Annotated in this window: 54 protein-coding genes, 1 tRNA gene and 1 pseudogene (1 of these 56 only partly in view); 28 read left to right on the top strand and 28 right to left on the bottom strand. The window is 71.9% G+C overall.

Annotation, left to right across the window (positions count from 1 at the left end; translation table 11 throughout):
* Positions 1-1819, top strand: partial view of an FtsX-like permease family protein gene (locus H537_RS0126560; RefSeq protein ID WP_029000284.1) — the 3' portion only. Its footprint begins 680 nt before the window's first position; only the last 1819 of its 2499 coding nucleotides appear in the window; its start codon lies off the left edge, out of view; it ends in the stop codon at positions 1817-1819.
* A gap of 8 nt (positions 1820-1827) precedes the next feature.
* Positions 1828-3024 (top strand): lipocalin-like domain-containing protein, encoded by a 1197-nt coding sequence (locus H537_RS0126555; protein WP_238446807.1) that lies wholly within the window; start codon positions 1828-1830, stop codon positions 3022-3024.
* On the opposite strand, the gene H537_RS0126550 is transcribed toward H537_RS0126555, so the two are convergent.
* The 5 genes from H537_RS0126550 to H537_RS0126530 all read right to left on the bottom strand — a co-directional run bounded on the left by H537_RS0126550 (position 2979) and on the right by H537_RS0126530 (position 9094).
* Positions 2979-3794 (bottom strand): GGDEF domain-containing protein, encoded by an 816-nt coding sequence (locus H537_RS0126550; protein ID WP_156901952.1) that lies wholly within the window; start codon positions 3792-3794, stop codon positions 2979-2981. The genes H537_RS0126555 and H537_RS0126550 overlap by 46 nt on opposite strands.
* A gap of 186 nt (positions 3795-3980) precedes the next feature.
* Positions 3981-5585, bottom strand: coding sequence for a DHA2 family efflux MFS transporter permease subunit (locus H537_RS0126545; protein WP_043460238.1), 1605 nt, complete (start codon positions 5583-5585; stop codon positions 3981-3983).
* 158 nt (positions 5586-5743) lie between these two features.
* Positions 5744-7099 carry an HlyD family secretion protein gene (locus H537_RS45655; RefSeq protein ID WP_043460158.1) on the bottom strand — a complete coding sequence of 452 codons (1356 nt, stop codon included), beginning with the start codon at positions 7097-7099 and terminating at the stop codon, positions 5744-5746.
* Positions 7100-7136: 37 nt separating this feature from the next.
* Positions 7137-8570, bottom strand: coding sequence for an efflux transporter outer membrane subunit (locus H537_RS45650; protein ID WP_043460156.1), 1434 nt, complete (start codon positions 8568-8570; stop codon positions 7137-7139).
* Positions 8567-9094: a MarR family winged helix-turn-helix transcriptional regulator gene (locus H537_RS0126530; RefSeq protein WP_029000280.1), complete on the bottom strand. Its 528-nt coding sequence runs from the start codon at positions 9092-9094 to the stop codon at positions 8567-8569. The genes H537_RS45650 and H537_RS0126530 overlap by 4 nt, the downstream gene beginning before the upstream one ends.
* Positions 9095-9187: 93 nt before the next feature.
* On the opposite strand from H537_RS0126530, the gene H537_RS0126525 reads away from it, so the two are divergent.
* The 5 genes from H537_RS0126525 to H537_RS0126505 all read left to right on the top strand — a co-directional run bounded on the left by H537_RS0126525 (position 9188) and on the right by H537_RS0126505 (position 14291).
* A complete protein-coding gene (locus H537_RS0126525; RefSeq protein ID WP_029000279.1) occupies positions 9188-10999 on the top strand; it encodes an ABC transporter transmembrane domain-containing protein in 1812 nt (603 codons plus the stop codon).
* Between the two features lie 142 nt (positions 11000-11141).
* Positions 11142-11798 (top strand): YiaD family glycine zipper/OmpA-like lipoprotein, encoded by a 657-nt coding sequence (locus H537_RS0126520; RefSeq protein WP_029000278.1) that lies wholly within the window; start codon positions 11142-11144, stop codon positions 11796-11798.
* A gap of 121 nt (positions 11799-11919) precedes the next feature.
* Positions 11920-12897: a thymidylate synthase gene (locus H537_RS0126515; RefSeq protein WP_029000277.1), complete on the top strand. Its 978-nt coding sequence runs from the start codon at positions 11920-11922 to the stop codon at positions 12895-12897.
* Between the two features lie 269 nt (positions 12898-13166).
* Positions 13167-13667 (top strand): dihydrofolate reductase, encoded by a 501-nt coding sequence (locus tag H537_RS0126510; protein WP_029000276.1) that lies wholly within the window; start codon positions 13167-13169, stop codon positions 13665-13667.
* A 45-nt stretch (positions 13668-13712) separates the two neighbouring features.
* Positions 13713-14291: a DUF4337 domain-containing protein gene (locus H537_RS0126505; protein WP_029000275.1), complete on the top strand. Its 579-nt coding sequence runs from the start codon at positions 13713-13715 to the stop codon at positions 14289-14291.
* Between the two features lie 61 nt (positions 14292-14352).
* Here the strand turns inward: H537_RS0126505 and H537_RS0126500 are convergent, their stop codons facing one another.
* Both H537_RS0126500 and H537_RS0126495 read right to left on the bottom strand, forming a co-directional pair.
* Entirely contained in the window at positions 14353-14973 is a 621-nt protein-coding gene (locus H537_RS0126500) for a hypothetical protein (RefSeq protein ID WP_238446806.1), read from the bottom strand.
* A gap of 37 nt (positions 14974-15010) precedes the next feature.
* The gene (locus H537_RS0126495; protein ID WP_029000273.1) at positions 15011-16180 is read right to left on the bottom strand and encodes a zinc-dependent alcohol dehydrogenase; all 1170 of its coding nucleotides are present in this window, start codon (positions 16178-16180) and stop codon (positions 15011-15013) included.
* A 100-nt stretch (positions 16181-16280) separates the two neighbouring features.
* Between H537_RS0126495 and xth the strand changes: the two genes are divergently transcribed.
* Entirely contained in the window at positions 16281-17063 is a 783-nt protein-coding gene (gene xth, locus H537_RS0126490) for an exodeoxyribonuclease III (protein ID WP_029000272.1), read from the top strand.
* A gap of 48 nt (positions 17064-17111) precedes the next feature.
* On the opposite strand, the gene H537_RS0126485 is transcribed toward xth, so the two are convergent.
* Positions 17112-17468: a putative quinol monooxygenase gene (locus tag H537_RS0126485; RefSeq protein ID WP_029000271.1), complete on the bottom strand. Its 357-nt coding sequence runs from the start codon at positions 17466-17468 to the stop codon at positions 17112-17114.
* Positions 17469-17673: 205 nt separating this feature from the next.
* Here H537_RS0126485 and H537_RS0126480 point away from each other — a divergent pair, with 205 nt between their 5' ends.
* The gene (locus tag H537_RS0126480; RefSeq protein ID WP_051243287.1) at positions 17674-19071 is read left to right on the top strand and encodes a sensor histidine kinase; all 1398 of its coding nucleotides are present in this window, start codon (positions 17674-17676) and stop codon (positions 19069-19071) included.
* A 27-nt stretch (positions 19072-19098) separates the two neighbouring features.
* The gene (locus tag H537_RS55930; protein WP_029000269.1) at positions 19099-20550 is read left to right on the top strand and encodes a sigma-54-dependent transcriptional regulator; all 1452 of its coding nucleotides are present in this window, start codon (positions 19099-19101) and stop codon (positions 20548-20550) included.
* Between the two features lie 12 nt (positions 20551-20562).
* On the opposite strand, the gene H537_RS0126470 is transcribed toward H537_RS55930, so the two are convergent.
* Positions 20563-20946, bottom strand: coding sequence for a hypothetical protein (locus H537_RS0126470; RefSeq protein WP_029000268.1), 384 nt, complete (start codon positions 20944-20946; stop codon positions 20563-20565).
* A gap of 283 nt (positions 20947-21229) precedes the next feature.
* On the opposite strand from H537_RS0126470, the gene H537_RS45645 reads away from it, so the two are divergent.
* On the top strand, positions 21230-22300 hold the full coding sequence (locus H537_RS45645; RefSeq protein WP_051243286.1) for an AsmA family protein: 1071 nt from the start codon (positions 21230-21232) through the stop codon (positions 22298-22300).
* A gap of 37 nt (positions 22301-22337) precedes the next feature.
* Here the strand turns inward: H537_RS45645 and rng are convergent, their stop codons facing one another.
* The 8 genes from rng to H537_RS0126425 form a co-directional block, all read right to left on the bottom strand.
* Positions 22338-23822 carry a ribonuclease G gene (gene rng / locus H537_RS0126460; protein WP_029000267.1) on the bottom strand — a complete coding sequence of 495 codons (1485 nt, stop codon included), beginning with the start codon at positions 23820-23822 and terminating at the stop codon, positions 22338-22340.
* A 34-nt stretch (positions 23823-23856) separates the two neighbouring features.
* On the bottom strand, positions 23857-24465 hold the full coding sequence (locus H537_RS0126455; protein WP_043460153.1) for a Maf family protein: 609 nt from the start codon (positions 24463-24465) through the stop codon (positions 23857-23859).
* A gap of 94 nt (positions 24466-24559) precedes the next feature.
* The gene (rlmH, locus tag H537_RS0126450; RefSeq protein ID WP_029000265.1) at positions 24560-25030 is read right to left on the bottom strand and encodes a 23S rRNA (pseudouridine(1915)-N(3))-methyltransferase RlmH; all 471 of its coding nucleotides are present in this window, start codon (positions 25028-25030) and stop codon (positions 24560-24562) included.
* Positions 25031-25041: 11 nt separating this feature from the next.
* A complete protein-coding gene (rsfS, locus tag H537_RS0126445) occupies positions 25042-25878 on the bottom strand; it encodes a ribosome silencing factor (RefSeq protein WP_029000264.1) in 837 nt (278 codons plus the stop codon).
* On the bottom strand, positions 25879-26487 hold the full coding sequence (gene nadD / locus H537_RS0126440) for a nicotinate-nucleotide adenylyltransferase (protein ID WP_043460152.1): 609 nt from the start codon (positions 26485-26487) through the stop codon (positions 25879-25881). It abuts the gene before it with no gap.
* Positions 26484-27422, bottom strand: a complete 939-nt coding sequence (gene hemF / locus H537_RS0126435; protein WP_029000262.1) for an oxygen-dependent coproporphyrinogen oxidase — start codon at positions 27420-27422, stop codon at positions 26484-26486. The genes nadD and hemF overlap by 4 nt, the downstream gene beginning before the upstream one ends.
* A gap of 4 nt (positions 27423-27426) precedes the next feature.
* A complete protein-coding gene (purD, locus tag H537_RS0126430) occupies positions 27427-28707 on the bottom strand; it encodes a phosphoribosylamine--glycine ligase (RefSeq protein WP_029000261.1) in 1281 nt (426 codons plus the stop codon).
* Positions 28704-29435, bottom strand: coding sequence for a YebC/PmpR family DNA-binding transcriptional regulator (locus tag H537_RS0126425; RefSeq protein WP_029000260.1), 732 nt, complete (start codon positions 29433-29435; stop codon positions 28704-28706). Before H537_RS0126425 ends, purD begins: the two co-directional genes overlap by 4 nt.
* Before the next feature lie 112 nt (positions 29436-29547).
* On the opposite strand from H537_RS0126425, the gene H537_RS0126420 reads away from it, so the two are divergent.
* A complete protein-coding gene (locus H537_RS0126420; protein ID WP_029000259.1) occupies positions 29548-31062 on the top strand; it encodes a helicase HerA-like domain-containing protein in 1515 nt (504 codons plus the stop codon).
* Positions 31063-31137: 75 nt separating this feature from the next.
* Here H537_RS0126420 and H537_RS45640 read toward each other — a convergent pair whose 3' ends face one another.
* Positions 31138-31566, bottom strand: coding sequence for a hypothetical protein (locus H537_RS45640; RefSeq protein ID WP_051243285.1), 429 nt, complete (start codon positions 31564-31566; stop codon positions 31138-31140).
* 157 nt (positions 31567-31723) lie between these two features.
* On the opposite strand from H537_RS45640, the gene H537_RS0126410 reads away from it, so the two are divergent.
* The 5 genes from H537_RS0126410 (at position 31724) to H537_RS0126390 (ending at position 35480) form a co-directional block, all read left to right on the top strand.
* Positions 31724-33529, top strand: a complete 1806-nt coding sequence (locus H537_RS0126410) for a glutamine--tRNA ligase/YqeY domain fusion protein (RefSeq protein WP_029000258.1) — start codon at positions 31724-31726, stop codon at positions 33527-33529.
* A 232-nt stretch (positions 33530-33761) separates the two neighbouring features.
* Positions 33762-34016 (top strand): hypothetical protein, encoded by a 255-nt coding sequence (locus H537_RS0126405; RefSeq protein ID WP_029000257.1) that lies wholly within the window; start codon positions 33762-33764, stop codon positions 34014-34016.
* A 99-nt stretch (positions 34017-34115) separates the two neighbouring features.
* Complete coding sequence (locus H537_RS0126400; RefSeq protein ID WP_029000256.1) at positions 34116-34511, top strand: YchJ family protein; 396 nt, start codon at positions 34116-34118, stop codon at positions 34509-34511.
* On the top strand, positions 34508-35293 hold the full coding sequence (locus tag H537_RS45635) for a pseudouridine synthase (protein WP_238446805.1): 786 nt from the start codon (positions 34508-34510) through the stop codon (positions 35291-35293). Before H537_RS0126400 ends, H537_RS45635 begins: the two co-directional genes overlap by 4 nt.
* Before the next feature lie 111 nt (positions 35294-35404).
* A tRNA-Ala gene (locus H537_RS0126390) sits at positions 35405-35480 on the top strand.
* A gap of 683 nt (positions 35481-36163) precedes the next feature.
* Here H537_RS0126390 and H537_RS0126385 read toward each other — a convergent pair.
* Positions 36164-37087 carry a DUF808 domain-containing protein gene (locus H537_RS0126385; RefSeq protein ID WP_029000255.1) on the bottom strand — a complete coding sequence of 308 codons (924 nt, stop codon included), beginning with the start codon at positions 37085-37087 and terminating at the stop codon, positions 36164-36166.
* 127 nt (positions 37088-37214) lie between these two features.
* Between H537_RS0126385 and H537_RS45630 the strand changes: the two genes are divergently transcribed.
* The 11 genes from H537_RS45630 (at position 37215) to H537_RS0126330 (ending at position 46938) form a co-directional block, all read left to right on the top strand.
* Positions 37215-37493 (top strand): hypothetical protein, encoded by a 279-nt coding sequence (locus H537_RS45630; protein ID WP_029000254.1) that lies wholly within the window; start codon positions 37215-37217, stop codon positions 37491-37493.
* A 154-nt stretch (positions 37494-37647) separates the two neighbouring features.
* On the top strand, positions 37648-38811 hold the full coding sequence (locus H537_RS0126375) for an acyl-CoA dehydrogenase family protein (protein WP_029000253.1): 1164 nt from the start codon (positions 37648-37650) through the stop codon (positions 38809-38811).
* Positions 38812-38884: 73 nt separating this feature from the next.
* Positions 38885-39661 carry an SDR family NAD(P)-dependent oxidoreductase gene (locus H537_RS0126370; RefSeq protein ID WP_029000252.1) on the top strand — a complete coding sequence of 259 codons (777 nt, stop codon included), beginning with the start codon at positions 38885-38887 and terminating at the stop codon, positions 39659-39661.
* Positions 39658-40689 carry a phosphotransferase family protein gene (locus H537_RS0126365; RefSeq protein WP_238446804.1) on the top strand — a complete coding sequence of 344 codons (1032 nt, stop codon included), beginning with the start codon at positions 39658-39660 and terminating at the stop codon, positions 40687-40689. The genes H537_RS0126370 and H537_RS0126365 overlap by 4 nt, the downstream gene beginning before the upstream one ends.
* Positions 40689-41102: a DUF6285 domain-containing protein gene (locus H537_RS0126360; RefSeq protein ID WP_029000250.1), complete on the top strand. Its 414-nt coding sequence runs from the start codon at positions 40689-40691 to the stop codon at positions 41100-41102. The genes H537_RS0126365 and H537_RS0126360 overlap by 1 nt, the downstream gene beginning before the upstream one ends.
* A 61-nt stretch (positions 41103-41163) precedes the next feature.
* Positions 41164-42207, top strand: coding sequence for a LacI family DNA-binding transcriptional regulator (locus H537_RS0126355; protein ID WP_029000249.1), 1044 nt, complete (start codon positions 41164-41166; stop codon positions 42205-42207).
* A 94-nt stretch (positions 42208-42301) separates the two neighbouring features.
* On the top strand, positions 42302-43066 hold the full coding sequence (locus H537_RS0126350) for a sugar phosphate isomerase/epimerase family protein (protein ID WP_043460148.1): 765 nt from the start codon (positions 42302-42304) through the stop codon (positions 43064-43066).
* Positions 43063-44025 carry a sugar kinase gene (locus H537_RS0126345; RefSeq protein ID WP_029000247.1) on the top strand — a complete coding sequence of 321 codons (963 nt, stop codon included), beginning with the start codon at positions 43063-43065 and terminating at the stop codon, positions 44023-44025. Before H537_RS0126350 ends, H537_RS0126345 begins: the two co-directional genes overlap by 4 nt.
* A complete protein-coding gene (locus tag H537_RS0126340; protein WP_029000246.1) occupies positions 44022-44993 on the top strand; it encodes a 2-hydroxyacid dehydrogenase in 972 nt (323 codons plus the stop codon). Before H537_RS0126345 ends, H537_RS0126340 begins: the two co-directional genes overlap by 4 nt.
* Before the next feature lie 15 nt (positions 44994-45008).
* Positions 45009-45824, top strand: coding sequence for a shikimate dehydrogenase family protein (locus tag H537_RS0126335; protein WP_029000245.1), 816 nt, complete (start codon positions 45009-45011; stop codon positions 45822-45824).
* Between the two features lie 79 nt (positions 45825-45903).
* Positions 45904-46938, top strand: a complete 1035-nt coding sequence (locus tag H537_RS0126330) for a TRAP transporter substrate-binding protein (protein WP_043460146.1) — start codon at positions 45904-45906, stop codon at positions 46936-46938.
* 376 nt (positions 46939-47314) lie between these two features.
* Here the strand turns inward: H537_RS0126330 and H537_RS45625 are convergent, their stop codons facing one another.
* The 9 genes and pseudogenes from H537_RS45625 to H537_RS53420 form a co-directional block, all read right to left on the bottom strand.
* Positions 47315-47566 carry a hypothetical protein gene (locus tag H537_RS45625; RefSeq protein WP_043460144.1) on the bottom strand — a complete coding sequence of 84 codons (252 nt, stop codon included), beginning with the start codon at positions 47564-47566 and terminating at the stop codon, positions 47315-47317.
* A gap of 1 nt (position 47567) precedes the next feature.
* Positions 47568-49451, bottom strand: coding sequence for a ferrous iron transport protein B (feoB, locus tag H537_RS0126320; RefSeq protein WP_029000243.1), 1884 nt, complete (start codon positions 49449-49451; stop codon positions 47568-47570).
* A 16-nt stretch (positions 49452-49467) separates the two neighbouring features.
* On the bottom strand, positions 49468-49710 hold the full coding sequence (locus H537_RS0126315) for a FeoA family protein (RefSeq protein ID WP_029000242.1): 243 nt from the start codon (positions 49708-49710) through the stop codon (positions 49468-49470).
* A 53-nt stretch (positions 49711-49763) separates the two neighbouring features.
* Positions 49764-50381 (bottom strand): hypothetical protein, encoded by a 618-nt coding sequence (locus H537_RS49725; RefSeq protein WP_156901951.1) that lies wholly within the window; start codon positions 50379-50381, stop codon positions 49764-49766.
* Positions 50360-51172 (bottom strand): FAD:protein FMN transferase, encoded by an 813-nt coding sequence (locus H537_RS0126305; protein ID WP_029000241.1) that lies wholly within the window; start codon positions 51170-51172, stop codon positions 50360-50362. The genes H537_RS49725 and H537_RS0126305 overlap by 22 nt, the downstream gene beginning before the upstream one ends.
* A 7-nt stretch (positions 51173-51179) precedes the next feature.
* Positions 51180-51719 carry an FMN-binding protein gene (locus tag H537_RS0126300; protein WP_051243283.1) on the bottom strand — a complete coding sequence of 180 codons (540 nt, stop codon included), beginning with the start codon at positions 51717-51719 and terminating at the stop codon, positions 51180-51182.
* Positions 51720-53099 (bottom strand): putative porin, encoded by a 1380-nt coding sequence (locus H537_RS0126295; protein ID WP_029000239.1) that lies wholly within the window; start codon positions 53097-53099, stop codon positions 51720-51722.
* Positions 53100-53143: 44 nt separating this feature from the next.
* Complete coding sequence (locus H537_RS0126290; protein ID WP_238446803.1) at positions 53144-54334, bottom strand: cytochrome-c peroxidase; 1191 nt, start codon at positions 54332-54334, stop codon at positions 53144-53146.
* Between the two features lie 231 nt (positions 54335-54565).
* Positions 54566-54688, bottom strand: a pseudogene (locus tag H537_RS53420) (nicotinate-nucleotide diphosphorylase (carboxylating)); the annotation flags it as partial.

Raw genomic sequence — 54688 nt, 5'->3', positions numbered from 1 at the left:
GGCCCTGCTGCTGGCCGAGCCGCGCACGGCGGCCCAGCGCGTGTCGGACCTCTCGCGCGCCTACCGCGTCAACCTCACGGTGCTGGCGCTGGTGGCGCTGTTCGTGGGCGGCTTCCTGGTGTTCTCGGTGCTGGCGCTGTCCGTCGCCCAGCGCACGCCGCAGCTCGCGCTGCTGGGGGTGCTGGGCCTGTCGGCAATGCAACGGCGGCGGCTGGTGCTGGCCGAGTCCGCCGCCATCGGGCTGCTGGGCAGCGCGCTCGGCCTGGTGCTGGGCACGGGGCTGGCCGCGCTGGCGCTGCGCTGGCTCGCCGGCGACCTGGGCGGCGGCTACTTCCCGGGCATCGCGCCGCGGCTGCAGTTCTCGCCCGGCGCGGCGCTGGTCTTCGGCGCGCTGGGCGTGGTCGCGGCCCTGGCCGGCGGCTGGTGGCCGGCGAAGCTGGCGCAGCAGCTGGCGCCCGCGCAGGCGCTCAAGGGCTTGGGGGGCGCCACGCCCCCCGCCCCGGCCTGGCGCGCGCCGGCGCTGCTGGCGCTGGGCGGGCTGGCGGCGCTGGGACCGCCGGTGATGGGCCTGCCGCTGCCGGCCTACGTGTCGGTGGCGCTGCTGCTGCTGGGCGGCATCGCCTGCGTGCCGGCGGCGGTGGCGCTGCTGCTGGCGCGGCTGCAACCCCGCTCGGCCCTGCCGCTGCTGGCCGTGCAGCGCGCCCGCCACGAGCAGCACGCGGCCAGCGTCGCCATGGCCGGCGTGGTGTCCAGCTTGAGCCTGGCCGTGGCGCTGACGGTGATGGTCGCGAGCTTCCGCAACGGCGTGGCCGAGTGGCTGGACGCGGTGCTGCCCGCCGACCTCTATGTGCGCAGCGGCACCCAGGGCCAGGGCGACACCGCCTACCTGCCGCCCGCCTTCGTGCGCGAGGCCGCGCGCGTGGAAGGCGTGGCGCGCGCCGAGGGGCTGCGCGTGCGCCCGCTGCAGCTCGATCCGGCCAAGCCGGCGGTGAGCCTGGTGGCGCGCCCGCTGCGCGACCCGGCGCGCGACTTACCCTTGCTTGGCCGCACCCTGCCCCGGGATGGCGACCTGCCCGGCGTCTACGTCAGCGAGGCGATGGTGGACCTCTACGGCGCCCGCCCCGGCACCACGCTGCAGCTGCCGTTGGCCGGCGAGCAGCCCGTGACGGTGCGGGTGCTGGGCGTTTGGCGCGACTACGCGCGGCAGTTCGGCGCCGTGGCGCTCGACCTGCAGGCCTACCGCCGGCTATCGGGCGACGAGCGCGTCAACGACCTGGCGCTGTGGCTGGCGCCGGACGCGGCGCCGGACACGGTGCAGCAGCGGCTGCGCGCGCTCGCGCCCGAGGCCGGGCTGCTGGAATTCGCCTCGCCCGGCGAGATACGGCGCGTCTCGCTGGGCATCTTCGACCGCAGCTTCGCCGTCACCTACTACCTGCAGGCCGTGGCCATCGGCATCGGGCTGTTCGGCATCGCCGCCAGCTTCTCGGCACAGGTGATGGCGCGCCGGCGCGAGTTCGGGCTGCTGGCGCACCTGGGTTTCACGCGGCGCCAGATTGTCGGCGTGGTCGGCGGCGAAGGCGCGGCCTGGACCGCCGCCGGCGCCCTCGTCGGCCTGGGCCTGGGGCTGCTGATCAGCGTGGTGCTGGTCAAGGTCGTCAACCCGCAGAGCTTCCACTGGACCATGGAGCTGCTGCTGCCCTGGGGCCGCCTGGCGGCGCTGTGCGCCGCGGTGGTGCTGGCCGGCACCCTCACCGCCGCCTTCAGCGCCCGCGCCGCGGCCGGACGCGACGCCGTGCTGGCCGTGAAGGAAGACTGGTGAAGCCCACCATGAACCACATGCTCTCCCGCCGCTTCTTCCTCGCCGCCGCGCTGCCGGCCGCCTGGCCCGCGCTGCCGCGGGCCGCCACCCCGGCCGAGGCGCCGCGCGGCGCCGGCCTCCCCGGCACGCCGGGCGAAGGCCGCACCGGCGCGGCCGCCCTGGACGCGGCCGTGGACAGCCGCATCGCCCCGCGCCCGCTGAGCTTCCCGCGCGACTTCGGCGCGCACCTGGGCACGCGCACCGAGTGGTGGTACGCCACCGGCGCGCTGCGCACTGGGGACGGCGAGACGCTGGGCTTCCAGCTCACCTTCTTCCGCAGCCGCACCGGCATCGGCGCCCAGGACGGCGGCCGCTTCGCCCCGCGCCAGCTGCTGTCGGCCCACGCGGCGCTCAGCGAGATCCGCGCCGGCAAGCAGCGCCACGCGCAGCGCCTGGCGCGCTGGAACGAGGCGCCGGACGCGCCCCTGGCGGCGGCCTCGGTGCGGGACACCCACGTGTTCATCGGCGACTGGTTCTTCCGCCGCGAGGGCGCGGTGGAGGCCAGCCGCTACCACGCCCGGCTCGCCGACCGCGACGCGGGCTTCGCCTACGAGCTCACGCTGGCCGCCACCCAGCCGCCGCTGCTGCAGGGCGAGGCCGGCTTCAGCCGCAAGGGCCCGGACGTCGAGCAGGCCAGCCACTACTACTCCGACCCCCAGCTGGCCGTCAGCGGCACGCTCTGGCGCGGCCAGCGGCGCGAGGAGGTGCAAGGCCGAGCCTGGCTGGACCACGAGTGGAGCGACGCCTACCTGCACCCGCAGGGCGCGGGCTGGGACTGGATCGGCATGAACCTGGACGACGGCAGCGCGCTGATGGCCTTCCGCATCCGCCACCGCGACGGCAGCACGCTGTGGGCCGGCGGCGCGTTCCGCCCGGCGGGCGGCGCGGCGCGGGACTTCGGGCCGCGCAAGGTGGTGTTCAGGCCGGGGCGCACCTGGCAGAGCCCGGGCTCGCAAGCGCGCTACCCGGTGGAGTGGACGGTGGACACGCCCGCGGGCCGCTTCCAGGTGGTGGCGCTGCTGGACGCGCAGGAACTCGATGCCCGCAGCTCCACGGCCGCGATCTACTGGGAAGGCCTGTGCGAGCTGCGCGACGCGGCCGGCCGGCGCGTGGGCGGCGGCTACTTGGAGATGACGGGGTACGCCTCGCCGCTGCGCCTGGGCTGAATCGGCGCGGCGCGCACGCAGTTGCGGCCGGCTTCCTTGGCCGCGTGCAGCGCGCCGTCGGCGTCGCCCAGCAACGACTCCAGCCCGGCGTGGCCCACGCCCAGCGAGGCCACGCCCACGCTGACGGTGGTGCCCACCGTGGCGCCCTTCCACGCCATCTGCAGCTCGGCCACCGTCTCGCGGATGCGCTCGGCCACGTCCAGCGCGCCCAGCGGGTCGGTCTGCGGCAGCAGCACCGACAGCGCCTCGCCGCTGAAGCGCGCCAGCACGTCGGGGCTGCGCAGCTGGCGCGAGCTGGCGTGCACGATGGCGCGCAGCAGCGCGTCGCCGCAGGAGCGGCCGTAGCGGTCGTTGATGTTGCGGAAGCGGTCGGCGTCCACCAGCAGCACGGCGCAGTCGGCGTCGTAGCGGCGCGAGCGGGCGAATTCGCGCTCGGCCAGCTGCAGGAAGCAGTCGCGGTTGAGAACGCCGGTGAGCTCGTCGCGCGTGGCGCGCACTTCCAGCGCCAGGTTCTGCCTTTCCAGCCGCTGAAGATGCTGCAGCAGCGGCAGCGCCAGCAGCGGCGGCAGCACCCCGCACAGGCCGGCGGCCACCAGCAGCGAGGGCGTGTAGTCCACGCCCATCAGCGCCTGGACCGCCACGCCCAGCGCCTCGCTCAGTGCCACGCTGGGCAGCAGCAGCAGCAGCGACAGGCGCCAGGGCCCCAGGGTCGTCAACAGGCGGCTCAGGCGCTGCGGCCGGGCTCGCTCAGGGAAGGAAGGTGCGTGCAAGGGAAGAGTGTCCATGGGGCCAAGAAGCGCAAATCCCAAGGTCTGCATGCAGCAGGACGGCATGACTGGCTGCGCGGCAAACGGCGCGCCGGCCCGACCAATTTACAGGCAGCGGCCCCCGGCTCCAGCCCGCGCAGACCCGGAGGGCAGCCGGGCTTTTACGGTTGCCGCCATCCGGTGTCTCGCTTAGTGGGCGCCGCCCGCATCGGCCGCCGCGCCGCCGCGGGCCGGGCGCCGGGTGAACCAGATCAGCACGATCATCAGCAGGAACAGCACCGCCGAGGCCAGGAAGATGTCGTCGGCCGCGCGCGTGTAGGCCTGCTGATCCACCAGGCGGTTGATCTGGGCCCAGGCCTGCTCGGCCGTGAAGCCGCCGCTCTGCAGCCTGCTCACCGCCTCGGCCGCCGCCGGGCTGCCCTGCGTCAGCGTCTCGGCGTACTGCGCATGGTGCAGCGCGGCGCGGTTGCTCCACAGCGTGGTGGCGATGGAGGTGCCCATGGCGCCGGCGGTGATGCGCACGAAGTTGCTCAGGCCGGCCGCGGCCGGGATGCGCTCCGGCGGCTGGCCGCTCAGCGCCAGCGTGGTCAGCGGGATGAAGAAGAAGGCCATCGCCGCGCCCTGCATCAGCGTGGGGATGAGGATCTGCGTGAACTCCGTCTGCGTCGTGAACTGCGAGCGCATCCACAGCACCACCGCGAAGCCGATGAAGGCGGCGGTGGCCATGCGCCGCGGATCCCACTGGCCCACCTTCTTGCCCACCAGCGGCGTGAGCAGGATCGCCAGGAAGCCCACCGGCGCCAGCGCCCAGCCCGCGGCGGTGGCGGTGTAGCCCATGTACTGCTGCAGCCACAGCGGCATCAGCACCACGTTGCCGAAGAACACGCCGTAGGCCACCGACAGCGCCAGCACGCCGAAGGTGAAGTTGCGCCCGGCGAAGAGCCGCAGGTCCACCACCGGGTGCTCGGCGGTCAGCTCCCACACGATGAACACCGCCAGCCCCACCACGGCCATCACGGCCAGCGCCAGGATCAGCCCGGACTGGAACCAGTCCTCCTCCTGCCCCTTGTCGAGCATGAGCTGCAGCGAGCCCACCCACATTACCAGCAGCGCCAGCCCGGTCTTGTCGATGGGCAGCTTGCGCACGGGCGTCTCGCGGTCCTTGTAGATGCCCCAGGTGATGGCGGCGGCGGCCAGGCCCACGGGGATGTTGATGTAGAAGATCCAGGGCCAGGAGATGTGGTCCGTGATCCAGCCGCCCAGCAGCGGGCCGGCCACGGGCGCCACCAGCGTGGTCACGCCCCACAGCGCCAGCGCGGTGCCGGCCTTCTCGCGCGGGTAGCTCGCCAGCAGCAGCGTCTGCGACAGCGGGATCATCGGCCCGGCCACCGCGCCCTGCAGCACGCGGAAGGCAATCAGCAGCTCCAGCGAGGGCGCGAAGCCGCACAGCCACGAGGCCAGCACGAACAGCAGCACGCTGGCCGTGAACAGCCGCACCGCGCCGAAGCGCTGCGTGAGCCAGCCCGTGAGCGGCACCGAGATGGCGTTGGCCACGCCGAAGCTGGTGATGACCCAGGTGCCCTGCGTCGGGCTCACGCCCAGGTCGCCCGCGATGGCCGGCAGCGACACGTTGGCGATGGAGCTGTCCAGCACGTTCATGAAGGTCGCCAGCGACAGCGACAGCGTGCCCAGCACCAGCGCGGTGCCGTGCAGCGGCGGCGGCGGGACGTAGCGCGCAGCGGGCGTGCTGGGGCCCGGCTTGGGCACGTCGGCGGTGGGAGAAACAGCACTCACGGAGTCATCCTTGAATTCGTCTTGCGTCAGCCGCAGACCAGCACGCAATGCACCCCGATCCGTTGACGAAGTAGAGAGGGGAAGCGATCAGCTCTCGGCCAACGCCCTGTTCCCTGCTTTTGAACCGCACCATGGTGTGACGTGGCTTGTGTCAGCCCTCACTGCGCCGACGCCCCTCGCACCGCCGCCGTGCGCGCCGATGCGGATGCGGCGGGCGCCGAGGCGACGCGCTCGCCCTCCGCCGCCACCCGCGGCACCACCGCGGAATGCGGCTTGGCTGCCGCGCGCGGCACCGCGCCCAGGTTGGCGGCGATGATGCGCTGCACGTCGGCCTGGGCCTCGCGCTCCTGCGGCGTCATCGCCTCGGCGCCCGCGCCGCCGCCCTCGGCCGGCGCGGAGGCCGCGGCCGGCGCCTGGCGCGGCGTGTCGGCCAGCACCTTGCCGCTCTGGTCGCGCACGTCCACCGTCACGTCCATGGACAGGCCCACGCGCAGCGGGTGGGCCTGCACCTCCTTCGGGTCCAGCTCGATGCGCACGGGCACGCGCTGCACCACCTTGATCCAGTTGCCGGTGGCGTTCTGCGCCGGGATCAGCGCGAAGGCCGCGCCCGTGCCCGCCCCCAGCCCCACCACGCGGCCGTGGTACTCGACCTTGCTGCCGTACACGTCGGCCTCCAGCGTCGCGCTCTGGCCGATGCGCAGCTTGCGCAGCTGAACTTCCTTGAAGTTGGCGTCCACCCAGCTCTGGCCCAGCGTCACGACCGACATCAGCGGCGCGCCGGCCTGCACGCGCTGGCCCAGCTGCACGCTGCGGCGGGCGACGAAGCCGTCCACCGGCGCGCTCAGCTCGGTGCGCTGCAGCGCCAGGTGCGCCTCGCGCACGCGCGCCGCGGCGCGCTGCACGTTCGGGTGCTCCTGCACCGGGGTGTTGTCGGTCAGCGCCTGGCTGGCGACGAGCTGCTCGCGCGCGGCCTGCACCGCGGACTCGGCCGCGGCCAGCGCGCTCTGCGCCGCGGTGCGCTGCGCCAGCACGTGGTTGAACTCCTCGCGGCCCACAGCGCCGCTGGCCAGCAGCGGCTCGCGGCGGCGCACGTCGTCCTGCACGCGGCCCAGCTCGGCGCGGGCGCGCTCCACGTCGGCCTGGCGCGCAGCCACCTGAGCCTGCAGCGCGGCGTTGTTGGCGTAGAGGGTGCGCACCTCGCGCACGGTCTGCGCGAGCTGGGCTTGCGCCTGCTCCAGCGCCACGCGGGCGTCGGCCGCGTCCAGGCGCACCAGCGGCTGGCCGGCGCGCACGAAGTCGGTGTCCTGCACCAGCACCGCCTGCACCGTGCCGCCGAGCTGCGGCGTGATCTGCACCACGTCGGCCTGCACGTAGGCGTTGTCGGTGTTCTCGTAGCGGCTGGCCACCACCAGGTGCCAGCCGCCCCAGGCCAGGCCGGCCACCGCCACCACGGCGGCAATCGCGGTGAGGCCCTTCTTGCGCTGGCTCAGCCGTTGTTCCTTGGGCTCGCTCATGACTGATCTTTCAGGGTGTTCGGGTTGGGCGGCGCCTTCAGCGCGCCGCCACGGATGCGGTGCCGGCGTCCGGCTGCCAGCCGCCGCCCAGGGCGCGCAGCAGCGCCACCTGGGATTCGAGGCTGCGCGCCTGCAGCTCCGCGGCCAGGCGCCGCTGCGCCAGCAGCGGCCCTTCGGCGCTGAGCACGGTGAGCTGGCTGGACAGCCCCGCGCCATAGCGCTGCACCGCCAGCCGGTAGGCGGCCTCGGCGCTCTCCTGCGCGGCGGCCTGCTCCACGCGCTGCTGCTGCAGCGACTGCAGCGAGGCCAGCGCGTCGGCGGCCTCGCGCACCGCCTCCAGCAGCGCGTTGTTGTAGGCCAGCACCGCGGCATCGAGCTCGGCCTCGCGGCCGTGCAGGTTGGCGCGCAGCCGGCCGGTGTCGAACACCGGCAGCCGGATCGCCGGGCCCACGCCCAGCTGGCGGCTGCCGGACTCGAACAGCCGGTCCAGCCCGATGGCGTTGAGGCCGACGAAGGCCGTGAGGTTGACGTCCGGGTAGAACAGCGTGCGCGCGGCCTTCACGTCCTGCAGCGCAGCCTCCACGCGCTCGCGCGCGGCCACGACGTCGGCGCGCCGGCCCAGCAGGTCGGCGCCCAGCACACCCGGGAGCTGCAGCGGCTGCAGCGCCGCCAGCCGCGCGTCCAGCGAGGCCAGCGCCTGCGGCGGCTGCGCCGTCAGCGCGGCCAGCTGGTTGCGTGCCAGCGCGATCTGCTCGTCCAGCTGCGCGATCTGCAGCCGCGCCTCGGGCAGCCCGCCCTCGCTCTGGCGCAGCTCCACGTTGGTGTCCAGCCCGTTGCGCACGCGCTGGCGCACGAGATCCAGCAGCGACTCGCGCTGCGCCAGCGTCTGGCGCGCCACCTCGCGCTGCGCCTGCAGCCGCGCAAGCAGCACGTAGGCGCGCGAGACCTGCGAGGCCAGCAGCACGCGCGCCGCGGCGGCGTCGGCCTGGGCCGCGCGCTGCGCGCCCAGCGCGGCGTTCAGCTCGGCGCGGTGGCGGCCGAAGAAGTCCAGCTCCCACTGCAGGCCGGCCTGCAGGTTGGACGTGGTGTAGACGCCGCCGGCCAGCGGCGGCGGGTAGATGCCGTGCTCGGTGAAGCGCTGGCGCGTGGCGTCGAAGCTGAGCATGCCGCTGGGCAGCAGCTTCGCCCCGGCGGCCTCGGCCGCCGCGGTGGCCCGGGCGATGCGCGCCTGCGCCGCCTGCAGGTTGGGCTGCTCGGCCAGGGCGCGCTCCACCAGCGCGTCGAGCTGCGCGTCGTTGAAGCTGCGCCACCAGTCCGGCGCGACGTTCAGCGGCGTGGCGGTGTCGGCCTGCAGCCCGGCGGCCGCGGCCTCCAGCAGCTTGGAGGGGCTGCGGGACGGGCCCGGGCTGGCGCAGCCGGCCAGGACAATCGCGGCCGCCAGCGCGGCGGCCCGGAGGGCGGGTGTTTTCATTCGGGGTCTTCTTCCTGGAGCGGTGCCGCCGGGGCGGCGGCCTGCACCGCTTCGGCGTTGGCCAGCATGCGGCGCAGCAGCGACAGCAGCGTCTGCCACTCGCCGTGGCTGAAGCCGGCCAGGTGCTCGTTGAGCACCTGCGACAGCACCTTGGGCACTTCGCTGGCCACCTGGCGGCCGGATTCGGTGAGCGTGACGTTCACCACCCGCCGGTCCTCGGTGCTCCGGCTGCGGCTGACGAAGCCCTTCTTCTCCAGCCGGTCGAGCATGCGCGTGGCCGCGCCGGGATCGATGTTGACCTGCCGCGCCACGTGCGCCGACGTGGCGCTGCCGCCAGCCTTGAGCAGCACGAACAGCGGCATCCACTGCCCGTGCGTGAGCTCGTGCGGCTCCAGCCGCACATCGGCCTGCTGGGCAATGGACTGCATCACGCGCCGCATCAGGTAGCCCACGCTGTCCTCGGCGCAGTAGCTGCCGCCATAGAAATCAGCGGCGGTAGAGACGGGTGAACCGGTTTCAGACATGATGGCCGCGACAATAATTGCCTAGACAATCTTTGTCAATGCAAGAACCCAACACCCACCGGGCCTGGGGATTCCCCCACCTACACTGGCGGGATGGCCCGAAAACGTTCCAAGACCGCCGATGACGGCCGCCAGCGCGCGCAGCGCGTGGGCGCGCTCGCGTCGCTGAAGCCCTTTCTGAAGCCTTATCGCGGCCGCATCGCGCTGGCCGGGTTGCTGCTGGTGTGCGCCGCGGCGACGACGCTGGTGTTCCCGCTGGCGCTGCGCGGGCTGATCGACCAGGGCCTGCTGCCGGCCGAGCCCGGCGAGCGGGTGATGATGCTGCGCCAGCACTTCCTGGCGCTGTTCGGCGTGGGCGTGGCGCTGGCGCTGTTCTCGGCCGGGCGCTTCTACATGGTGTCGTGGCTGGGCGAGCGCGTGACGGCGGACCTGCGCAGCGCCGTGTACGCGCGTGTGCTGCGCCAGGCGCCGGCCTTCTTCGAGCACACCGCCACGGGCGAGGTGCTGAGCCGGCTGACCACCGACACCACGCTGGTGCAGACGGTGGTGGGGTCGAGCCTGTCGCTGGGCCTGCGCAACAGCGTGATGGGACTGGGCGCGCTGGGCATGCTGGTGGTGACCAACCCGCGCGTGATGACACAGGTGCTGGGCGTGCTGGTGCTGGTGGTGCTGCCCTCGATCTACTTCGGGCGCCGCGTGCGGCGGCTCTCGCGCGCCAGCCAGGACCGCGTGGCCGACAGCAGCGCCATCGCCGCCGAGGTGCTCAACGCCATGCCGGTGGTGCAGTCCTACGGGCAGGAGGGGCGCGAGGCGGCGCGCTTCGCCGACGCCACCGAGCGCGCCTTCGACACCGCGCGCAACCGCACCCGGGTGCGCGCGTTCCTGGTGGCCTTCATCATCGCGACCACCTTCGGCGCGCTGCTGTGGGGCCTGTACCAGGGTACGCAGGCCGTGGTGGCCGGGCGCATCAGCGCCGGCCACCTGGGGCAGACGGTGGTCTACGTGATCATCCTGGTGGGCAGCGTGGCGGTGCTGTCTGAGGTGCATGGCGATCTGCTGCGCGCGGCCGGCGCCACCGAGCGGCTGATGGAGCTGCTGCACGCCGATGCCGCGATCGAGCAAGCCGCCCGCCCGCGCCCGCTGCCGCCGGCGCGCGGCGGCTCCGAAGTGCAGTTCCACGACGTGTGCTTCCACTACCCCTCGCGGCCGGACCAGGCGGCGCTGGAGGGGCTGTCGCTGCACATCCGCCCGGGCGAGACGGTGGCACTGGTGGGGCCCAGCGGCGCGGGCAAGAGCACGCTGCTGCAGCTGCTGCTGCGCTTCTACGACCCGCAGCACGGGCGCATCACCCTCGACGGCGTGGAGCTGCGCGAGGCGGCGCTGGACGAGCTGCGCGCGCGCATCGCGCTGGTGCCGCAGGACAGCGTGGTGTTCGCCGCCAGCGCGCTGGAGAACATCCGCTACGGCCGGCCCGACGCCAGCGAGGCGGAGGTGATCGCCGCAGCCAAGGCGGCGCACGCGCACGAGTTCCTGAGCGCGCTGCCCGAGGGCTACGCGACCTTCCTGGGCGAGCGCGGGGTGCGGCTGTCGGGCGGGCAGCGCCAGCGCATCAGCATCGCGCGGGCACTGCTGAAGAACCCGCCGCTGCTGCTGCTGGACGAGGCCACCAGCGCGCTGGACGCCGAGAGCGAGCGCATGGTGCAGGCGGCGCTGGAAAGCGCGATGCGCGGGCGCACGACCCTCGTCATCGCGCACCGGCTGGCCACGGTGCAGCGGGCGGACCGCATCGTGGTGCTGGAGGCGGGCGGCATCGTGGACGTCGGCACCCATGCCGAGCTGGTGGCGCGCGGCGGGCTGTACGCGCGGCTGGCGTCCATGCAGTTCGACCTGCGGCCGGCGGCCTGAAGCCGCGGTTCCAGGTGGCCGAGGCGGGTTCGCCCGGTCGGCCGCTGCGCCCGCTCAGGCGTTGTGGGCACGCGCACTGCTGTCGCGTGGGGAGCAGGCTCCCGGGCCTGCCGATATCCACAAGCCTTCAAGGAGAGAACGAATGAAGCAACGCACCCTCTTGCCCGTTCTGGGTCTGGTGACCGCCGCGACCATGTTCACGGGCTGCGCCAACATGAGCGAGACCCAGCGCGGCACCGCCATCGGCGCGGGCGTGGGCGCGGCTACTGGCGCCGTCATCGGCCGCGCCACGGACCACAGCAACACGGGCCGGGGCGCCGTGATCGGCGGCGCCATCGGCGCCATTGCCGGCAACGTCTGGTCGCGCCGCATGGAAGAGAAGCGCGTGGCGATGCAGCAGGCCACGCAGGGCACGGGCATCGAGGTCAGCCGCACGCCCAACGAGGAGCTGCGGGTGAACGTGCCGGCGGACTTCAGCTTCGACGTCGGCCGCGCCGACATCAAGCCGCAGATGCGCCCGGTGCTGGACCAGTTCGCGCGCGGCCTCGACGCCAGCCAGGTCGTGCGCGTGGTCGGCCACACGGACAACACCGGCAGCGACGCCATCAACAACCCGCTGTCGGTCAACCGCGCCAACGCCGTGCGCGACTATCTGGTGATGCGCGGCGTGCCCGCCGCGCGCATCACCACCGAGGGCCGCGGCAGCTACGAGCCGGTGGCCGACAACACCAGCGAAGCCGGCCGCGCGCGCAACCGCCGCGTGGAGATCTTCCTGCGCGACACGCAGCCGGCGGGCTGAGCCGGGAGCAGCCGGCGTGTGTCGGGCGCCACGGCCATCCCGGCCGTGACGCCCTGACGGCAGGCGGGCGTCGCCGGGGCCCCTACACTTTCGCCCCTTTCCAAGCCGCCCGCCCCTTGAAGTGAAGAGCTACCTCGAACTCGTCCAGACCGTCCTCGACCAGGGCAGCTGGCAGGACAACCGCACCGGCATCCGCACGCTGAGCCTGCCCGGCGCCGCGCTGCGCTTCGACCTGCAGCAGGGCTTCCCGGCCGTCACCACCAAGAAGCTGGCCTTCAAGACCGCCGTCGGCGAGCTGGTCGGCTTCCTGCGCGCCAGCCGCAACGCGGCCGAGTTCCGCGCCCTGGGCTGCAAGGTCTGGGACCAGAACGCCAACGAGAACCAGGCCTGGCGCGCCAACCCCTACCGCCTGGGCGAGGACGACCTGGGCCCGGTCTACGGCGTGCAGTGGCGCCAGTGGCCGGCCTACAAGCTGCTCGACCCCGGCGCGACCGGGCAGATCGAAGACGCGCTCCAGCGCGGCTACCAGCGCGTGGGCCTGGTGCAGGACGAGGCCGGCGGCACCCCCGGCGTGCTGCTCTACAAGGCGGTGGACCAGCTGCGCCAGTGCCTGGACACCATCGTCAACAACCCCGCGGACCGCCGCATCCTGTTCCACGGCTGGAACTGGGCGCAGATCGAGGAGATGGCGCTGCCGCCCTGCCACCTGCTCTACCAGTTCCTGCCCAACGCCTCGAAGCGCGAGATCTCGCTGTGCCTGTACGTGCGCAGCAACGACCTGGGCCTCGGCACCCCCTTCAACCTGGCCGAGGGCGCGGCGCTGCTGCACCTGGTGGGGCGCCTGACGGGCTACACGCCGCGCTGGTTCAGCTACTTCGTGGGCGACGCCCACATCTACGAGAACCACCTCGGCATGCTGCGCGAGCAGCTCACGCGCGAGCCGCTGCCGCTGCCGCGCCTGGTGCTCTCCGAGCGCATTCCCGACTTCGCCCAGACCGGCCGCTACGAGCCGCAGTGGCTGGAGCAGGTCGAGCCCGGCGACTTCTCGCTGGAGGGCTACCGCCACCATCCGCCGCTGACGGCGCCGATGGCGGTCTGACGCCGCCACGGCGGCACGGAACCATCCGGGCCCGCGGCCCGTGACGAAGGGCGCGCGAAGGCCGAATCGGTGAGCGCCCCGACCCGGCATCAGGCGGCCGTCAGCGAGGCGGCCCCTACAATCCGGCGCCTTTTTATGCGGGCACGCGCCCCTGGTGCGTGCCCGCTGCGTCGTGCGCCAAGCCGCCGTGCCTTCAGTGCCCGGCCGCCTGGCGACTGCTCCGACCCCCTGCCCCGCGGCCGCCCCAGCGCGCGCCGCCCCGAGCCGACATGAAGATTTCCCTCGTGGCCGCGATGGCCCGCAACGGCGTGATCGGGCGCGACAACGCCATGCCCTGGCGCCTGCCCGAAGACCTGCAGCACTTCAAGCGCGTGACGCTGGGCGCGCCGGTGGTCATGGGACGGTTGACCTGGGACTCCCTGCCGCCGCGCTTCCGCCCGCTGCCCGGGCGGCGCAACGTGGTGGTGACGCGCAACCCCGAGTGGCGCGCCGAGGGCGCCGAGGCGGCGAGCTCGCTGGAGGACGCGCTGCAGCGCTTGGCCGGCGAGCCGGTGGTCTACGTCACCGGCGGCGCGCAGCTCTATGCGCAGGCGCTGGAGCGGGCCGACGAGCTGGTCCTGACCGAGATCGACCGCGATTTCGAGGGCGACACCCGCTTCCCCGAGTTCAACCGCGGCCGCTTCGTCGAGGTGGCGCGCGAGACACGGCGCGCCGAGGCGCCCAACGACTTCGATTTCGCCTGGGTCACCTACCGGCGGCGCCAGGCCTGATCCCGTTCCAGATCCATTCAAACAAAGCTCAAGGAGAACCCCCACATGTCCGGCCACGGTTTCCACGTTCACGGTCCGCACGACCACGAGATCGAACACGCCGCCCACCATGGGCAGAAGGACCCCTTCCAGGGCCGCATCGCCGTGACCACGGCGGTGCTGGCCACGGTGGGCGCGCTCTTCGGCTACATGGGCGGCGCCACGCAGGCCAACGCCACGCTGTTCAAGAACAACGCCGCGATCAAGAAGACCGAGGCGTCGAACCAGTGGAACTACTACCAGGCCAAGAGCAGCAAGCAGAACCTCTCGGAGCTGGCACTGCAGCTGGTGGCGGAGGAGAAGAAGCCGGACGTGCGCAAGGAGATCGACCGCTACAAGAGCGAGAAGGCGGAGATCAAGGAAGGCGCGGAGAAGCTGGAGCACGAGGCGCTGGACTGGGACCACCAGTCCGACGAGCAGATGCACCTGCACCACCGCTGGGCCCAGGCGACCACGGCGCTGCAGGTGTCCATCGCGCTGGCGGCCATCGCGCTGCTGACGCGGCGCAAGTGGCTGGAGATCCTCATGTACGGCGTGGCCGGCGTGGGCGGGCTGCTGGGCGCGGCGGCGGCGATGCACGTGTAAGGACAACGGGCGACTGCCTGGCAGTCGCCCTTTCCTTCCGGCGCCGTGCTCGGCGCGGCGGTCAATGCAAGGTATACGGCCGCAGCGCCTCCGGCGTGCGCATGTCGGCCGGCATCTCGAAGTTCGACAGCGCGGCGCCGCGCATGCATTCCGGGTCCTGCGGCAGGCCGCTGCGGTCGCTGTAGTCGTGCTGGGACTGGGCATGGCGCGCGGCCTGCGCGCGAGGCACGGCCGTGGCGCAGGCCACGTCCAGCGCGGTGACGCCGGCCACCGCCACCATGGCCGACACGGCCCGCGTGCGCTGCACGTCGTCGCCGGAGACGGCGCGCGTGCCCAGGGTGGTGAGGTCCAGCGCGTCGCCCGCGACGCGGGCCCACAGCCAGGGCGTGGGGTTCTTCGAGAACAGCAGGCCCACGCCGACCGCCACCTCGCGCCAGCCGTAGGCCTTCACCAGGGCGTCGCGCCCGTGCAGGCCGGTGGCGCGACCCATCAGCCGCGGCATGAGCACCTCGGCCAGGCCCAGGCCGATGCTGAACCAGCCCAGCCCGCGTGCCAGGCGGCGCGAGGGCAGCATGTGGCCGTCGTCCACTACCGCGTCGTGGCGCCGCTGCGCCGGTGCGTGCGGGCTGTACACGCCGCTGGGAACGCCGCTCTCGCTCAGGGAACTCTGCTGCTGATCCATGACGGGACTCCTTGCTGCTTGGGATTGAGGGCCTGGCTCAGGGCTTGAGCACGACCTTGATGCAGCCGTCCTGCTTGTCGCGGAAGGTGGTGTACATCTGCGGTCCCTGTTCCAGCCCGACGGTGTGGGTGATGACGAAGGAAGGGTCGATCTGCCCTTCCTCGATACGCCTCAGCAAGTCTTCGGCCCAGCGGTTGACGTGGGTCTGGCCGGTGCGCACCGTGAGGCCCTTGTTCATGAGCGCGCCGAAGGGCACCTTGTCGATGAGCCCGCCGTAGACGCCGGGAATGGAGAGCGTGCCGGCGGCGCGGCAGACGTAGATCATTTCGCGCAGCACGTGGGCGCGGTCGCTCTCCAGCATCAGCGCCTGCTTGGCGCGGTCGTACATGGAGTCGATGGAGCGCGTGGCGTGGGCTTCCATGCCCACGGCGTCGATGCATTTTTCCGGGCCCTTGCCCTGCGTGAGCTCCGCCAGGCGCTCGATCACGCTCTCGTTGTCGAAGTCGATGGTGATCGCGCCGCCGGCGCGGGCCATGTCCAGCCGCTCGGGCACGTGGTCGATGCACACGACCTGCTTGGCGCCCAACAGCAGCGCGCTGCGGATGGCGAACTGCCCCACGGGCCCGGCGCCCCAGATCGCCACGGTGTCGGTGGGCTGGATGTCGCACTGCACGGCGGCCTGCCAGCCGGTGGGGAAGATGTCCCCGAGGAACAGCACCTGCTCGTCGGTGAGCCCGTTGGGCACCTTCACCGGCGTGACGTCGGCGAAGGGCACGCGCACGTACTCGGCCTGACCGCCGGCGTAGCCGCCGGTGAGGTGCGTGTAGCCGAAGAGGCCGGCGGTGGTGTGGCCGAAGACCTTGTCGGCCACGTCCTTGTTGCGGTTGCTGCGCTCGCAGACGCTGAAGTTGCCGCGCCGGCACTGCTCGCACTCGCCGCAGCAGATGGTGAAGGGCACCACCACGCGGTCGCCGACCTTGAGCTTCTTGTTGTCGCGGCCGACTTCCACGACCTCGCCCATGAACTCGTGGCCGACGATGTCGCCCTTCATCATCCCGGGCATGAAGCCGTCGAAGAGGTGCAGGTCGGAGCCGCAGATGGCGCAGGACGTGACCTTGATGATGGCGTCGCGCCCGTCCTCGATCTTCGGATCGGGCACGTTGTCGCAGCGGATGTCCTTCTTGCCGTGGTAGCAGAGAGCGCGCATTGCAGTCCTTTCGCGTGGGGGCGTCTTGGGGTCTGCGGTAGGCGGCAAGGGCTGTTCCTGAGGTGGGGTAGGCTCGACCCAGTCATTTCCCTATCGCCCCATGAAACTTGCCACCTGGAACGTCAACTCCCTCTCCGTGCGCCTGCCGCAGCTGCTGGACTGGCTGGCCGCCAACCCGGTGGACGCCGTCGTGCTGCAGGAAACCAAGCTCACCGACGACAAGTTCCCGCACGAGGCGCTGGGCGCGGCCGGCTACCACGCGCAGTGGTTCGGGCAGCGCACCTACAACGGCGTGGCGCTGCTGTCGCGCCAGCCCGCCACCGACGTGCAGCGCAACATCCCCGGCTTCGCCGACGAGCAGGCGCGCGTGATCACCGCCACCCTGCCCTGCGCGGACGGGCAGCCGCTGCGCTTCGTGGGCGCCTACTTCCCCAACGGGCAGGCGCCGGGCAGCGAGAAGTTCGCCTACAAGATGGCCTGGCTGGAGGCGCTGCGCGAGTGGTTGAAGGGGCAACTGGCGGAATTCCCGCGCCTGGTGCTAGGCGGCGACTTCAACATCGCGCCCGAGGACCGCGACGTGCACGACCCGGTGCTGTGGGCCGGGCAGATCCACTGCACGCCCGAGGAGCGGGCGCACTTCCAGGCGCTGGCGGGGCTGGGGCTGGTCGATGCCTTCCGCCTCTTCGACCAGCCGCCGCGGCTGTGGAGCTGGTGGGACTACCGCAACCTCGCCTTCCGCAAGAACCAGGGGCTGCGCATCGACCACCTCCTGGTGAGCGAGCCCTTGCGTCCGCTGGTGCGCGGCTGCCTCATCGACAAGGCCCCGCGCAAGAACGAGCGGCCCAGCGACCACGCGCCGGTGGTGGTGGAGCTGGACTGCTGAGCCCGGCCGCCCGGCGCCACCGCGCGGCCCGCGGGCCGCGCCGCGGGTTCAGCGCCTGAACCCGCCCTCCAGCGTGAAGAACTGCGGCTTGAGGCCCGCCAGCGGCTCGCGCAGCTTTTCCACCTCGGCCGCCGGCGCGTGCACTTCCAGCCGCGTGACGTCCGAGATCTTCAGCGCCTCCTCCAGCACCGGGCCGACGTTGTCCAGGTGGTGCAGCAGCGCCTGCGCGTCCACGTAGCCCTCGCGGCAGTGCACGGCGTCGCCGTCGAAGCTGAAGGCGTAGTGCAGGCAGCCGGGCTCGGCGCGCGTCTTCTCCTCGAACTGCGCGCACAGGCGCTTGAAATCGTCCAGGCGGCCCTCGTGGACCTTGAAGTAGGGCACGAGGGTGCAGCAGGTGTCGGCCATGGCGAAACGTCTCCTGGGTGTTGAAGGTTGAACGGTGCGCAACGGCGGCACCGCCAGGGGCATTTTGGGTGCGCCGTGCCAGACCGTGGCTCGGGGACTCCCCCCTGGCAGGAGGCTCGCACCGGCGCCAGCCGGCACGGGGCAACCGGTACTTACAGTGGACGTGCCGCTTGCTGCGTACACCCACCGCATCCCCGCCGCTCCGATGACGACGCCCTCCTCGCCCGCCGCCCCCGGCTTCGACCTGCTGCGCTGGTTCTCCCTGGTGAGCTTCGCCGTGGTGGCCGCGGTGAGCGTGGCGCAGGCGCTGCTGCTGGCGCGCTATGTCGAGGACCAGCTGCTGCGCCATGACGCCGAGCTCAGCCGCCAGATGGTGCAGGCGCTGGTGGACACGCAGGCCGTGTCGCAGCACTTCACCGCGCGCGACGCGGACGCTTCGGCGAACGGCGCCGCCTTCGCCGAGTTCTTCGGCCACGTGGCAGCCATGCCGGAGGTGCTGCGCGCCAACGTCTACGCCACCGACGGCCGCGTGCTGTGGTCCAGCGACCCGGCGCTCACTGGCCGGCGCTTCGACCACAACGACGAGCTGGAAGAGGCGCTGCGCGGCGACACCGTCGTGCACCGCGGCGTGGTGCGCGGCGACGAGCCCCGGCCGCTCAAGGCCGAGCACATCCGGCTGGCCCGCACCCAGACGCACTTCGTCGAGAACTACCTGCCGGTGCGGGACGCCGGCGCCGGGGCACAGGCGGGCGTCATCGGCGTGGTGGAGCTCTACCGGCTGCCGGGCAGCCTCAACGCCACGCTGCGCCAGAGCACGCTGCTGGTGTGGGCCTGCGCGGCGCTCAGCGGGCTGCTGCTCTACGCCTCCACGCTGGGCCTGGTGCGCAAGGCGGCGCGGCTGCTGCAGGAGCAGCACGAACGCATGGTCGAGGGCGAGGCGCTGGCGCTGGTGGGCGAGATCGCGGCCTCGGTGGCGCACAGCATCCGCAACCCGCTGGCGTGCATCCGCTCCGGCGCGGAGCTGCAGGCCGAGCTGGGCAGCGCCGCGCCGGCGGAAATCGCGCACGAGACCGTGCAGCACGCCGACCGCATCGAGCACCTGGTGCGCACGCTGCTGAGCCACGCGCACGGCCCCGGCGAGTTGCCGGGCAGCGCCGACCTGGCGCAGGCGCTGCGCGGCGCGCAGGAGCGCTTCGAGCCCGTGTTCGCCGCGCAGCGCAAGACGCTGGCGCTGGAGCTGCCCGCTGAAGGGCTGCCTTGGGTGCGCGGCGAGGCGGTGCTGATCGCGCAGATGCTGAACTCGCTGCTGGCCAACGCGCTGGAAGCCACCACCGCGGGCGGCCACGTGCGCATGCACGCCCGGCACCAGGCCGATGGCGTGCTGCTGGAAGTCACGGACAGCGGCCGCGGCATCGAGCCGGAGCGGCTGTCCCAGGTGTTCCGCCCCTTCCACAGCGACAAGCCGCGGGGCCTGGGGCTGGGACTGGCGCTGGTGCGGCGCACGCTGCAGCGGCTGGGCGGCAGCATCGAGCTGGAGAGCCGGCCCGGGCGCACCACCGCCCGCGTGCGGCTGCCCGCGGCGCAGCCCGTGCCGGAGCGCTGAAGACCGAGGGCGAAGGGAGGAGGAGCGATGGGACGCGCGATCCTGATCATCGAGGACGAGGCCGCGCTGGCGCGCAACCTCGCCGTGTACCTGGAGCGGCTGGGCTACGAGCCGCGCGTGGCCGGCAGCGCGCTGCAGGGGCTGGCGGAGATCGAGAGCTTCCGCCCCGAGGTCGTGCTGATGGACCACCACCTGCCGGGCATGAGCGGGCTGCAGGCGCTGGAGAAGATCCGCGTAGCCGATCCCGACATCCGCGTCGTGCTCATGACCGGCCACGGCAGCACCGAGCTGGCGGTGGAGGCGATGAAGGCGGGCGCGGCGGACTTCATGGCCAAGCCGCTGGTGCTGGGCGAGCTCAAGCTGCTGCTGGAGCGCCTGACGCGCCAGCAGCGGCTGGAAAGCGCGGTGGACTATCACCACCGCCGCCAGGCCAGCGGCAGCGGGCTGGAGCAGCTGCTGGGCGACTCCGAGCCCATGCAGGCGCTGCGCCGCACGCTGCGCCTGCTGCTGGAGGCCGAGGCGCGGCTGGGCGACGGCGAGCCGCCCGCCGTGCTGGTGATCGGCGAGACCGGCACCGGCAAGGAGCTCGTGGCCCGCGCGCTGCACTTCGGCGGCTCGCGCCGCGACGGGCCCTTCGTGGAGCTCAACTGCGGCGCGCTGCCGGGGCCGCTGATCGAGGCCGAGCTGTTCGGCTACGAGCGCGGCGCCTTCACCGACGCGCGCCAGCGCAAGCCCGGGCTGCTGGAGACGGCCGAGGGCGGCAGCGTGTTCCTGGACGAGATCGGCGAGGCGGAGCCCTCCACGCAGGTGAAGCTGCTGAAGCTGCTGGAGGAGAAGCGCGTGCGCCGCCTGGGCGCCGTGCGCGAGACGGCGGTGAACGCGCGCGTGATCAGCGCCACCAACCGGCCGCTGGAGCAGATGGTGGGCGAGGGGCGCTTCCGCGCCGACCTGTACTTCCGGCTGCGCATCGTGGAGCTGCGCGTGCCGCCGCTGCGCGAGCGCGGCCCCGACGTGCTGCTGCTGGCGCGGCATTTCCTGGCGCTGCACGGGGCGCGCTACCGCAAGCCGGGGCTGCGGCTCACGGCCGCCGCCGAGGACGCGCTGCTGCGCCATGCCTGGCCGGGCAACGTGCGCGAGCTGCGCAACCTGATGGAGCAGGCGGTGCTGGTGGTGCAGGGCGAGACGGTCTCGCCGGCGGAGCTGCACCTGGGCCCGGCGCTGGGCCTGACGGCACAGGCGCCCGCGGTCCCGGCCCCGGCTTACGCGCCGGCCGGCACCGGGATGGCAGCCGAGGCCGGCACGGCCGACGACGGCGACGACGACGACCTGGACCTGGAGCGCATGGAGCGCCGGCTGATCGCGCGCGCCATGGACCGCACCGGCCAGAACGTCAGCGCTGCGGCGCGGCTGCTGGGCATCTCCCGCGACACCCTGCGCTACCGGCTGGAACGGCTGGGGCTGCGGGAGGCGCAGGGCTGACGGCGGTGTGCTTCAGCGCCGCACGCGGCAGATCGCCGTCACCACCGCCGTCACGCGCTGGCCGCTGCCGTTGACCAGCCAGCCGCGCACGCGGCCGTCCTGGATGAAGCCGGCCGGGATGGGCGTGGCGCCCTCGGCGATGTCGGCCTGGCGGCTGTCGAAGTCGAATTCCACTTCGTCACCGGCGGTGTGCTGGAAGGCGCTGCGCGCGGTGGCGCCGCCGGAGCTGATGACGGCGCGGTAGCTGCCATCGGGCAGGTTGTTGCCGTCGACGGAGGCTTTGGAGCGGCTGCTGCGCTTCTCGCAGTCCACGCGCAGGTCAGCGGCCTGGGCGGCGACGCTGGAGAAGGTGAACACGATGGCGGCGGCCGCCAGGCCGAGGGAACGCAGGCTCATCAAAGTCTCCTTGCTGGTGGGTGCAACGGGCGCCGGCTGGCGCCACGGTGTCTTCATGCGCAGGACCTGTGCCAGTGCGCCTCGCCCGGGAACGGCCTGAATCGGCCCGTCCGCCTGGGCCGCCTGCCCCAAGGCGCTGGGTGAAATCCCCCACCGGCCGGCCGTGCGGGGGATCTGGCGCACCTCTCAGGCGGCTGCCGGGAAGCCGCAGGGCACGCCGGTTGCACCACCGGGGCCCCTGCCGGCGTGCTCCCGGGGCCGGCGCCACGAAGGAGGCATACCGATGAACCTGCAGCAGCTCCAAGGCCTCAACCTGCCCGGCTTCGGCCCCATCGAGGTGTTGCAGGCGGAGGTGGTGGAGGTTTCGGGCCTGGCGCTGCGCGACGGCGCCTGGCGCATCGGGCGGCTGCAGCTGCGGGGCATCGAGCTGCGCACGCCGACGCTGGCGCTGCGCGCCGGCCAGGTGCTGCTGCGCGGGCTCAGCGTGCGGCTCGGTGCGGCCCGGCCGGACGGCGGCAGCCTGCCCCTGCAGGCCCTGGCCCTGGACGCGCTGGAGCTGCAGGACACGCAGGTGGAGCTGGCCCGCGCGCCCTCGCCCGCCGCGGCCGGCGAGCTGGCCCGGTGGCGGATGGACGCGCTGGCCGGGCTCGATGGCCGGCTGCAGATGCACGTCGACGACGCGGCCTGGATCATGGACGCGGAGCTGGGCGTCACCATCCAGGACGGGCGCATCGACTTCAACCGGCTCTCGGTCGAGCACATCGGGCCGGACTCGCCCATGGGCGTGAGCCACATGGGCATCTACGCCGACAGCCCCAAGGGGCGCGACTACCTCTACCAGTTCACCCTGCCGCACGTGCCGGGCGTGCGCTTCGAGCAGCGCGGCTCGCTCTTCGGTGCGCGCGTGACAGACCGCGGCTCGCTGGAGCTGAAACCCTTCGTGGAGAGCCTGCTGCACAACGCCGGCTGCGGCACGCCGCAGGGCCAGCCCGGGCGCAACGCCGCGCCGGCGCTGCAGCGCACGCGCCTGAGCGGCGAGCTGAACCTGGGCGACGGCGTGATGGGCACGTTGCAGCAGTACGTGGAGCTGTCGGGCCAGGCGCAGGGGCGCAATCGCGTGGGCGTCTCGGCCGCCTCCATGGGCCGGCAGGTCGTGCTGCGGCTGCCGGACCTGCAGGCGGCGCGCGCGCTGTTCTCGCTGCCGGGGCTGCCCGGCGGCAGCGGTGCCATCACGGGCACGGTGAGCGTGACGGCCAGTTCGCCCGGCAACGGGCCGGCGCTGCGGCTGGCGGTGGAGCGGCTGGCGGTACAGGCGCTGCGGCTGGGCGACGGTCTTCAAAACCGTTCGGGCTGAGCCCTTCGACAGGCTCAGGGCGAACGGGAAGAAGCGGCTACAGCAGCACGATGTCGTACTGCTCCGGGTTCATGGTCGGCTCGGCCGACAGCGAGATGGGCTTGCCGATGAACTCCGACAGCCCGGCCAGGTGCGGGCTCTCCTCGTCCAGCAGCATCTCCACCACCGTGGCGCTGGCCACGACGCGGAATTCCTTGGGGTTGAACTGCCGCGCCTCGCGCAGGATCTCGCGCAGCACGTCGTAGCACACGCTGCGCGCGGTCTTGACCTGGCCGCGCCCGCCGCAGGTGGGGCACGGCTCGCACAGCATGTGCGCCAGCGACTCGCGCGTGCGCTTGCGCGTCATCTCCACCAGTCCCAGCTGCGTGAAGCCGCTCACCGTGGTCTTGGTGCGGTCGCGGCTGAGCTGCTTGCGGAACTCGCCCAGCACGGCGCCCTGGTGCTCCTCGCGCGCCATGTCGATGAAGTCCACGATGATGATGCCGCCCAGGTTGCGCAGCCGCAGCTGCCGCGCGATGGCGCCCGCGGCCTCCAGGTTGGTCTTGAAGATCGTGTCGTCGAAGTTGCGCGCGCCCACGAAGCCGCCGGTGTTGACGTCGATGGTCGTCAGCGCCTCGGTCTGGTCGATGATCAGGTAACCACCACTCTTGAGGTCCACGCGCCGCGCCAGCGCGCGCTCGACCTCGCCGTCGATGTTGTAGAGGTCGAAGATCGGGCGCTCGCCCTTGTAGAGCTCCAGCTTGTTCACCGCACCGGGCGTGAACTCCTCGCCGAAGGCCTTCAGATGGTCGTACTGCAGCCGCGAGTCGATGCGGATGGTGGCCGTCTGCTCGTTGCTGAGGTCGCGCAGCACGCGCTCGGCGAGGTTGAGGTCCTGGTGCAGCAGCGTGCCCGGCGGCACGCTGAAGGCGCGCTCGCGGATGGCGCCCCAGGTCTTGCGGCCGTAGGCGATATCGTCGGCCAGCTCGGCGTCGGTCGCGTCCTCGGCGTTGGTGCGCAGGATGAAGCCGCCGCCCCCGCCGGTCTCGCGCGTGCCCACCAGCGCCTGCATGCGCTGGCGCAGCTGCTCGCGCAGCTCCCAGGAGCCGATCTTCTGCGAGATGCCGATGTGGTCGTCCTGTGGAAGGTGCACGAGCAACCGTCCGGCGATGCTGATCTGCGTGGACAGTCGCGCGCCCTTGGTGCCGATGGGGTCCTTGATGACCTGCACCATCAGGCTCTGCCCTTCGAACACCTGGCGCTCGATAGGCACCGGCGCGTGGTTGGCACCGTTGCCGTTGTTGGGCTCGAAGCGGCTGTGGCCCACTAGGTCGGCCACGTGCAGGAAGGCCGCGCGCTCCAGCCCGATGTCGATGAAGGCGCTCTGCATGCCGGGCAGCACGCGCGCGACCTTGCCGAGGTAGATGTTGCCCACCAGGCCGCGCTCCAGCGCGCGCTCGATGTGCAGTTCCTGGACGGCGCCGTTTTCGACGATGGCGACCCGCGTCTCCTGCGGCGCCCAATTGATGAGGATGTCTTGCATGCGCTGCGGCTGCCGTCTGCCGCGGCGCGCGGACTCAGAAACGCACGTGCGCTTGCCGCAGCAGCATGGCCGTCTCGTGGAGGGGCAAACCCATGATACCGGAGTAGCTCCCCTCGACATGGGCCACGAAGGCCGCGATGCGGCCCTGGATGCCGTACGCGCCGGCCTTGCCGAAGGGCTCGCCGCTGGCGACGTAGGCCTCGATGTCGCGCTCCTCCATGGGCGCGAAGCGCACGTGGGAGCTGCTCAGCGCCTGCAGCACCTGCCCGTCCGCGGCCAGCGCGATGGCGGTGAGCACGCGGTGCGTGTGGCCCGAGAGGGCGCGCAGCATGGCGCGGGCCTCGTCGGCGTCCGCGGGCTTGCCCAGGATGCGCCGGCCCAGTGCCACGGTGGTGTCGGCCGCCAGCACCGGCACGTCGGCGCGGCCCAGGCGCTCGCGCCGCGCGCACGCGGCATCGAGCTTGGCGCGGGTCACGCGCTGCACGTAGTCCTCGGGCGATTCGCCGGGCCGCTCCGCCTCCAGCGCCTCGGCGTCCTCGTGCGCCTCGGGCAGCAGCAGCTCGTGCGCCACGCCGATCTGCTCCAGCAACTGGCGCCGGCGCGGGCTCTGGGAGGCGAGGAGGATGAATTCGTGTTGGGTCATTTCGGACAGCCGTTCGGGCTGAGCTTGTCGAAGCCCCTGCCGCACGCTCGGGCGGCAGGGGCTTCGACAGGCCCAGGGCGAACGGAAAAAGGGACTACTCCCGGTGGTACGGATGGTTCACCGTCAACGACCAGGCCCGGTACAGCCCCTCGGCCAGCAGGATGCGCACGAAGGCGTGCGGCAGCGTCAGCTCCGACAGGCGCATGGTCTCGTCGGCCGTGGTCTTCAGAGCGGGATCGAGCCCGTCCGGGCCGCCGATCATGAAGGCCACGTCGCGCCCATCGCCCAGCCAGAAGCGCAGCCGGTCCGCCAGCGCAGCGGTGGTCAGCCGCGTGCCCCGCTCGTCCAGCACCACGCGGCGCGCCCCCTTGGGGACGGCCGCCTCGATGCGCTGGGCCTCGGCAGCCATCAGCGCCGCGGGCGGCTTGCCCGTGGTGCGCGGCTCGGCCTTGAGCGCCTTGAGCTCCAGCCGCAGCTCCGGCGGGAAGCGCTTGGCGAAGTCGTCATAGGCCGCCTCGGCCCACGCCGGCTGGCGCTGGCCGATGGCGGCAATCACCAGCCTCACGGCTCAGCCGCTCAGCCGCGGCTGCGGGTCGTGGCGCTCTTGGCCGCGGCCTTCTTCGCCGGCGCCTTCTTGGCCGCGGGGGCCTTCGCCGCCACGGTGCGGGCGGTGGCGGTCTTGGCGGGCGCCTTCTTCGCGGCCACCTTCTTGGCGGCAGCCTTCTTCGCCGGGGCGTTCACCACCACGCGCTGGTCCGGCACGGCCTTGCTCACCGCAGTCTTGGAACCGGTGGTGCGCGTGACGGCCTTCCTGGCGGGCGCGGCCTTCTTGGCCGGAGCCGCCGCCTTCTTCGCGGCAGCCTTCTTCGCCGGCGCGGCCTTGGCGGTCGTGGGGGCAGCCGCCTTCTTGGCCGGCGCCTTCTTGCCCACGGTCTTCTTCACCGGCGCCGCGGCCAGCGCCGCCTTGCCGGCGGCGGTGCGGGCGGTGCGCGAGGCGTGGGCCTTGCCTTCCACTTCCTCGTCGTCCTCGTCCGGTGCGGAGGCCTTGGGCAGGCCCTTGGCGCCGTTGCCGCCCAGCTTGAGCTTCACCGGCTTCTCACCCCAGATCTCTTCGAGGTTGTAGTAGTCGCGGATGGCGGGCTGCATGATGTGGGCCACGGCGGCACCGCAGTCCACGATGATCCATTCGCCGTTCTCCTCGCCCTCGGTGCGGTGCACCTCCAGGCCACGCGACTTGACGGCGTCACGCACGCTGGAAGCCAGCGCCTTCGTCTGGCGGTTGCTGGTGCCCGAGGCAATGATCACGCGCTCGAAGAGCGGTGAAAGATGCTCGGTGTTGAAGACCACGATGTTCACGGCCTTCACGTCCTCGAGGCCATCGACGATGGCGCGTTGCAGTTTGCGGATGTCCATTCAACTCCCGGAGTCCGCCCGGTACAGGGCGTTCAGGTCAATATAGGCCGCGACCGCGGGGCCCACCAGCAAGGAGAGATCCTCGCCTCGGGCCGCGCGGGCGCGGATGTCGGTCGACGCCACCGCCATGGGCGGCAGCGCCAAGATTTCAATGCGGTGCGGCACGGCCGCTACTTCGGCGGGCGCACGGGGCGCCTCGCCGGCACGGCCGGCCACGGCCAGCGTCACCAGCTTCAGCATCTCCTGCCAGTCGTGCCAGGTGTGCAGCCGCGCGTACTGGTCCTGTCCGATGACGAAAAACAGTTGTGCGCCCGGATGCTCGGCCGCGAGCTCGCGCACGGTGTCGATGCTGTAGCTCGGCCCGTTGCAGTGCAGCTCGCGCTCGTCGACGACGAGGCGCGGCTCGCCTTGTATGAGCAGCCGCAGCATCGCCACGCGGTGCGCGGCCTCGATGGGTTCGCGGCCCACCGCCAGCTTCTGCCAGGGCCGGCCCGCGGGCAGCAGCCGCAGCTCGTCCAGCCGCAACTCGTCGCGCGCCTGGCAAGCGAGCGCCAGGTGCGCCAGGTGCGGCGGGTCGAAACTCCCGCCCAGCAGGCCGATGCGCTTCACTCGTTGAGCCAGTCGCGCGGGCGCAGGAAGTCGCTGTAGAGCCGCGCCTCGGCGCTGCCCGGTTGCGGATGCCAGTCGTAGCGCCACTTCACCAGTGGCGGCATCGACATCAGGATGCTCTCGGTGCGGCCGCCCGATTGCAGCCCGAAGAGGGTGCCGCGGTCGAACACGAGGTTGAACTCGACGTAGCGACCGCGCCGGTAGGCCTGGAAGTCGCGCTCATGCTCGCCGTAGGGCAGCCCGCGGCGGCGCTCCACGATGGGCAGGTACGCGGGCAGGAAGGCCTCGCCCACCGCCTGCACCATCTCGAAGCTGCGCTGCGGGCCCAGCTCGCTGAAGTCGTCGAAGAAGACGCCCCCGATGCCGCGCGGCTCGTTGCGGTGCTTCAGGAAGAAGTACTCGTCGCACCACGCCTTGAAGCGCGGGTAGAGCTGGTCGCCGAAGGGCGCCAGCGCATCGTGGCAGGTGTGGTGGAAGTGGCGCGCGTCCTCCTCGAAGCCGTAATACGGCGTGAGGTCCATGCCGCCGCCGAACCACAGCACCGCCGGGCGGCCGTCCTGCGGTTGCGCGGCAAACATGCGCACGTTCATGTGCACCGTGGGCACCAGCGGGTTGCGCGGATGCAGCACCAGCGACACGCCCATGGCCTCGAAGGAGGCGCCGGCCAGCTCGGGCCGGTGCTGCGTGGCCGAGGGCGGCAGCGAGCGGCCCTTGACGTGCGAGAAATTGCAGCCGCCACGCTCCAGCAGGTTGCCCTCCTCCACCAGGCGCGAGAGGCCGTCGCCTTCGAGGCGCCCGCCGGGCTCGCGCGTCCAGCCGTCGCTGCGGAAGGGCGTGCCGTCCGCGGCTTCCAGGCCGGAGACGATGCGCTGCTGCAGGTCCAGCAGCCAGGCGCGCACGGCGCCCGTGTCCAGCCCGTTGGCGTTGCTGCTCATGGCCTCAGCGCTTGATGGCACGGTAGCCAATGTCGGTGCGGAACTGCGCGCCATCGAACTGCACGCCGGCCAGCGCGTCGTAGGCGCGCTGCTGCGCCTTCTTGGCCGAGTCGCCCAGCGCGGTCACGCACAGCACGCGCCCGCCGCTGGTGAGCAGCCCCTGGTCGGTGAGCGTGGTGCCGGCGTGGAACACCATCGCGTCCTCCGCCGGCGCGGGCAGGCCGTGGATGGCGTCGCCCTTGCGCGGGTTCATCGGGTAGCCCGCGGCGGCCATCACCACGCCCAGCGCGATGCGGCGGTCCCACTGCAGCTCCACCGTGTCCAGCGTGCCGTCGGTGGCGTGCAGCAGCACCTCCAGCAGGTCGCTCTTGAGACGCATCAGGATCGGCTGCGTCTCGGGGTCGCCCATGCGGGTGTTGAACTCCAGCGTCTTGACGTGGCCCTCGGGGCTGACCATCAGCCCGGCGTAGAGGAAGCCCGTGAAGGGCCGGCCCTCGCGCGCCATGCCGGCGATGGTGGGCAGGATCACCTCGTGCATCGCGCGCGCATGCACGTTGGGCGTGACCACCGGCGCGGGCGAGTACGCGCCCATGCCGCCGGTGTTCGGGCCCTGGTCGGCGTCGAGCAGCCGCTTGTGGTCCTGGCTGGTGGCCAGGGGCAGCACGTGGTGGCCGTCGCACAGCACGATGAAGCTGGCTTCCTCGCCCTGCAGGAACTCCTCGATCACCACGCGCGCGCCGCCGGCGTTGTGCTGCACGCCCAGCTCGTTGCCTTCGAGCATGAAGTCGATGGCCTGGTGCGCCTCCTCCGGCGTCATGGCCACCACCACGCCCTTGCCCGCGGCCAGGCCGTCGGCCTTGACCACGATGGGCGCGCCCATCTGGTCCACGTAGGCGTGCGCCGCGGTGGCGTCGGTGAAGCTCTCGTACGCCGCAGTCGGGATGCTGTGGCGCTTCATGAAGTCCTTGGCGAAGGCCTTGGAGCTCTCCAGCTGCGCGGCGGCCTTGGTCGGGCCGAAGATGCGCAGCCCGCGCTGGCGGAACACGTCCACCACGCCCGCGGCCAGCGGCGCCTCGGGGCCGACCACCGTCAGCGCGACCTTCTCGGCCTGGGCGAAGTCGGCCAGCTCGTTGACGTCGGTGATGGCCACGTTGCGCAGGCGCTGGTCCAGCGCCGTGCCGCCGTTGCCCGGCGCCACGAAGACCTGCACCACGCGCGGGGACTGCGCCAGCTTCCAGGCCAGCGCGTGCTCGCGCCCGCCGTTGCCGATGACGAGGACCTTCATGCCTGTTCCTCGATCTCGGCGTTGTGGAAGACGGCCTGGGTGTCGTCCAGGTCCTCCAGCACGTCCAGCAGCTTCTGCATGCGCTGCGCGTCCTCGCCGGTGAGCTCGATGGTGTTCTCGGCGCGCATGGTCACTTCAGCAACCTCGGGCACGAGGCCGGCGGCGGCCAGCGCCTCCTTGACGGTCTCGAAATCGCCCGGGGCGGTCAGCACCTCGATGGAGCCGTCCTCGCCCGTGATCACGTCCTCGGCGCCGGCTTCCAGCGCCGCCTCCATGAGCTTGTCCTCGCTGGTGCCGGGTGCGAACAGCATCTGGCCCACGTGCTTGAACTGGAAGGCCACCGAGCCTTCGGTGCCCAGGTTGCCGCCGTACTTGCTGAAGGCGTGGCGCACCTCGGCCACGGTGCGCACGCGGTTGTCGGTCATGCAGTCCACGATGACCGCGGCGCCGCCGATGCCGTAGCCCTCGTAGCGGATTTCCTCGTAGGTCACGCCTTCGAGGTTGCCGGTGGCCTTGTCGACGTTGCGCTTGATGGTGTCGGCCGGCATGTTGGCGGCCTTGGCCTTGTCGATGGCCAGACGCAGGCGCGGGTTGGCCGACACATCGCCACCGCCCTGACGCGCGGCGACCATGATTTCGCGGATCACGCGCGTCCAGATCTTGCCGCGCTTCTCATCCTGGCGACCCTTGCGGTGCTGGATGTTGGCCCATTTGGAATGTCCGGCCATGTTTGGCTGCTCCTCGCCGGCGTGTGGGGCAGCCGGCTTTCTTGCTTGGTTAGACTGAACGGGATTTTACCGGTCGCCCCCGTCACGCCCTTTTTCAAGGAGCCCGCACGCCATGGCTGATCCGATACTGATCGCACGGCATGGCCGAGAAGATGCCTGCCTGCTGCCCGCGCTGGCCAACCGCCACGGCCTCGTCACCGGTGCCACCGGCACCGGCAAGACCGTCACGCTGCAGCGCCTGGCCGAGGGCTTCAGCGCCATCGGCACGCCGGTGTTCATGGCCGACGTCAAGGGCGACCTCACCGGCATCAGCCAGCCCGGCGAGCTTCCGCCCAAGCTCGCCGCCACGCTGGCGCAGCGCGGGCTCGAAGCGCCCTCGCCCATGGCCTGCCCGGTGACGCTGTGGGACGTGTTCGGCGCGCAGGGCCACCCGGTACGCGCCACCGTCAGCGACATGGGGCCGATGCTGCTGGCGCGCATGCTCGACCTCAACGAAACGCAGACTGGCGTGCTGAACCTGGTGTTCCGCATCGCCGACGACGCCGGGCTGCTGCTGCTGGACCTCAAGGACCTGCGCGCCATGCTGCAGCACGTGGGCGAGAACGCCCGCGACTACACCACCAGCTACGGCAACATCAGCGCTGCCAGCGTCGGCGCGGTGCAGCGCGGGCTGCTGCAGATCGAGCAGCAAGGCGGCGACAAGTTCTTCGGCGAGCCCATGCTCGACATCGCCGACTTCATGCAGACCGTGGACGGCCGCGGCGTGGTCAACATCCTGGCGGCCGACAAGCTGCTGCAGTCGCCGCGCCTCTACGCCACCTTCCTGCTGTGGATGCTCTCGGAGCTGTTCGAGTTGCTGCCCGAGGTGGGCGACGTGGACAAGCCCAAGCTGGTCTTCTTCTTCGACGAGGCGCACCTGCTGTTCAAGGACGCGCCGGCCGTGCTGGTGGAGCGCATCGAACTGGTGGTGCGGCTGGTGCGCAGCAAGGGCGTGGGCGTTTACTTCGTGACCCAGAACCCGGCCGACCTGCCCGACAGCGTGCTGGCGCAACTGGGCAACCGCGTGCAGCACGCGCTGCGCGCCTTCACGCCGCGCGACCAGAAGGCCGTGCGCGCGGCGGCGCAGACCATGCGGGCCAACCCGGCGCTGGACCTGGAGCAGGCCATCACGGAGCTGGCCGTGGGCGAGGCGCTGGTGAGCCTGCTCGACGAGCAGGGCCGTCCCGGCATCACGCAGCGCGTGTTCGTGCAGCCGCCGGGCAGCCGGCTCGGCCCCATCACGCCGGAGCAGCGGCGCGCGCTGATCGAGGGCTCGCTGGTGGCCGGCGTGTACGAGCGGGCGGTGGACCGCGAGTCGGCCTACGAGCAGTTGCGTGCGCGCGTCCCGGCCGCGCAGGGCGCGGGCGGACCGGCCACGGCGCCCGGCGCCGCGGACGCCAGCGGTGGATTGCTCGACGGCCTCAAGGACATGCTCTTCGGCAGCACCGGCCCGCGCGGCGGCCGGCGCGAGGGGCTGGCCGAGGCCGCAGCGCGCAGCGCCGTGCGCAGCGTGGGCTCGGCGGTGGGACGCGAGATCGTGCGCGGCGTGCTGGGCTCGCTGCTGGGCGGCACGCGCCGGCGGCGCTGAGGCCGTGGCTTCAGCGCGGATCCCAAGTGCGGCTCCCGTGCCGCACGGCCGGATGAGCAGCCGCGGCGAAGGCGCTCAGCGGCGCCAGTAGCCGCCGTGCTGGTGGCCGCGCCAGCCCACCGGGGCCACCGGCACGTAGGCCACGGGCGGCGGGGGCAGGAAGCGCGGCGCCGAGGGCACGTAGTACACCGGCGGCGGGGCCGTGTAGACCGGCGGGGGCGCGACGTAGATGGGCGGCGGCGCCACGTAGGCCGGCGGTCGCGGCACGTACAGCGGCGGGGGCGCGACATAGACCGGCGGCGGCGGCGTGTAAACCACCCCGGGCGGCGAGACGTAAACCGGCGCCGGGCCGGAAACGGCGTTGCCCACCGAGACGGTGGCCCCGTACGGGGCGCTGCCGATGCCGATGGACCACTGCACGCCGCCCCCGGCGCGCGCCGGCAGTGCCAGCAGGCAGCCCAAGGACATCAGGGCGGCGGAAAGCACGACGGTGGAGCGCTTCATGCGGCGTCCTTCACTTCGAAGAGAGGACATGCTCAACGCGCGGCAGGCCGCCTTGGTGCACGACCCAATTGTGTCGGCGTGCAAACACACCCCCCTCTATAGAATCCCCGCGACGCTGCATTGCGCCGGCGCCGCCGGCCCACTCCTTCAAATCTCCATGTCCGCACCCGAAGTCACCAAGCCGAGCAATTTCCTGCGCGCCATCATCGAACGCGACCTGAGCGCCGGCACCTACGCCCCACGCCACTGGGCCGGCAGCCCCGGCGATGCCACGCACCAGGGCAGCGGCGCGCTGGACCCGGCGCGCATCCGCACCCGCTTCCCGCCCGAGCCCAACGGCTACCTGCATGTCGGCCACGCCAAGAGCATCTGCCTGAACTTCGGCCTGGCGCGCGACTACGGCGGCGTCTGCCACATGCGCTTCGACGACACCAACCCGGAGAAGGAGGAGCAGGAGTACGTCGACTCCATCCTCGACGCCGTGCAGTGGCTGGGCTTCGGTTGGGAGGCCAACGGCACCCGCCACCTGTATTACGCAAGCAACTATTTCGACTTCATGTACCGCGCGGCCGAGGCGCTGATCGAGGCCGGCCATGCCTACGTCGACGAGCAGACGCCCGAGGAGATGCGCGCCAACCGCGGCGACTTCGGCACGCCCGGCACCAACAGCCCGTTCCGCGACCGCAGCGCTGAGGAGAACCTGCAGCGCTTTCGCGAGATGCGCGACGGCAAGCACCCCGACGGCGCGATGGTGCTGCGCGCCAAGATCGACATGGCCTCGCCCAACATCAACCTGCGCGACCCGGCCATCTACCGCATCAAGCACGCCACGCACCACAACACCGGCGACCGCTGGTGCATCTACCCGATGTACACCTACGCGCACCCCATCGAGGACGCGCTGGAGAACATCACCCACAGCATCTGCACGCTGGAGTTCGAGGACCAGCGCCCGTTCTACGACTGGGTGCTGGAGCGCCTGGCCGACCTGGGCCTGCTCGCGCGCCCGCTGCCGCGCCAGTACGAGTTCGGGCGGCTGAACCTGACCTACGTCATCACCAGCAAGCGCAAGCTCAAGGCGCTGGTGGACGAGCGGATCGTCCAGGGCTGGGACGATCCGCGCATGCCCACCATCGTCGGCCTGCGCCGGCGCGGCTACACGGCCGAGGCGCTGCAGTTGTTCGCCGAGCGTATCGGCGTGGCCAAGGACTACAGCTGGATCGACTACGCCACGCTGGAGCAGTCGCTGCGCGACGACCTCGACCCCAAGGCCCCGCGCGGCCTGGCGGTGCTGGACCCGCTGAAGCTGGTGCTGGAGAACTGGGACGAGGCGCTGGGCGCAGGCCACATCGAGCCCTGCAGCGCGCCGGTGCACCCGGCGCAGGCCGAGCGCGGGCGGCGCGAGTTCGGCCTGGGCCGCGAGGTCTGGATCGAGCGCGACGACTTCATGGTCGAGCCGCCCAAGGGCTACCACCGCCTCTACCCGCCCAAGGCTGACACCGCCGGCGGCCGCGTGCGCCTGAAGTACGGCTACGTCATCGAGTGCACGGGCTTCGAGCAGGACGCCGACGGGCGCGTGACGCTGGTGCGCGCGAAGCTGCTGCCCGACACCAAGAGCGGCACGCCCGGCGCGGACAGCGTCAAGGTCAAGGGCGTGATCGGCTGGGTCGGCGCGCAGCCGGCCGAACAGGGCGGCGGCGTGGCGGCGGAGGTGCGGCTGTACGACCGCCTCTTCACCGAGGCGCAGCCCGACGCTGGCGGGCGCGACTTCAAGGCCAGCCTCAACCCCGACAGCCTGCGCGTGGTGCAGGCGATGGTGGAGCCCTCGCTGGCCGCGGCGGCCGCGGACCAGCGCTTCCAGTTCGAGCGCCACGGCTACTTCGTCACCGACCGCGTGGACCACGCGCCGGGGCGCCCGGTGTTCAACCGCATCACCGGCCTCAAGGACAGCCGCGGTCGCTGAGCCGGGACCAGCCGGCGTGCCCGTGTGCCCAGGCGCGCCGGCACGCCTGGTGAAGGGCCGGAGCCGTGCGAAAACGCGGCCCGCCGCGCTGATATCGCCGCTTCCACGGGCGCTGGCCGGGCGCCCGCTTTCCAGCGTGGGCTTGCGGGCACTGGGGCTGCTCTTGCTCAGCGGCGACAATGGACACTGGCGGCCTTCAGGCTGCCCCCCATGACACACCGCAGGAGACCGCATGGCCAAACCCAACTACGCCTTCGAGAAGCGCCAGCGCGATCTGGCCAAGAAGAAGAAGAAGGAAGAAAAAATGGAAGAGCGCAAGCAGCGCAAGGCTGCCGGCGGCACGGCTGGCGACACTGACCAACCCGAAGGCGCCGGTCTCGCGCCCGAGGGCGATGTGACCGATCCGGGCGACGGCAGCGCCGGCGTGGCCGAGATCCAGCGCGATGACCCGACCGGTCCTGTTTCCAGCGGCGACGCCGCCCGCTGAGCACATCCCGTTTTCACGCTGCGCCGCGCGCCGCTTCGGGGCTTCCCGCCCCGGGGTGACCGCGGCGCTCGTGCTTTCCGACCCGAGTTTTTCGTTTCCATGACGACGTCCCCCTCGACGCCCTGCCCCTGCGGCAGCGGTGCGGCCTACGGCGCGTGCTGCGCGCGCTGGCACGACGGCCCGCAGCGGCTGCAGGCGCCGGACGCGCAGGCGCTCATGCGCTCGCGCTACAGCGCCTTCGTGCTGGATCTGCGCGACTACCTGCTCGACACCTGGCATCCCGGCACCCGTCCCGCCGTGCTGGAGCCCAACGAGCCGGGCCTGCGCTGGCTGGGCCTGCAGGTCAAGCGCCACGAGGTACAGGACGCCGACCATGCCCGCGTCGAGTTCGTGGCCCGCAGCAAGCTGGGCGGGCGCGCGCACCGGCTGCACGAGATCAGCCGCTTCGTGCGCGAGGACGGGCGCTGGTTCTACGTGGACGGCGACCTGCTTTGAGCAGCGACTTGCCACCGGCGCCCGGCGACGACGCGCCGCCCACGCTGCCGCTGCTCTACTGCGACGCGCAGCTGGTGGTGGTCGTGAAGCCGCCCGGGCTGCTGGTGCACCGCACCGCGCTGGACGCGCACGAGCAGCGCGCCGCGCTGCAACTGGTGCGCGATCAGATCGGCGCCCCGGTCTGGCCGGTGCACCGGCTGGACAAGGGCACCTCGGGCGTCCTCGCCTTCGCGCTCGACCCCGACACCGCGCGCCACCTGGGCGCGCAGTTCGAGTCTGGCGTGCCGCGCAAGGCTTACCTCGCGCTGGTGCGCGGCTGGCCAGCGGCCGAGGGCGTGGTCGACCACCCGCTGGCGCGCGACCCCGAGCGCCCCTCGGCCGGCCAGCCGCTGCTGGCGGCGCGCACGCGCTACGAGCGGCTGGCGCGCGTGGAGTGGCCCTTCGCCACCGATGCGCGGCATCCGGCCAGCCGCTACGCGCTGCTGCAGGTGTTCCCTGAAAGCGGACGGCGGCACCAGATCCGCCGCCACATGAAGCACGTCGCGCATCCGCTCATCGGCGACGCGACGCACGGCAAGGGCGCGCACAACCGCGCCGTGGCTGCCTGGCTGCAGGTGCAGCGGCTGTGGCTGCATGCGCTGTCGCTGGAACTCGTCCATCCCGCCACCGGCACGCCACTGCGCTTCGAGGCCCTGCCCGACGTCGACTGGCGCGCGTTGCTGGCGCAAGGGTCTTGGCAATGGGACGCGCCGCGGCCCGCCTGGGCGGGTGCGGCAGGCTGAATCTGCGCAGCCGGCTGGGCCTCCCAACGGCACCGGTGTCACTTTCATCAAAAAAAATCTGCGAAAGTCTTGCACACATCGCCAAAGTGCCCCTATACTTCTAGCTTCTGTGGGGACGTAGCTCAGCTGGGAGAGCGTCGCGTTCGCAATGCGAAGGTCGGGAGTTCGATCCTCCTCGTCTCCACCACAAATTCGAAAAGGGCCTTGCAACCGCAAGGCCCTTTTTCTTTGCGCGCTCGGAACGAATGCGCCGCCTGCATGGGCCACCGTGTGGCTTGCTTGATTGCGCACGCAAGGACGGGCCGTCACCGCGGCTGCTTGACCAGCCCCCTGCCCGCCCCAGCGGCCGCTGCACCGCCTCTTCTCCCCAGCCGCTGTGGACAACTCTGTGAGGCCCCTGCAGACAGCGACCTCAAGTTGTTGATTCGTAAAGACTTCCGTGCCCGTGCCTAGAAATTAGGCAGTTTGGAGAAGTTCTTGTCCCCACGGCCTGCGGCGCGGTGGCCGGCCAAGCCCCTACCCGCAACGTCATTGCCCTTGAATCCCTGGATCAGGGGCGTAAAGTGAAGCCGTCAACCGATCGCACTGCGGAAGGCCAGAACGGAACGCCGAAGGGCTCACCAAGTACCGCCTCCGACGTCTGCTTGAGGGCGACAAGCAACCCGCCAGCGGATCAAGGCCGCTGGCGGGTTGCTCCTTTTGGGGCCTGCATTCGTGACTTGGCGATGGCAGCGCATCAAGTAGCCCCCAGGATGAGGGTTTTCCCCGAGGACTGTGGACAACACTGTGGGCCGCCTGCCCACAGCGCTCCTAAGTGCTTGATTCTTATGGGGCAACCCTTGTGCTGCCTCAAAAAGCAGCAATTTCGGGTCAATGAGCGACTGCGCGGCTGCCGCGCATGCGCTGAACCAGCTTCACACCCAACAGCACGATCGCACCCGCCGCGATGCCGATGGCGGCGTCGAACAGGCTCGTCAGCAGCACATCGACGAAGCCGACATGCTCGTCCGTGGCTTCCTCGATCCAGTGGTGCAGCGCCGACACCCCGTGCACCAAGATGCCGCCGCCCACCAGGAACATCGCCGCCGTGCCGGCCACCGACAGCGCCTTCATGAGCCACGGCGTGGCGCGCACGATGCCGCTGCCGATGGCGCGCACCGCCGCCGACGCCTTGCGCTCCAGGTACAGGCCCAGGTCGTCGAGCTTCACGATGCCCGCGACCACGCCGTAGACGCCCACCGTCATCAGCAGCGCGATGCCCACCAGCACCAGCACCTGCGTCGTCAGCGGCTGGCCGGCCACGGCGCCCAGCGTGATGGCGATGATCTCCGCCGAGAGGATGAAGTCGGTGCGCACCGCGCCCTTGATCTTCTCCTTCTCGAAGGCCACCAGGTCCACCTGCGGGTCCTCCAGCGCCCGCACCAGCTGCGCGTGCGCGGCGTCGTCCTCGGCCCGGCTGTGCAGCCAGCGGTGCGCGAGCTTCTCCACGCCTTCGAAGCACAGGAACAGGCCGCCCACCATCAGCAGCGGCGTCACGGCCCAGGGCGCGAAGGCGCTGATCAGCAGCGCCAGCGGCACCAGGATCGCCTTGTTCAGCAATGAACCCTTGGCTACCGCCCACACCACCGGCAGTTCGCGATCGGCGCTCACGCCCGTGACCTGCTGGGCATTGAGCGCGAGGTCGTCGCCCAGCACGCCGGCGGTCTTCTTGGCTGCCACCTTGGAAAGGACTGCCACGTCATCGAGCACGGTGCCGATGTCGTCCACCAGCGCCAGCAGGCTGCCTGTTGCCATGTTCTTCCTCGAAGTTGGATTTCCTGGATGCCCGCCATGGGCAAGTCGCGCGCCGCTGGCTTCGGGCACACCGATTGCGGCACCCTAGCGTTCCGTTTGAAAACGGTTTTCCACGGAGGACTGAACCATGGCTGACCTACGCGCCACTGACGCCCATTTCGAACGCTATCGCGAGGAGTACGCCCGCCAGCTCGACGAGAAATATCGATCGATGCGCCAGCAGGGCCGCCACCACGGCGCGCACGCCCCGTGGCGCCAGGCGCCCGATGGCTCGCAGCACAAGGACAGCGCGCTTGAAGGCCTGGGCCGCGCGCTCTCCGCCCCCGTCTTCGGCGCCACCGACGAGCCCGCCGTGGACAACCAGCCCGCTCGCGAAGACATCCCCGTCTCGGGCCGCATCGCCTGACACCCGCCGGGCCTGCAACGGGCCCGGTGTCCCTGGGGCCCACTGCGGGCCATCCCCTAGGGGCCGCCCCGCCCCGGCTGGACATACTCCGGCAGCGCCTCTCCTGCACTTTGCTGCATAGGGTTGGCGCCCTCCCGGAACTCGCCTGCATCCCATGGACTTCTCCCTCTCCCCGGCACTGCTGGAGTTGCAGCAACGCACCCGGCGCTTCATTGCCGAGCAAGTCATCCCGCTGGAGCGCGATCCGCGCCAGACGCCGCACGGCCCCAGCGAGGCGTTGCGCCGCGAGCTGGTCGGGCGCGCCCGCGCCGCCGGACTGCTCACGCCGCACGCCTCGCGCGAGCTGGGCGGCCTGGGCCTGACGCACGTCGAGAAGGCCGTCGTCTTCGAGGAAGCCGGCTACTCCACGCTGGGCCCCACGGCACTCAACATCCACGCGCCGGACGAAGGAAACATCCACCTGCTGGAGCAGGTGGCGACCGACGCGCAGAAGGAGCGCTGGCTGCGCCCGATGGTGCAGGGCCACACCCGCTCCTGCTTCGCGATGACGGAGCCCGCGCCCGGCGCCGGGGCCGACCCGTCGATGCTCGCCACCACCGCGGTGCGCGACGGCGATGACTACGTGATCAACGGCCGCAAGTGGTTCATCACCGGCGCCGAGGGCGCGGCCTTCGCCATCGTCATGGCGCGCATGGAGGACGGCTCGGCCAGCATGTTCCTCACCGACATGGACCGTCCCGGCATCCGCATCGAGCGCCTGATGGACGCCATGGACAGCTGCTTCACCGGCGGCCACGCGGTGATGGGCTTCGAGAACCTGCGCGTGCCCGCCGCCGACGTGCTGGGCGAGCTGGGCAAGGGTTTCAAGTACGCGCAGGTGCGGCTGGCGCCGGCGCGCCTGACGCACTGCATGCGCTGGCTGGGCCAGGCGCGGCGCGCACACGACGAGGCGCTGGCCTACGCCCGCGAACGCCAGGCCTTCGGCAAGCCGCTGGGCGAGCACGAGGGCGTGAGCTTCATGCTGGCCGACAACGACATGGACCTGCACACCGCGCGGCTGCACATCTGGCACACCGCCTGGCTGCTGGACCAGGGCCAGAAGGGCAACTTCGAATCCAGCCGCGCCAAGGTGGTCTGCTCCGAAGCCGAGTGGCGCGTGGTGGACCGCTGCGTGCAGATCCTGGGCGGCCAGGGCGTCACGGGCGAACGCATCGTGGCGCGCATCTTCAGCGACATGCGGGCCTTCCGCATCTACGACGGCCCCAGCGAAGTGCACCGCTACAGCATGGGCAGGAAGATCGTGGCGGGGCGGGCATGAGTGCTTCGCCGGGCCGCCCCAAGAAGCACGGCGTCCCTCTTGTAGAAACCGCGCGCAGCGCGAGGGAGCAACGATGAGCGGCATCGAATCCATGTTCCGGCTCGACGGCCGGCTGGCGCTGGTCACCGGGGCCTCCAGCGGCCTGGGCCGGCATTTCGCGCTCACGCTGGCCCGCGCCGGCGCGCGCGTGGCCGTGGCGGCACGGCGCGTGGAGGCGCTGCAGGGGCTGGTGCAGGAGATCCAGGCCCTGGGCGGCCAGGCGCTGGCGCTGCCGCTGGACGTGACCAACGCCGCCGGCGTGCGCGACTGCTTCGACCGCCTGGCAACCGAGGCCGGCGTGGCCGAGGTGCTGGTCAACAACGCCGGCACCACCGTCACCAAGCCGCTGCTGCACCACACCGAGACCGACTGGGACGACGTGGTGGACACGAACCTCAAGGGCGCGTGGCTGGTCGCCACGGAAGCCGCCCGCCGCCTGGTGGACGCCGGCCGCGGCGGCAGCATCGTGAACATCGCGTCGATCCTGGCCGAGCGTCAGGCCGGCGGTGTGGCGCCCTACGCCATCTCCAAGGCCGGGCTGGTGCAGATGACCAAGTCGATGGCGCTGGAGCTGGCGCGGCACGGCATCCGCGTCAACGCGCTGCTGCCGGGCTACGTGGTGACGGACCTGAACCGCGCGTTCCTGCAGTCCGAGCACGGCCAGAAGCTGCGCGCGCGCATCCCCAGCCGCCGCTTCAGCGAGGCCGAGGACCTGGACGGCGCGCTGCTGCTGCTGTCCAGCGACGCCGGCCGCGCCATCTCCGGCGCCACGCTGGCGGTGGACGGCGCCCACCTGGTGAGTTCCCTGTGAGCGCCCCAGTGCTGCAGGAGGCGCAGCGCGCCGCCCTGGAAACCTTCATCGCCCAGGCCGCCGGCGCACGCGCGGCGCGCATCACCCACGCGCAGCTGCTGTCGGGCGGCGCGATCCAGGAGAACTGGCGCCTGGATATGAGCCTGGACGGCGGCGCGCTGGAGGGCGAGCTGCAGGCCGTGCTGCGCTGCGACTCGGCCTCCGCCGGCGTCGCCACCAGCCATGGCCGGGCGCAGGAGTTCGCGCTGCTGAAGGCGGCGCACGGCGTGGGCGTGACGGTGCCCGAGCCGCTGTGGCTGTGCGAGGACCGGTCGGTGTTCGGGCGGCCCTTCTTCGTGATGCGGCGCGTGGCCGGCACCGCCGCGGCGCACCGCATCGTGAAGGACCCGCAGCTCGGCGGCGACCGGGTGCAGCTTGCGCAACAGCTCGGCCGCGAGCTGGCGCGCATCCACGCCATCCGCCCGCCGCGGCCGGACCTGGACTTCCTGCCGCGCCCGGAGCTGCCGCCCGCCGCCTGGCTGATCGACCGGGCGCGGCGCTGGCTCGACGCCCACGAAACGCCGCACCCGGTCATGGAATGGGGCCTGCGCTGGCTGGAGCGCCATGCGCCGCGCCCCGATGAGCTAGCGCTCTGCCACCGTGACTACCGCAGCGGCAACTACATGGTGGACGGCCAGGGCCTCACGGGCATCCTGGACTGGGAGTTCGCCGGCTGGAGCGACCCGCTGGAGGACATCGGCTGGTTCTGCGCCAAGTGCTGGCGCTTCGGCCGCAACGAGCTGGAAGCCGGCGGCATCGGCCAGCGCGAGGATTTCTATGCGGGCTACGAGGCCGAATCCGGCCGCCGCATTCCGCGCGAGCAGGTGCGCTACTGGGAAGTGATGGCGCACATGAACTGGGCGCTGATCTCCATCCAGCAGGCGCAGCGGCACGTTTCCGGCGAGGAAAGCTCGCTGCTGCTGGCGCTGACGGCGCACATCACGCCGGAGCTGGAGTGGGAGATCCTGAACATGACGGAGGACGGCTGATGCGCGACCACCCCGACGGCGCCGAGCTGCTGCAGGCCGCCCGCGCCCTGCTGCGCGACACCCTGCTGCCCGCGCTGCCGGCCGAGCACCGGCACGCCGCGCTGATGGTCGCCAACGCCATGGGCATCGCCGAGCGCCAGCTGCGCGCGGGCGACGCGCCCGCCCTGGCGGAGTGGCGCTCGCTGCGCACGCTGCTGGGCCTGGACGACCCGGAATCCCCCTCCCCGCCGCCGGCGGACGGCGAGATGGAGGCGGCGCTGGTCGGCCTCAACGACGTGCTGGTGCAGCGCATCCGCGCCGGGGCGGCCGATCCCGGCCAGCCGCTGCACGCGGCGCTGCGGCACCACCTGGAACTCGTCGCACTGCAACGACTGGCGGAGAGCAACCCGAAGGCGCTGCCGGCGCAGGACTGAGTCGAGTGGGGGCAGAGAAACACTGAAACCGGTTTCTCCCGCGAGGCCCTACAGTCTCGCCATGCGCAGCGTTTCTCCTCTTCCTGTCCGTCCCCGCATCACCATCGACGACGTCGCCCGCGAGGCCGGCGTGTCCAAGGCCACCGTCTCGCGCGTGCTGAACCGCCGCGGCGAGCTGATGAGCCCGGAGCTGGCGGCGCGGGTGCAGGAGGCCATCGACCGGCTGGGCTACGCGCCCAGTCCGATGGCGCAGGCGCTCAAGCGCGGGCGCTCGCGGCTCATCGGGCTGGTGGTGGCCGACGTCGCCAACCCGTTTTCGGTGGCGGTGCTGCAGGGCGCGGAGAAGGTCTGCCGCGCCGCCGGCTACATGCTCATGCTCTTCAACCTCGGCAACGAGGAAACGCGCGAGCGCGAGGCCATCGCCGCGCTGGCCTCCTACCAGGTGGAGGGCTTCATCCTCCACACCCTCGGCCGCGAGCGGCAGGTACTGGACGACGCGCTGCAGCGGGGCAAGCCCATCGTGCTGGTGGACCGCGCCCTCGATGCGCCGCTGGACCTGGTCGGCCTGGACAACGCCCAGGCCGTGCCGCTGGCCCTGGAGCACCTGCTGCAGCAGGGCTGGAACGAGCTGCTCTTCGTCACCGAGCCGATCCAGCAGGCCAGCTCGCGCGCGGAACGGCACGAGGCCTTCCACGCCTTCGTGCAGGCGCACGCGGCGCAGTGCCGCGGAACCGGCGTGGAAGTCCCGCCCGGTGACGACGCCGCGCTGGACGCCGCCCTGCGCGGCCTGCTGCAGCAGGCCAGCGTCGAGCGCCGCCCCGCCGTGCTGGCGGTCAACGCCGTGGTGGGCCTGCGCGTGGCTGCCGCCGCCCGGCGCCTGGGCTGCACGCTCGGCCGCGACCTGGGCCTGGTGAGCTTCGACGAGACCGACTGGGCGCCGCTGGTGGGCCCCGGCATCACCACCCTTGCGCAGCCCACCGACGACATAGGCCAGCAGGCGGCGCGCTGCCTCATCGAGCGCCTGGAAGGCCAGGGCCCCGAGCCGCGCCGCTTCCGCCTGCCCGCCCGGCTCATCGTGCGCGGCTCCTCGCAGGCCGGCGCCTGAACTCTCTGTTTCCAGCCACTCCGGGTTAGCCCGCATATAACTCTGAAACCGGTTTCCTAAAATCCTCTGAAACCGGTTTCGGAGTCGTTTGAGCATGTCCTCTCCCCCCATCCTCATTTCCCTGTCCGCCTTTGGTGCGGACGAGGTGCACCGCCTGGGCCAGCGCCGTTTCGCCGAGCTGGCGGCGGAGGCCGGGGCCGACGGGTTCGAGGTGCGCGGCGAGCTGCTGAACGACCCGGCCGCCGAACTGCCGGCGCTGGCCTCGCTGGCCGAGGCGCGCGGCCTGCTGCGGGTCTTCTCCAGCCCCGAGGGCCTGTGGCGCATGGACGGCACGCTCGACCTGCCGGCGCTGGAGCGCGCGCTGGAGCACACCGCGCTGCTGGGCGCACCGAAGCTGAAGATGGCCATCGGCGGCTACGCGGGGCCGCAGGAGCTGCCGCTGCTGGCGCGGCGCCTGGCCGAGATGCGGGTGGAACTGCTGATCGAGAACGACCAGACCGAATGCGCCGGCACCCTGCCCGCGCTGCAGCGCTTCTTCGCCGACACGCAGGCCGCCGGCCTGCGCCTGCCCATGACCTTCGACATGGGCAACTGGCACTGGCAGGGCGAGGACCCGCTTCAGGCCGCGCAAGCGCTGGCCGCGGGCGTGGGCTACGTGCACTGCAAGGGCGTGCAGCGCCTGCCGGCCAAGTGGGTGGCGGTGCCGCTGGCGGCGTCGGCCGCCCCGTGGCGCACCGTGCTGCGCACGCTGCCTGCTGGCGTTCCGCGCGCCATCGAATACCCGCTGCAGGGTGAGGACCTGGTGGGCGTCACGCGCGCCGAGGTCGCCCTGCTGCGCCGCTTGGAGACACAGCGATGAAGCACCCCACCCCCGAGCACCGCCTGGACGTCGTCACCCTGGGCGAGGCCATGCTGATGCTGGTGGCCGACGAGACCGGCCCGCTGGAAGAGGTGCAGCACTTCCACAAGCGCACCGCCGGCGCGGAGACCAACGTCGCCATCGGCCTGTCGCGGCTGGGCCTGCGGGTCGGCTGGGGCAGCCGGCTGGGCGCCGACTCCATGGGGCGCTACCTGCTCAACGAGATGCAGCGCGAGGGCATCGACTGCTCGCACGTGGAAGTGGCGCCGGGCGAGCGCAGCGGCTTCCAGTTCAAGGGCCGCGTGGACGACGGCAGCGACCCGCCGGTGGAGTACCACCGCGCCGGCTCCGCCGCCAGCCGCATGGCACTGCGGCACCTGGACGAGGACTGGCTGCGCGGCGCGCGCCAGCTGCACGTCACCGGCGTCTTCCCCGCCCTGTCGGCCAGCACGCTGGAGGTGACGCGGCGCGCCATCGAGGTGATGCGCACGGCCGGCCGGCGCCTGTCCTTCGACCCCAACCTGCGCCCCACGCTCTGGGCCTCGCAGGCGCTGATGCGCGACACGCTCAACGGCCTGGCCGTGCAGTGCGAGCTGGTGCTGCCCGGCATCGAGGAGGGCTTCGTGCTGACCGGCAGCCGCGACCCGCTGGCCATCGCGCGCTTCTACCGCGAGCGGGGCGTGCGCACCGTCATCGTCAAGCTGGGGCCGGAGGGCGCGTACTACGACGACGAGGCCGAGGGCACCGGCCAGGTGGCGGCCTTCCCCGTCGCGAAGGTGGTGGACACCGTGGGCGCGGGCGACGGCTTCGCCGTGGGCGTGCTGAGCGCCCTGCTCGAAGGCCGCAGCGTGGCCGAGGCCGCGCGCCGCGGCGCCTGGATCGGCGCGCGCGCCGTGCAGGTCACGGGCGACACCGAAGGACTGCCCACCCGGGCGCAACTGCAGGAGGCTGGGCTGTGAACCGCAAGAACGTCGTCGTCTTCCGCGCGCTGCCGCCGGACCTGCTGGCGCGCATCACCGAGCGCCACGACGTGGTCGTGGCCGACCCGCGCCGCACCGAGGAGCGGCAGCGCTTCCTGGACGCGCTGCCGCAGGCGCAGGGCCTGATCGGCTCCAGCTTTGCGCTGGACGCCCAGACGCTGGACCGCGCGCCGGCGCTGGAGGTGATCTCCAGCATCTCCGTGGGCGTGGACAACTACGAGTTGCCCTACCTGGAGCGGCGCGGCATCACGCTGTGCAACACGCCGGGCGTGCTGACCGAGACCACGGCCGACACCCTCTTCGCGCTGATCCTGTGCGCCAGCCGCCGCCTGGTGGAGCTGTCCAACCTCGTGCGCGAGGGCCGCTGGACCCGCAACATCGGCGAGGACCTGTTCGGCTGGGACGTGCACGGCAAGACGCTGGGCATCCTGGGCTTCGGGCGCATCGGCCAGGCGCTGGCACGCCGCGCCGCGCTGGGCTTCGGCATGCCGGTGCTCTACCACGACCCCTTCGAGGTGCGCGTGCCCGAGCTGTCCGGGCTGGTGACGCGGCTGCCCATGGACGAGGTGCTGCAGCGCGCCGACATCGTGGCGCTGACGCTGCCGCTGTCGGAGGCCACGCGCGGCCTGATGGGCGCGCGCGAGTTCGCCCTGATGAAGTCCGGCGCGATCTTCGTCAACGGCGCCCGCGGCGGCCTGGTGCAGGAGGACGCGCTGCTGCAGGCGCTGGACAACGGCCCGCTGCGCGCCGCGGCGCTGGACGTGTTCGCCACCGAGCCGCTGCCGCAGGCGTCGCCGCTGCGCACGCACCCGCGCGTGACGCCGCTGCCGCACATCGGCTCGGCCACGCACGAGACACGCCGCGCCATGGCCGAGCTCGCCACCGAGAACCTGCTGGCGGTGCTGGACGGCGAGCCGCCGCACTGCGCCGTCCTGCTCCGCCGCTGAAAGGACCTGCAAGCCATGCCTCGCTCCATTCCCACCCTGTGCGGGTCCATCATGGGCTCGCCCTTCACCTTCAACGTCAAGGTGCACAACGCCGCCTATGCGGCGCTGGGCCTGGACTACACCTTCGTCTGCTTCGGCGTGGAGGACGTGCCCGGCGCCATCGCCGCCATCCGCACGCTGGGCATCCGCGGCATGAACGTGTCCATGCCGCACAAGCAGGCCGTCATCGCGCACCTGGACGCGCTGGACGAGACGGCGCGCGCCATCGGCGCGGTCAACACCATCAACCACGTGGATGGCAAGCTCACCGGCTACAACACCGACTGCATCGGCGCGGTGCGGGCGCTGGAGGAGATCACCACGCTGCCGGGCCAGCGCATCGCGCTGCTGGGCGCGGGCGGCGCGGCGCGCGCCATCGCCTACGGGCTGCGCGAGGCCGGCGCACGCGTGACGGTGTTCAACCGCACGGCGCAGAAGGCGCAGGCGCTGGCGCAGGACTTCGGGCTGGAGTTCGGCGGCACGCTGGAGAACTTCGAGGCCGAGCGCTTCGACGGCGTGGTCAACGCCACCGCGGCGGGCTTCAAGGCGCCGGACGTCAACCCCATCGCCGGCCGGCTCGCGCCGCACCTGTTCGTGATGGACGCGGCCTTCATTCCCGTGCGCAGCCGGCTCATCCGCGATGCCGAGGCGCTGGGCTGCCGCACCTCGGACGGCACCCGGATGATGCTTCACCAGGCCCGCGGCCAGGTCGAGCTCTACACCGGCGGCCAGCAGGCGCCGCTGGAAGCCATGAGCGCCGCGCTGCTGGCGGAGATCGAGCGCGTGGGCTGACGCCGCCACGCGCAACGCAACCCCTTCACTTCATTTCCCGTGCCGGCTCCAAGCGCCGGCACGCAAGCAGGAGACAAGCATGAGCATCGACACCTTCAAGCGCGGCCTCGTCGCCGGCGCCATCGGCACCCTCTTCCTCGGCGCCGCCGCCACCGGCGCGCTGGCCGCCGACATCAAGGAGCGCAGCATCAAGCTGCCGATCGTCAACCAGCTGGACCACCCGCAGGGCCTGGGCGCCAAGAAGTTCGCCGACGTGGTCAGCGCCAAGAGCGGCGGGAAGATGAAGGTGAAGATCTTCCCCGGCGGCACGCTGGGCGGGGAGCAGCAGGTGGCCTCGGCCATGCAGGGCGGCACGGTGGAAGCGTCGATGATGGCCCCGGCACAGCTGGTGGGCATGATCAAGGAGTTCGTGCTGCTGGACTTCCCCTTCGCCTTCGCCAACGAGCGCGAGGCCGACTTCGTGCTCGACGGCCCGGTGGGCAAGAAGCTGATGGACAAGCTGCCCGAGAAGGGCCTGGTGGGCCTGTCCTACATGGAGCAGGGCTACCGCAGCATCACCAACAGCAAGCGGCCCATCCAGAAGATGGAAGACATCCAGGGCCTGAAGATCCGCACCATCCTGAACCCGCTCTACATCGACATGCTCAACGCGCTGGGCGCCAACGCCGTGCCCATGCCCTTCCCCGAGCTCTACACCGCGATGGAGTCCAAGGCCGTGGACGGGCAGGAGAACCCGTACAGCACTGCGGAGGCGTCCAAGTTCTACGAGGTGCAGAAGTACATGAGCAACACCCGGCACATCTACAACCCGCAGATGCTGCTGGTGAGCAAGAAGTTCTGGGACGGCCTCTCGGCCGACGAGAAGAAGATCATCCAGGACGCGTCCGTGGAGGCGCGCGACTACCAGCGCAAGGTGGCGCGCGAGATGGACCAGAAGTCGCGCCAGGAGCTGATCAAGCACGGCATGCTGATCAACGACATCGCCCCGGCCGAGCTGCAGCGCATGCGCGAGAAGGTCAAGCCGGTGGTGGACAAGTACGCCGCGCAGGTGGGCGAGCCGCTGGTCAAGGAGTTCCAGGCCGAGCTGGAGAAGGCGCGCGTGGCGGCGAAGTAAGGAAGCGACACGATTGCGGCGTGCGCCCGGTGTTGTCCGGGGAGATTTCCAAACTCCCGCATCTCGTGAGCCGGGCCGCCTCGCACACCGACTCGTCACTCCCGCGCAGGCGGGAGTCCAGGCGGCCCCCAAGCCGCCACAAGCAGATTGGTCGGAACGCCAGGGCTTGGGTCCTGGTTCGCAGCACCCAGGCTTCGGGATGACGTGGGGCCGCCTGGATTCCCGCCTTTGCGGGAATGACGAAGCAGAGAGGCCGCCGCCCGTACTTCGTCCTCCGGGAACGCTTTGACTGTCCCCGGCCACCACCGCACCTTCGCCGGTCTGGCGCAAAGAAGCCCCTGCGAAGCGCTCCTCCAGCCGGCAAGCCAGGCCGGCCTCAGGCCTTGCGCCGATGCACCTGGATGGTCTTCACGTCCGCCCCGGAAGCCCTCTTCGCCGGCGCCGGCCCGCAGCCGCTGCACCCGCCGCAGCCGCCCTCGCCCGCCGCCACGCGCCGCGCCAGCCCTGGGCAGTGGCGCTGCACGAAACCCAGCAGTCCGCGCTTGAGCGGCGCGGGCATCAGCACCCAGGCCGCGTAGGCCGAGGCCCAGGCCACCAGCAGCGCGACGATCAGCGTTTGCACCGTCATGTCAGCCTCCTCCGAGCGCCAGCGCGACGCGGTAGGTGATGAAAGCCGCCAGGTAGGCCAGCCCGAACAGGTACACGGCCATGGCGATCGGATAGCGCCAGGCGTTCGTCTCGCGCTTGACCGCGGCCAGCGTCGAGATGCACTGCGGCGCGAACACGAACCACGCCAGCAGCGAGAAGCAGGTGGCCAGCGACCACTGCTGCGCGATCAGCGGCGCCAGCGCCTGGTCCACCCCGTCGCCCGAGAGCGCGTACACCGTGCCCAGCGCGCTGACCACCACCTCGCGCGCGGCCATGCCCGGCACCAGCGCGATGGAGATCTGCCAGTTGAAGCCCAGCGGCGAGAACACCACTTCCAGCAAGCGCCCCAGGCGCCCGGCGAAGCTGTACTCGATGGCCGTGCCGCTCCAGTCCGCCGGCGGCGCCGGGTAGCTGGAGAGGAACCACAGCAGCACCGTCAGCGCGAAGATGATCGTGCCCACCCGGCGCAGGAAGATGCGCGCGCGCTCCCACAGCCCCAGACCCACGTTGCGCAGGCCCGGCACGCGGTACGGCGGCAGCTCCAGCATCAGCGGCTGGTAGCGGCTGCGGTGCCACACGCGCTTGAACACCCAGGCCACCGCCATCGCCGAGAACACGCCCGCCACATAGAGCGCGAACAGCGTCAGGCCCTGCAGGTTGAAGGGGCCGACCGAGCGCTCCGGGATGAAGGCGCCGATGAGCAGCGCGTACACCGGCAGCCGCGCGGAGCAGGTCATCAGCGGCGCGACCATGATCGTCGCCAGCCGGTCGCGCCAGTGCGTGATGGTGCGCGTGGCCATCACCCCCGGCACCGCGCAGGCGAAGCTGGAGAGCAGCGGGATGAAGGCGCGGCCCGACAGGCCCACGCGGCCCATCAGGTTGTCCAGCAGGAAGGCTGCGCGCGGCAGGTAGCCAGAGTCCTCCAGGATGAGGATGAAGAGGAACAGGATGAGGATCTGCGGCAGGAACACCAGCACGCCGCCGGCGCCGGCGATGGCGCCGTCCACCAGCAGGCTGCGCAGCGGGCCGTCGGCCATGTGCGCGGTGGTCCACTCGCCGAGGTGGGCAAAGCCGGCCTCGATTGCGTCCATGGGCACGCTGGCCCAGGAGAACACGGCCTGGAACACGATGAACAGCAGCGCCGCCAGGATCACCAGGCCCCACACCGGATGCATCACCCAGGCGTCGAGCTTGTAGTGGAAGCGCTGGGCCTTGAGCGCGCTGGGCGCGGCAACCTCCAGGATGCGGCGCACCTCCTGCTGCAGCGTGCTGCTGTCGGGCAGTGACAGCACGTGCGGCGCATTGAGCGCGGGATCGGGCGGGTCGGACTGCAGGTGCTTCACCAGCTGGTCCATCAGCGCCCGGTGGCCGTCGCCCTTCACGGCAATGGTTTCGACCACCGGCATGCCCAGCTCGGCGGAGAGCTTCGCCACGTCCACCGTCAGGCCGCGGGCGCGCGCCACATCGGCCATGTTGAGCGCCAGCATCATCGGCCGGCCCAGGCTCTTGAGCTCCAGCACCAGGCGCAGGTTCATGCGCAGGTTGGTGGTGTCCACCACGGCGACGATGTAGTCCGGCACCGCCTCGCCCACGCGCTGCCCTTGCAGCACCTGCAGCGTCACTTCCTCGTCGGGCGTGGCCGGGCGCAGGCTGTAGGCGCCGGGCAGGTCGATCACCTGCACGCCATGGCCGCCGGGCAGCCGGGCCATGCCCAGCTTGCGCTCCACGGTCACGCCGGCGTAGTTGGCGACCTTCTGCCGCGCGCCGGTGAGCAGGTTGAACAGCGCGGTCTTGCCGCAGTTGGGGTTGCCCACCAGCGCCACGCTGGGCAGCGCGACGGGGGACGGCAGATCGGCGGCGCTCATCGACGTTCAGGCCTTCTCAGTCGGGAATCACTTCGATGGAGCGCGCCTCGGCCAGGCGCAGCGCAAACATCGTCTGCCCCACCGTCACGGCAATGGGCTCGCGCCCGCCCGGACCGCGGCGCAGCACCTGCACCGGCTCGCCGGGCAGGAAGCCCAGCTCGCCCAGCCGGCGCAGCGCGGCGGCGTCCAGCGGAGGGGCTTCGGGCAGCACGCGCTGCACGGTGGCGCTGGCGCCGTTGGGCAGGTCGGAAAGCAGCATGGGCACGCGAGGCGGGTTGTCTAAATGAGAGTTTGTCTCATTATCACCCGCGACTAACGGGCCGTATCTGCTGCGGGTTTGCGCTGACGCAAAACCCGGCGGCGGGCGTGCCATCCGCCGGTGGCGGCCAGTGCCGCGCCCAGCCCGGCGTGGACCCAGCCCAGGAGCCCGCGCCAGTCCTCGGGCGCGAAGTAATAGAGCAGGTAGGCGCTGAGCGCGGTCAGCGCCAGCAGGGTGCACAGCGCCAGGCCGCTGCGGCGCTGCGTGCCCAGCCGCGCCGACACGCGCCAGCCGGCGCCCACGTGCGCGCCAGCCATCGAGCCGCCGGCGAACAGCGCGGCGAAGGCGCCCAGGCCGTGCAGCCGCATCAGCCACGGCTCCGTCGGATGCGGCAGCTCCCCGGCGCCCGCGCCCAGCAGGTAGTGCACCGCCAGCCACGCGCCGCCACTGGCCAGCAGCAGCACCGCCGTGCCCAGCAGCAGCACGCGCTGCCAAGTGGCGACCGTCAGCACCGGCCCCGTGGCCGCGGCGCCGCGGCGCACCGCCGCGTGCTTGGCCAGGGCCAAGTCGATCACGCCGCCCGCGCCGGCGCCGCCGTGCGACGGCCTGGACGCCGGCCGGACCGGCCCGGTGGCCGGCGCATGTTTCTTCAGGGGTTCGGATGGACCCATGCCTGTGCTCCCAGGCGCCGCAACAGCAGCGGCGCCACCTCGATGTCCAGCGCCACCAGCTTGGTCAGCGCGTCGGCCCACAGGGCGCGCGGCGCCGCCACGCTGACATGGCAAAACCCGGCATTCTCCCCGGCGCCGAACAGCCGGCTGCGGCTGCCGGGTCCGTAGTGGCTGGTGGCGAAGGCGCCTTCGTGCAGAAATCCCAGCTCGCGCACGCCGCCGTGCGCCTCGTCGCGCAGCCGCAGCGGCAGCTGCACTGGGCCGAAGGCGCGCAGGTCGCCGCCGGCGTTGACCCAGCCGGCACGGGCGCCCGCGCGACGCAGCGCCTCCACGGCGCGGTCCACCGCGTAGCCCTTGGCCAGGCCGCCCAGGTCCAGCCGGGTGGCGGCGTCGAGCTTCAGCAGCCGGCCGCCTTCGCAGCGCCAGCGCCCGCTGCCCAGCGCCACGTCGAAGGCGCCGCCGGTGACGGTGTGCAGCGCCTGCGCCGCGCGCAGCGCACGCGCGCCAGCCGGGTGCAGCGCCAGCGACCCGCCGGCAGGCAGCCGCTCGAAGCGGCCCAGGTCGCTGCCGGGCTCGAAGCGCGAGAGCGCCGCCTGCACGGCCTCGATCGCGCTGAAGGCCTGCTCCAGCGCGGCGGGCGGCGCGGCGGCGTCGGCGGCCACTTCCACCAGGGTGCCCAGGAGCGGGCGGGCGCGGCGGTGCCAGGCCGATGGAAAAGCAGTTGTGCCCGCAACCCAGCCGTCGCCCTGCCCCGGCGAAAGCGCGGGATCGGGCACGGCGGGCTGCGGCATCAGGGCCTCACAAGGCTCCGCCCTTGCGGGCTGTCTCCACCACCGCCACGATGCGCCGCACGCCCTCGGTGACGTGGGTGCAGCTCAGCGTGGCGCCGCTGATGTTGGAGATGTCCTCGCCCACGCGCAGCGGCGCGGCGGCCGTCTTGCCCACGAACTGCTTGCGCCACGCCGGCAGCCGGATCTCGTGCCCGTGGCTCTCGCGGTACGACAGGATCTCCACCTGCTTCACCGCGCCGTCGGCGGACAAGCCCACCGCATAGCCGATGAGCTCGAACTTGCCGATCACGGCGTCCGCCACCACGTAGCCCAGCACCTGCGTGCCGCGCAGCGCGGCCTGCACGTTCCACTGCGCCGAGCGCGGCGCCACGCCGCGGGCGGCGAGCTGCTGCATCTGCGCGGCGTCCAGCGCCAGCGCGCGCGCCTCGAAGCGCTCGGCGTCCGGGAACATCAGCTTCGCGGCCTGCTCCGCCGTCATGTACTCCACGGCGAAGGCGCCCACCGGCGCCAGGGCCAGCGGGACCGCGAGCGTGGTCAGGACACGCATTCAGAAACTCCAGCCCAGGCCGAGGTCGAAGCGGTCCAGGTCCTTGTTCTGCTTGAACTTCTGGTAGTCGGCCTTGAGCACCACGCCGGAGCCGATGTCGAAGTTGGCGCCGGCCGTGAGCACGCGCTCGGTGGGCAGGCCGTTGGGCGTGGCGATGGGGCCCAGGCCGTCGGCATAGCGGCGCGCGACGTTGAAGCGCTCCGCGCGCACGAAGGGCTTGAGCTTGTAGCTGCCGCTCTCCCACAGCTTGTAGGCCGCCTGCAGGTAGCCGCCGTCGAAGTTGCGCGGGATCGGCGCGTCGGAGCCGACGATGCCGAACTCGTTGTTGAGCGCGGCGCTGTTGCTGATGCTGCCGCGGGCGTAGACGGCGGCCAGGTCCCAGCGGCCCGGCGTCCAGCGCGCGTGCAGGTCCCACAGCGTCACGCGCGACTTGGTCACGCTGATACCGTGCGAGGCGCCGCCGCTGAACACGCCGCCGCCCACCAGCAGCCCCGGGATGCCGCGCCAGTTCAGCGCGCCGAACACCGACAGATCGCGCGCCTGCGCCTGCGCCAGCTCCTGGTGGATGGCGCCCAGCGGCGACTCGCGCCCTTCGGCCGGGTCCCACTTGTTGACGTTGAAGCCGGTGGCCACGCCGGCCTGCAGCGTCAGGCCGTTGTCGAAGCTGCCCACGGCCTGCACCCCGCCCTCGCGCCAGGTGCTGGGGATGATGGCCGTCTCCACGAAATTGCGCTCCACGCCGTAGTAGGCGGTGGGCTCGTGGTTCTCGTTGATCAGGCCCATGGGCACCAGGAACAGGCCCGCGCGGGCGGCCCAGGTGGGCGTGAACTGGTGCTCGATGTAGGCCTGCTCCAGCGCCACCTCGCCCACGTCGCCGGCGGAGCTCACGGCGTGCTCCACCTCCAGCTCCGTCACGACCTTGGTGCGCTCGTCGAAGCGGTGCTGGATGCCGAGCACGGCGCGGCGCAGGTCGGCCTGTGCGTCGCGCGACGAGTTCTTCGGGCGGTTGTAGTTGATCTCGCCGTAGCCGCCGATCACGGTGGCGCTGCCCGCCGACACGCTGTAGCGGGCACCGCCCGCCGTGTCCTCCGCAGGGGCGACGGGCGCCGCAGCCACGGGGGCGGGCTGGGCGGCGGGCGCCGTCCGGGCCACGGCCGCAGGCTGCGCGGCAGGGGCGGCCTGGCCGGCAGGCGCGGGGGCATTCGCGCGCTGCTGCTGCAGCGTCGCCAGCTCGGCCTTGACGGCGGCGAGTTCGGCGGCGAGCTGGTCCAGGCGCTTCATCAGCGCGGTCTCGCCGGTGCTCTGCGCGTGGGCCAGGCCGCAGCCCAGCAGCAGCGCGGCCGCCAGCGGCCGCAGGGCGAAACGGGGATCGATCTTCATGAGACTGCTTTCTTCTGGAGGCCGGAAATCGGTGGGCGCGCTCTTCAGGGCGTGACGTAGCCGTCGTTGAGCGTCTTGAGGAAGGCGATGAGATCGTCGATCTCGGCCTCGGTCAGTGCCGGCGCGGCGCCGGCCTGGCGGTTGTAGGGCGCCTCGGTGCGGTTGACGTTGCGCCGGTACCTCTCGGGCAGGTCGTCGAATTTCACGACGCTGCCGTCGGCCTGCGTGTACCAGCGCGCCGGGTCGGTGTCGCGCGTGACGTAGAAGCTCAGCACTTCCTTGAGGTCGGTGAAGCGGCCGTTGTGGAAGAAGCTGCCGCGCAGCGCCACGTTGCGCAGCGTGGGCACCTTGAAGGCGCCGCACAGGTCGGCGCGGCTCTCGAAGCCGGGCAAGGCGCACAGGCCGAGGTCGAAGAAGCCGGGGTCGTCCTGCACCGTCTTGAGCTTCGGGTTGCGCGGCACGCCCAGCGCGTCGTAGCTGAAGTCGGTGAACAGCGGGTGGCTGCCGTCGGCGCCCTTGGCCGACGGGTGGCAGGCGGCGCAGTTGCCCTTGGCCGGCGAGTTGAACAGCACCAGCCCGCGCTGCTCCTGCGCCGTCAGCGTGGCCTTGCCGCGCAGCACCTCGTCGTACTTGCTGCTGAAGGGCGCGAAGGCCGGGTCTTCCTGCTCGAAGGCCTGCAGCGCGAGCTTGAGACGGTCGTAGGCGTCCTGCGGGCGGCTGAAGATGTCCTGGCCGAAGACCTGGCGGAACTCGGCCGCGTAGGACGCCTTGGCCACCTTGGCGACCACGTCCTCGACGCTGTCGTTGGCCATCTCGGCCGGGTTCAGGAACGGGCCGCCGGCCTGGTCCTTGAGCGAGGTGGCGCGCCCGTCCCAGAAGAAGCCGCCGGTGGGCGTGCCGTCGTTGGCGAAGGCGAAGCTGGCGTTGAACTTCAGGTAGCGGATGGACGGCGAGCTGCGGCCGCCCTGGTCGGTCAGCGTGTCCTTGCCGCCGGGCTGTCCGGCGTGGTCATCGGGCGCGCCGTGCGCGCGCGCCGGGTCGTGGCAGCTCTGGCAGGACTGCCGGCCCGAGGCCGACAGCGTCTGGTCCACGAAGATCTTCGCGCCCAGCTGCGCCTGCGCCGACAGCGCCGTCTCCGTCGCCGCCGTGCCGGCCTCGCTGCCGCCACTGCTGGAACCGCCGCCACCACAACCCGCCAACACCGCGGCGGCCAGCACCGCGAGCACCTGTTTCATGACTCTGGACCGCATCACCTGACCCTCGGACGCCCCTCGCGCCCATGAAGTCAAATGATAAGAATTCGCAATTGCAAAAAGCTTTCAACCGTGGCGGCGGCGCGACGGTGTTTTTGATGCGGCGCAAAAAACCCATGAAAAAAGCCGGGGCGGCGCGGAGCGCACACATCCCGGCAATGAATTGGTTTAGGCCGTGTTCACGGCCCTGGCGGCGCGAACGCCGCCCGTTTCTCAGCCGATCACCCGCATCGACAGGTCGACCGCGCGCACGTCCTTGGTGAGCTTGCCGCTGGAAATGCGGTCCACGCCGGTGGCGGCGATGCGGCGGATGGAGTCCAGGTCCACGCCGCCGGA

It is taken from the genome of Azohydromonas australica DSM 1124, assembly GCF_000430725.1.
GTDB classification, from domain to species: domain Bacteria; phylum Pseudomonadota; class Gammaproteobacteria; order Burkholderiales; family Burkholderiaceae_C; genus Azohydromonas; species Azohydromonas australica.
This window is presented reverse-complemented; position numbering and strand designations above follow the sequence as displayed.

What these genes read in the sequence shown, in the direction of transcription:
- H537_RS0126555 (WP_238446807.1), top strand. Translation starts at nt 1,828, where the DNA reads ATGAACCACATGCTCTCCCGCCGCTTCTTCCTCGCCGCCGCGCTGCCG.
- H537_RS45655 (WP_043460158.1), bottom strand. Translation starts at nt 7,099, where the DNA reads ATGAGCGAGCCCAAGGAACAACGGCTGAGCCAGCGCAAGAAGGGCCTC.
- H537_RS45650 (WP_043460156.1), bottom strand. Translation starts at nt 8,570, where the DNA reads ATGAAAACACCCGCCCTCCGGGCCGCCGCGCTGGCGGCCGCGATTGTC.
- H537_RS0126530 (WP_029000280.1), bottom strand. Translation starts at nt 9,094, where the DNA reads ATGTCTGAAACCGGTTCACCCGTCTCTACCGCCGCTGATTTCTATGGC.
- H537_RS0126525 (WP_029000279.1), top strand. Translation starts at nt 9,188, where the DNA reads ATGGCCCGAAAACGTTCCAAGACCGCCGATGACGGCCGCCAGCGCGCG.
- H537_RS0126520 (WP_029000278.1), top strand. Translation starts at nt 11,142, where the DNA reads ATGAAGCAACGCACCCTCTTGCCCGTTCTGGGTCTGGTGACCGCCGCG.
- H537_RS0126510 (WP_029000276.1), top strand. Translation starts at nt 13,167, where the DNA reads ATGAAGATTTCCCTCGTGGCCGCGATGGCCCGCAACGGCGTGATCGGG.
- H537_RS0126505 (WP_029000275.1), top strand. Translation starts at nt 13,713, where the DNA reads ATGTCCGGCCACGGTTTCCACGTTCACGGTCCGCACGACCACGAGATC.
- H537_RS0126500 (WP_238446806.1), bottom strand. Translation starts at nt 14,973, where the DNA reads ATGGATCAGCAGCAGAGTTCCCTGAGCGAGAGCGGCGTTCCCAGCGGC.
- H537_RS0126495 (WP_029000273.1), bottom strand. Translation starts at nt 16,180, where the DNA reads ATGCGCGCTCTCTGCTACCACGGCAAGAAGGACATCCGCTGCGACAAC.
- xth (WP_029000272.1), top strand. Translation starts at nt 16,281, where the DNA reads ATGAAACTTGCCACCTGGAACGTCAACTCCCTCTCCGTGCGCCTGCCG.
- H537_RS0126485 (WP_029000271.1), bottom strand. Translation starts at nt 17,468, where the DNA reads ATGGCCGACACCTGCTGCACCCTCGTGCCCTACTTCAAGGTCCACGAG.
- H537_RS0126480 (WP_051243287.1), top strand. Translation starts at nt 17,674, where the DNA reads ATGACGACGCCCTCCTCGCCCGCCGCCCCCGGCTTCGACCTGCTGCGC.
- H537_RS55930 (WP_029000269.1), top strand. Translation starts at nt 19,099, where the DNA reads ATGGGACGCGCGATCCTGATCATCGAGGACGAGGCCGCGCTGGCGCGC.
- H537_RS0126470 (WP_029000268.1), bottom strand. Translation starts at nt 20,946, where the DNA reads ATGAGCCTGCGTTCCCTCGGCCTGGCGGCCGCCGCCATCGTGTTCACC.
- H537_RS45645 (WP_051243286.1), top strand. Translation starts at nt 21,230, where the DNA reads ATGAACCTGCAGCAGCTCCAAGGCCTCAACCTGCCCGGCTTCGGCCCC.
- rng (WP_029000267.1), bottom strand. Translation starts at nt 23,822, where the DNA reads ATGCAAGACATCCTCATCAATTGGGCGCCGCAGGAGACGCGGGTCGCC.
- H537_RS0126455 (WP_043460153.1), bottom strand. Translation starts at nt 24,465, where the DNA reads ATGACCCAACACGAATTCATCCTCCTCGCCTCCCAGAGCCCGCGCCGG.
- rsfS (WP_029000264.1), bottom strand. Translation starts at nt 25,878, where the DNA reads ATGGACATCCGCAAACTGCAACGCGCCATCGTCGATGGCCTCGAGGAC.
- hemF (WP_029000262.1), bottom strand. Translation starts at nt 27,422, where the DNA reads ATGAGCAGCAACGCCAACGGGCTGGACACGGGCGCCGTGCGCGCCTGG.
- purD (WP_029000261.1), bottom strand. Translation starts at nt 28,707, where the DNA reads ATGAAGGTCCTCGTCATCGGCAACGGCGGGCGCGAGCACGCGCTGGCC.
- H537_RS0126425 (WP_029000260.1), bottom strand. Translation starts at nt 29,435, where the DNA reads ATGGCCGGACATTCCAAATGGGCCAACATCCAGCACCGCAAGGGTCGC.
- H537_RS0126420 (WP_029000259.1), top strand. Translation starts at nt 29,548, where the DNA reads ATGGCTGATCCGATACTGATCGCACGGCATGGCCGAGAAGATGCCTGC.
- H537_RS45640 (WP_051243285.1), bottom strand. Translation starts at nt 31,566, where the DNA reads ATGAAGCGCTCCACCGTCGTGCTTTCCGCCGCCCTGATGTCCTTGGGC.
- H537_RS0126410 (WP_029000258.1), top strand. Translation starts at nt 31,724, where the DNA reads ATGTCCGCACCCGAAGTCACCAAGCCGAGCAATTTCCTGCGCGCCATC.
- H537_RS0126405 (WP_029000257.1), top strand. Translation starts at nt 33,762, where the DNA reads ATGGCCAAACCCAACTACGCCTTCGAGAAGCGCCAGCGCGATCTGGCC.
- H537_RS0126400 (WP_029000256.1), top strand. Translation starts at nt 34,116, where the DNA reads ATGACGACGTCCCCCTCGACGCCCTGCCCCTGCGGCAGCGGTGCGGCC.
- H537_RS0126385 (WP_029000255.1), bottom strand. Translation starts at nt 37,087, where the DNA reads ATGGCAACAGGCAGCCTGCTGGCGCTGGTGGACGACATCGGCACCGTG.
- H537_RS45630 (WP_029000254.1), top strand. Translation starts at nt 37,215, where the DNA reads ATGGCTGACCTACGCGCCACTGACGCCCATTTCGAACGCTATCGCGAG.
- H537_RS0126375 (WP_029000253.1), top strand. Translation starts at nt 37,648, where the DNA reads ATGGACTTCTCCCTCTCCCCGGCACTGCTGGAGTTGCAGCAACGCACC.
- H537_RS0126370 (WP_029000252.1), top strand. Translation starts at nt 38,885, where the DNA reads ATGAGCGGCATCGAATCCATGTTCCGGCTCGACGGCCGGCTGGCGCTG.
- H537_RS0126360 (WP_029000250.1), top strand. Translation starts at nt 40,689, where the DNA reads ATGCGCGACCACCCCGACGGCGCCGAGCTGCTGCAGGCCGCCCGCGCC.
- H537_RS0126355 (WP_029000249.1), top strand. Translation starts at nt 41,164, where the DNA reads ATGCGCAGCGTTTCTCCTCTTCCTGTCCGTCCCCGCATCACCATCGAC.
- H537_RS0126350 (WP_043460148.1), top strand. Translation starts at nt 42,302, where the DNA reads ATGTCCTCTCCCCCCATCCTCATTTCCCTGTCCGCCTTTGGTGCGGAC.
- H537_RS0126345 (WP_029000247.1), top strand. Translation starts at nt 43,063, where the DNA reads ATGAAGCACCCCACCCCCGAGCACCGCCTGGACGTCGTCACCCTGGGC.
- H537_RS0126335 (WP_029000245.1), top strand. Translation starts at nt 45,009, where the DNA reads ATGCCTCGCTCCATTCCCACCCTGTGCGGGTCCATCATGGGCTCGCCC.
- H537_RS0126330 (WP_043460146.1), top strand. Translation starts at nt 45,904, where the DNA reads ATGAGCATCGACACCTTCAAGCGCGGCCTCGTCGCCGGCGCCATCGGC.
- H537_RS45625 (WP_043460144.1), bottom strand. Translation starts at nt 47,566, where the DNA reads ATGACGGTGCAAACGCTGATCGTCGCGCTGCTGGTGGCCTGGGCCTCG.
- feoB (WP_029000243.1), bottom strand. Translation starts at nt 49,451, where the DNA reads ATGAGCGCCGCCGATCTGCCGTCCCCCGTCGCGCTGCCCAGCGTGGCG.
- H537_RS0126315 (WP_029000242.1), bottom strand. Translation starts at nt 49,710, where the DNA reads ATGCTGCTTTCCGACCTGCCCAACGGCGCCAGCGCCACCGTGCAGCGC.
- H537_RS49725 (WP_156901951.1), bottom strand. Translation starts at nt 50,381, where the DNA reads ATGGGTCCATCCGAACCCCTGAAGAAACATGCGCCGGCCACCGGGCCG.
- H537_RS0126305 (WP_029000241.1), bottom strand. Translation starts at nt 51,172, where the DNA reads ATGCCGCAGCCCGCCGTGCCCGATCCCGCGCTTTCGCCGGGGCAGGGC.
- H537_RS0126300 (WP_051243283.1), bottom strand. Translation starts at nt 51,719, where the DNA reads ATGCGTGTCCTGACCACGCTCGCGGTCCCGCTGGCCCTGGCGCCGGTG.
- H537_RS0126295 (WP_029000239.1), bottom strand. Translation starts at nt 53,099, where the DNA reads ATGAAGATCGATCCCCGTTTCGCCCTGCGGCCGCTGGCGGCCGCGCTG.
- H537_RS0126290 (WP_238446803.1), bottom strand. Translation starts at nt 54,334, where the DNA reads ATGAAACAGGTGCTCGCGGTGCTGGCCGCCGCGGTGTTGGCGGGTTGT.